Origin of the sequence: Aerococcus sp. HMSC23C02, from assembly GCF_001806805.1 — a bacterium.
Taxonomy (GTDB): Bacteria; Bacillota; Bacilli; order Lactobacillales; family Aerococcaceae; genus Aerococcus; species Aerococcus sanguinicola.
The window spans coordinates 433,233-488,779 of sequence record NZ_KV786043.1 but is presented as its reverse complement, the minus strand read 5'-3'; the positions used below and the strand labels follow the sequence as shown (position 1 = coordinate 488,779).

General features: G+C 38.9%; 65 protein-coding genes, 1 tRNA gene and 1 pseudogene (2 of these 67 cut by a window edge). 46 read left to right on the top strand and 21 right to left on the bottom strand.

Annotation, left to right across the window (positions count from 1 at the left end):
- Positions 1 to 350 carry the 5' portion of an LPXTG cell wall anchor domain-containing protein gene (locus tag HMPREF3090_RS03750; RefSeq protein WP_070485953.1) on the bottom strand. It extends 1,861 nt beyond the left edge of the window, so 350 of the gene's 2,211 nt are visible here — the first part of the coding sequence; its start codon is at positions 348 to 350; the stop codon falls past the left edge of the window.
- Positions 351 to 882: 532 nt separating this feature from the next.
- On the opposite strand from HMPREF3090_RS03750, the gene HMPREF3090_RS03745 reads away from it, so the two are divergent.
- The gene (locus HMPREF3090_RS03745; RefSeq protein ID WP_070485951.1) at positions 883 to 2,274 is read left to right on the top strand and encodes a YfcC family protein; all 1,392 of its coding nucleotides are present in this window, start codon (positions 883 to 885) and stop codon (positions 2,272 to 2,274) included.
- Between the two features lie 144 nt (positions 2,275 to 2,418).
- On the opposite strand, the gene HMPREF3090_RS03740 is transcribed toward HMPREF3090_RS03745, so the two are convergent.
- Positions 2,419 to 2,492 (bottom strand) — tRNA-Arg (locus HMPREF3090_RS03740).
- A 324-nt stretch (positions 2,493 to 2,816) separates the two neighbouring features.
- Between HMPREF3090_RS03740 and arcA the strand changes: the two genes are divergently transcribed.
- The 8 genes and pseudogenes from arcA (at position 2,817) to HMPREF3090_RS03700 (ending at position 13,419) form a co-directional block, all read left to right on the top strand.
- Entirely contained in the window at positions 2,817 to 4,037 is a 1,221-nt protein-coding gene (arcA, locus tag HMPREF3090_RS03735) for an arginine deiminase (protein ID WP_070485949.1), read from the top strand.
- A 241-nt stretch (positions 4,038 to 4,278) separates the two neighbouring features.
- Positions 4,279 to 5,283 (top strand): ornithine carbamoyltransferase, encoded by a 1,005-nt coding sequence (argF, locus tag HMPREF3090_RS03730; RefSeq protein WP_067971501.1) that lies wholly within the window; start codon positions 4,279 to 4,281, stop codon positions 5,281 to 5,283.
- A gap of 106 nt (positions 5,284 to 5,389) precedes the next feature.
- Positions 5,390 to 6,901, top strand: a complete 1,512-nt coding sequence (locus tag HMPREF3090_RS03725) for a YfcC family protein (protein ID WP_067971495.1) — start codon at positions 5,390 to 5,392, stop codon at positions 6,899 to 6,901.
- Between the two features lie 21 nt (positions 6,902 to 6,922).
- Positions 6,923 to 8,254 (top strand): M20 family metallopeptidase, encoded by a 1,332-nt coding sequence (locus HMPREF3090_RS03720; RefSeq protein ID WP_067971491.1) that lies wholly within the window; start codon positions 6,923 to 6,925, stop codon positions 8,252 to 8,254.
- 18 nt (positions 8,255 to 8,272) lie between these two features.
- Positions 8,273 to 9,211 carry a carbamate kinase gene (arcC, locus tag HMPREF3090_RS03715; RefSeq protein ID WP_067971487.1) on the top strand — a complete coding sequence of 313 codons (939 nt, stop codon included), beginning with the start codon at positions 8,273 to 8,275 and terminating at the stop codon, positions 9,209 to 9,211.
- A 312-nt stretch (positions 9,212 to 9,523) separates the two neighbouring features.
- Positions 9,524 to 11,218, top strand: coding sequence for an arginine--tRNA ligase (gene argS, locus HMPREF3090_RS03710; protein WP_067971484.1), 1,695 nt, complete (start codon positions 9,524 to 9,526; stop codon positions 11,216 to 11,218).
- 234 nt (positions 11,219 to 11,452) lie between these two features.
- On the top strand, positions 11,453 to 12,151 hold the full coding sequence (locus tag HMPREF3090_RS03705) for a Crp/Fnr family transcriptional regulator (RefSeq protein ID WP_230081923.1): 699 nt from the start codon (positions 11,453 to 11,455) through the stop codon (positions 12,149 to 12,151).
- A 298-nt stretch (positions 12,152 to 12,449) separates the two neighbouring features.
- Positions 12,450 to 13,419 (top strand): annotated as a pseudogene (locus HMPREF3090_RS03700) (IS30 family transposase).
- A 227-nt stretch (positions 13,420 to 13,646) separates the two neighbouring features.
- Here the strand turns inward: HMPREF3090_RS03700 and HMPREF3090_RS03695 are convergent.
- The 3 genes from HMPREF3090_RS03695 to HMPREF3090_RS03685 form a co-directional block, all read right to left on the bottom strand.
- Positions 13,647 to 18,650 carry an endo-alpha-N-acetylgalactosaminidase family protein gene (locus tag HMPREF3090_RS03695; protein ID WP_070485946.1) on the bottom strand — a complete coding sequence of 1,668 codons (5,004 nt, stop codon included), beginning with the start codon at positions 18,648 to 18,650 and terminating at the stop codon, positions 13,647 to 13,649.
- A 438-nt stretch (positions 18,651 to 19,088) separates the two neighbouring features.
- Entirely contained in the window at positions 19,089 to 20,198 is a 1,110-nt protein-coding gene (locus HMPREF3090_RS03690) for a hypothetical protein (RefSeq protein WP_067971477.1), read from the bottom strand.
- A complete protein-coding gene (locus HMPREF3090_RS03685; RefSeq protein ID WP_067971475.1) occupies positions 20,185 to 20,721 on the bottom strand; it encodes a sigma-70 family RNA polymerase sigma factor in 537 nt (178 codons plus the stop codon). Before HMPREF3090_RS03685 ends, HMPREF3090_RS03690 begins: the two co-directional genes overlap by 14 nt.
- Positions 20,722 to 21,465: 744 nt before the next feature.
- Between HMPREF3090_RS03685 and HMPREF3090_RS03680 the strand changes: the two genes are divergently transcribed.
- From HMPREF3090_RS03680 to HMPREF3090_RS03670, 3 genes are all read left to right on the top strand, one after another.
- Positions 21,466 to 22,065 (top strand): GNAT family N-acetyltransferase, encoded by a 600-nt coding sequence (locus HMPREF3090_RS03680; protein WP_067971472.1) that lies wholly within the window; start codon positions 21,466 to 21,468, stop codon positions 22,063 to 22,065.
- An 83-nt stretch (positions 22,066 to 22,148) separates the two neighbouring features.
- The gene (locus HMPREF3090_RS03675; RefSeq protein WP_168140251.1) at positions 22,149 to 22,397 is read left to right on the top strand and encodes a hypothetical protein; all 249 of its coding nucleotides are present in this window, start codon (positions 22,149 to 22,151) and stop codon (positions 22,395 to 22,397) included.
- Positions 22,391 to 22,762, top strand: coding sequence for a type II toxin-antitoxin system PemK/MazF family toxin (locus HMPREF3090_RS03670; RefSeq protein ID WP_067971468.1), 372 nt, complete (start codon positions 22,391 to 22,393; stop codon positions 22,760 to 22,762). The genes HMPREF3090_RS03675 and HMPREF3090_RS03670 overlap by 7 nt, the downstream gene beginning before the upstream one ends.
- 224 nt (positions 22,763 to 22,986) lie before the next feature.
- On the opposite strand, the gene HMPREF3090_RS09945 is transcribed toward HMPREF3090_RS03670, so the two are convergent.
- Together HMPREF3090_RS09945 and HMPREF3090_RS03660 are read right to left on the bottom strand one after the other, a co-directional pair.
- Complete coding sequence (locus HMPREF3090_RS09945; RefSeq protein WP_230081924.1) at positions 22,987 to 23,196, bottom strand: hypothetical protein; 210 nt, start codon at positions 23,194 to 23,196, stop codon at positions 22,987 to 22,989.
- Positions 23,197 to 23,557: 361 nt separating this feature from the next.
- Entirely contained in the window at positions 23,558 to 24,532 is a 975-nt protein-coding gene (locus HMPREF3090_RS03660; protein ID WP_067971465.1) for an NAD(P)-dependent alcohol dehydrogenase, read from the bottom strand.
- 133 nt (positions 24,533 to 24,665) lie between these two features.
- Here HMPREF3090_RS03660 and HMPREF3090_RS03655 point away from each other — a divergent pair, with 133 nt between their 5' ends.
- Together HMPREF3090_RS03655 and HMPREF3090_RS03650 are read left to right on the top strand one after the other, a co-directional pair.
- Positions 24,666 to 25,202, top strand: coding sequence for a TetR/AcrR family transcriptional regulator (locus HMPREF3090_RS03655; RefSeq protein ID WP_067971462.1), 537 nt, complete (start codon positions 24,666 to 24,668; stop codon positions 25,200 to 25,202).
- Between the two features lie 153 nt (positions 25,203 to 25,355).
- The gene (locus HMPREF3090_RS03650) at positions 25,356 to 26,951 is read left to right on the top strand and encodes an IS1634 family transposase (RefSeq protein WP_067971459.1); all 1,596 of its coding nucleotides are present in this window, start codon (positions 25,356 to 25,358) and stop codon (positions 26,949 to 26,951) included.
- A 168-nt stretch (positions 26,952 to 27,119) separates the two neighbouring features.
- Here the strand turns inward: HMPREF3090_RS03650 and HMPREF3090_RS03645 are convergent, their stop codons facing one another.
- The gene (locus tag HMPREF3090_RS03645) at positions 27,120 to 28,214 is read right to left on the bottom strand and encodes a glycerol dehydrogenase (RefSeq protein ID WP_067971457.1); all 1,095 of its coding nucleotides are present in this window, start codon (positions 28,212 to 28,214) and stop codon (positions 27,120 to 27,122) included.
- 337 nt (positions 28,215 to 28,551) lie between these two features.
- Here HMPREF3090_RS03645 and HMPREF3090_RS03640 point away from each other — a divergent pair, with 337 nt between their 5' ends.
- The 4 genes from HMPREF3090_RS03640 (at position 28,552) to HMPREF3090_RS03625 (ending at position 31,706) form a co-directional block, all read left to right on the top strand.
- Complete coding sequence (locus HMPREF3090_RS03640; protein ID WP_210382184.1) at positions 28,552 to 29,130, top strand: anthranilate synthase component II; 579 nt, start codon at positions 28,552 to 28,554, stop codon at positions 29,128 to 29,130.
- 3 nt (positions 29,131 to 29,133) lie between these two features.
- Positions 29,134 to 30,510 (top strand): aminodeoxychorismate synthase component I, encoded by a 1,377-nt coding sequence (gene pabB / locus HMPREF3090_RS03635; protein WP_067971454.1) that lies wholly within the window; start codon positions 29,134 to 29,136, stop codon positions 30,508 to 30,510.
- Positions 30,507 to 31,265, top strand: coding sequence for an aminotransferase class IV (locus HMPREF3090_RS03630; RefSeq protein ID WP_067971449.1), 759 nt, complete (start codon positions 30,507 to 30,509; stop codon positions 31,263 to 31,265). Before pabB ends, HMPREF3090_RS03630 begins: the two co-directional genes overlap by 4 nt.
- Positions 31,266 to 31,460: 195 nt before the next feature.
- On the top strand, positions 31,461 to 31,706 hold the full coding sequence (locus HMPREF3090_RS03625; RefSeq protein ID WP_067971447.1) for a type II toxin-antitoxin system HicB family antitoxin: 246 nt from the start codon (positions 31,461 to 31,463) through the stop codon (positions 31,704 to 31,706).
- Positions 31,707 to 32,023: 317 nt separating this feature from the next.
- Here the strand turns inward: HMPREF3090_RS03625 and HMPREF3090_RS03620 are convergent, their stop codons facing one another.
- On the bottom strand, positions 32,024 to 32,401 hold the full coding sequence (locus tag HMPREF3090_RS03620; RefSeq protein ID WP_067971445.1) for a type II toxin-antitoxin system HicB family antitoxin: 378 nt from the start codon (positions 32,399 to 32,401) through the stop codon (positions 32,024 to 32,026).
- A gap of 344 nt (positions 32,402 to 32,745) precedes the next feature.
- On the opposite strand from HMPREF3090_RS03620, the gene HMPREF3090_RS09830 reads away from it, so the two are divergent.
- Positions 32,746 to 32,886 (top strand): hypothetical protein, encoded by a 141-nt coding sequence (locus HMPREF3090_RS09830; protein ID WP_158444705.1) that lies wholly within the window; start codon positions 32,746 to 32,748, stop codon positions 32,884 to 32,886.
- Positions 32,887 to 33,037: 151 nt separating this feature from the next.
- Here HMPREF3090_RS09830 and HMPREF3090_RS03615 read toward each other — a convergent pair whose 3' ends face one another.
- The 10 genes from HMPREF3090_RS03615 to HMPREF3090_RS03570 all read right to left on the bottom strand — a co-directional run bounded on the left by HMPREF3090_RS03615 (position 33,038) and on the right by HMPREF3090_RS03570 (position 40,450).
- Complete coding sequence (locus HMPREF3090_RS03615) at positions 33,038 to 33,439, bottom strand: type II toxin-antitoxin system HicB family antitoxin (RefSeq protein WP_067971441.1); 402 nt, start codon at positions 33,437 to 33,439, stop codon at positions 33,038 to 33,040.
- Between the two features lie 20 nt (positions 33,440 to 33,459).
- The gene (locus tag HMPREF3090_RS03610) at positions 33,460 to 33,654 is read right to left on the bottom strand and encodes a type II toxin-antitoxin system HicA family toxin (protein ID WP_067971439.1); all 195 of its coding nucleotides are present in this window, start codon (positions 33,652 to 33,654) and stop codon (positions 33,460 to 33,462) included.
- Positions 33,655 to 34,180: 526 nt separating this feature from the next.
- The gene (locus tag HMPREF3090_RS03605; RefSeq protein ID WP_067971434.1) at positions 34,181 to 35,341 is read right to left on the bottom strand and encodes a site-specific integrase; all 1,161 of its coding nucleotides are present in this window, start codon (positions 35,339 to 35,341) and stop codon (positions 34,181 to 34,183) included.
- A gap of 138 nt (positions 35,342 to 35,479) precedes the next feature.
- Positions 35,480 to 36,505, bottom strand: coding sequence for an Abi family protein (locus HMPREF3090_RS03600; RefSeq protein ID WP_067971430.1), 1,026 nt, complete (start codon positions 36,503 to 36,505; stop codon positions 35,480 to 35,482).
- Between the two features lie 111 nt (positions 36,506 to 36,616).
- Entirely contained in the window at positions 36,617 to 37,012 is a 396-nt protein-coding gene (locus HMPREF3090_RS03595; RefSeq protein ID WP_067971426.1) for a hypothetical protein, read from the bottom strand.
- A 155-nt stretch (positions 37,013 to 37,167) separates the two neighbouring features.
- Positions 37,168 to 37,935, bottom strand: a complete 768-nt coding sequence (locus HMPREF3090_RS03590) for a DUF1828 domain-containing protein (protein WP_067971423.1) — start codon at positions 37,933 to 37,935, stop codon at positions 37,168 to 37,170.
- 17 nt (positions 37,936 to 37,952) lie between these two features.
- On the bottom strand, positions 37,953 to 38,423 hold the full coding sequence (locus HMPREF3090_RS03585) for a DUF6978 family protein (RefSeq protein WP_067971416.1): 471 nt from the start codon (positions 38,421 to 38,423) through the stop codon (positions 37,953 to 37,955).
- Positions 38,424 to 38,486: 63 nt separating this feature from the next.
- Entirely contained in the window at positions 38,487 to 39,668 is a 1,182-nt protein-coding gene (locus HMPREF3090_RS03580) for an exonuclease domain-containing protein (protein WP_067971414.1), read from the bottom strand.
- 53 nt (positions 39,669 to 39,721) lie between these two features.
- Positions 39,722 to 40,126, bottom strand: coding sequence for an ImmA/IrrE family metallo-endopeptidase (locus HMPREF3090_RS03575; protein ID WP_067971411.1), 405 nt, complete (start codon positions 40,124 to 40,126; stop codon positions 39,722 to 39,724).
- Positions 40,127 to 40,135: 9 nt separating this feature from the next.
- Complete coding sequence (locus HMPREF3090_RS03570; protein WP_067971409.1) at positions 40,136 to 40,450, bottom strand: helix-turn-helix domain-containing protein; 315 nt, start codon at positions 40,448 to 40,450, stop codon at positions 40,136 to 40,138.
- Positions 40,451 to 40,740: 290 nt separating this feature from the next.
- Between HMPREF3090_RS03570 and HMPREF3090_RS03565 the strand changes: the two genes are divergently transcribed.
- Both HMPREF3090_RS03565 and HMPREF3090_RS03560 read left to right on the top strand, forming a co-directional pair.
- Positions 40,741 to 41,616, top strand: coding sequence for a DUF3102 domain-containing protein (locus tag HMPREF3090_RS03565; RefSeq protein WP_067971404.1), 876 nt, complete (start codon positions 40,741 to 40,743; stop codon positions 41,614 to 41,616).
- Entirely contained in the window at positions 41,609 to 42,151 is a 543-nt protein-coding gene (locus HMPREF3090_RS03560) for an ORF6C domain-containing protein (protein WP_070485944.1), read from the top strand. The genes HMPREF3090_RS03565 and HMPREF3090_RS03560 overlap by 8 nt, the downstream gene beginning before the upstream one ends.
- Positions 42,152 to 42,327: 176 nt before the next feature.
- On the opposite strand, the gene HMPREF3090_RS03555 is transcribed toward HMPREF3090_RS03560, so the two are convergent.
- Entirely contained in the window at positions 42,328 to 42,828 is a 501-nt protein-coding gene (locus HMPREF3090_RS03555) for a hypothetical protein (protein WP_067971398.1), read from the bottom strand.
- A 173-nt stretch (positions 42,829 to 43,001) separates the two neighbouring features.
- Between HMPREF3090_RS03555 and HMPREF3090_RS03550 the strand changes: the two genes are divergently transcribed.
- The 3 genes from HMPREF3090_RS03550 to HMPREF3090_RS03540 all read left to right on the top strand — a co-directional run bounded on the left by HMPREF3090_RS03550 (position 43,002) and on the right by HMPREF3090_RS03540 (position 43,793).
- Positions 43,002 to 43,202: a helix-turn-helix domain-containing protein gene (locus tag HMPREF3090_RS03550; protein WP_070485942.1), complete on the top strand. Its 201-nt coding sequence runs from the start codon at positions 43,002 to 43,004 to the stop codon at positions 43,200 to 43,202.
- 31 nt (positions 43,203 to 43,233) lie between these two features.
- Entirely contained in the window at positions 43,234 to 43,425 is a 192-nt protein-coding gene (locus tag HMPREF3090_RS03545) for a helix-turn-helix domain-containing protein (protein ID WP_067971392.1), read from the top strand.
- A 179-nt stretch (positions 43,426 to 43,604) separates the two neighbouring features.
- Positions 43,605 to 43,793 carry a hypothetical protein gene (locus HMPREF3090_RS03540; protein ID WP_067971389.1) on the top strand — a complete coding sequence of 63 codons (189 nt, stop codon included), beginning with the start codon at positions 43,605 to 43,607 and terminating at the stop codon, positions 43,791 to 43,793.
- Between the two features lie 6 nt (positions 43,794 to 43,799).
- Here HMPREF3090_RS03540 and HMPREF3090_RS03535 read toward each other — a convergent pair whose 3' ends face one another.
- Positions 43,800 to 44,006, bottom strand: a complete 207-nt coding sequence (locus HMPREF3090_RS03535; protein WP_067971387.1) for a hypothetical protein — start codon at positions 44,004 to 44,006, stop codon at positions 43,800 to 43,802.
- Between the two features lie 64 nt (positions 44,007 to 44,070).
- On the opposite strand from HMPREF3090_RS03535, the gene HMPREF3090_RS03530 reads away from it, so the two are divergent.
- From HMPREF3090_RS03530 to HMPREF3090_RS03445, 22 genes are all read left to right on the top strand, one after another.
- Positions 44,071 to 44,298 (top strand): helix-turn-helix domain-containing protein, encoded by a 228-nt coding sequence (locus HMPREF3090_RS03530; RefSeq protein WP_168140250.1) that lies wholly within the window; start codon positions 44,071 to 44,073, stop codon positions 44,296 to 44,298.
- 56 nt (positions 44,299 to 44,354) lie between these two features.
- Positions 44,355 to 44,528, top strand: coding sequence for a hypothetical protein (locus tag HMPREF3090_RS09825; RefSeq protein ID WP_158444703.1), 174 nt, complete (start codon positions 44,355 to 44,357; stop codon positions 44,526 to 44,528).
- A gap of 78 nt (positions 44,529 to 44,606) precedes the next feature.
- On the top strand, positions 44,607 to 44,777 hold the full coding sequence (locus HMPREF3090_RS09820; RefSeq protein WP_158444701.1) for a hypothetical protein: 171 nt from the start codon (positions 44,607 to 44,609) through the stop codon (positions 44,775 to 44,777).
- A gap of 269 nt (positions 44,778 to 45,046) precedes the next feature.
- Complete coding sequence (locus HMPREF3090_RS03520; protein WP_070485940.1) at positions 45,047 to 45,850, top strand: phage replisome organizer N-terminal domain-containing protein; 804 nt, start codon at positions 45,047 to 45,049, stop codon at positions 45,848 to 45,850.
- Positions 45,831 to 46,649 carry an ATP-binding protein gene (locus tag HMPREF3090_RS03515; RefSeq protein ID WP_067971370.1) on the top strand — a complete coding sequence of 273 codons (819 nt, stop codon included), beginning with the start codon at positions 45,831 to 45,833 and terminating at the stop codon, positions 46,647 to 46,649. Before HMPREF3090_RS03520 ends, HMPREF3090_RS03515 begins: the two co-directional genes overlap by 20 nt.
- Positions 46,650 to 46,659: 10 nt before the next feature.
- Positions 46,660 to 46,899 carry a hypothetical protein gene (locus HMPREF3090_RS03510; protein WP_067971368.1) on the top strand — a complete coding sequence of 80 codons (240 nt, stop codon included), beginning with the start codon at positions 46,660 to 46,662 and terminating at the stop codon, positions 46,897 to 46,899.
- Entirely contained in the window at positions 46,892 to 47,170 is a 279-nt protein-coding gene (locus HMPREF3090_RS10060; RefSeq protein WP_067971362.1) for a RusA family crossover junction endodeoxyribonuclease, read from the top strand. The genes HMPREF3090_RS03510 and HMPREF3090_RS10060 overlap by 8 nt, the downstream gene beginning before the upstream one ends.
- Positions 47,121 to 47,345: a RusA family crossover junction endodeoxyribonuclease gene (locus HMPREF3090_RS10055; RefSeq protein WP_083272376.1), complete on the top strand. Its 225-nt coding sequence runs from the start codon at positions 47,121 to 47,123 to the stop codon at positions 47,343 to 47,345. Before HMPREF3090_RS10060 ends, HMPREF3090_RS10055 begins: the two co-directional genes overlap by 50 nt.
- Positions 47,342 to 47,593: a hypothetical protein gene (locus HMPREF3090_RS03500; RefSeq protein WP_067971359.1), complete on the top strand. Its 252-nt coding sequence runs from the start codon at positions 47,342 to 47,344 to the stop codon at positions 47,591 to 47,593. Before HMPREF3090_RS10055 ends, HMPREF3090_RS03500 begins: the two co-directional genes overlap by 4 nt.
- A 125-nt stretch (positions 47,594 to 47,718) precedes the next feature.
- The gene (gene ssb / locus HMPREF3090_RS03495; protein WP_067971357.1) at positions 47,719 to 48,144 is read left to right on the top strand and encodes a single-stranded DNA-binding protein; all 426 of its coding nucleotides are present in this window, start codon (positions 47,719 to 47,721) and stop codon (positions 48,142 to 48,144) included.
- 278 nt (positions 48,145 to 48,422) lie between these two features.
- Positions 48,423 to 48,953 (top strand): hypothetical protein, encoded by a 531-nt coding sequence (locus HMPREF3090_RS03490; protein WP_067971348.1) that lies wholly within the window; start codon positions 48,423 to 48,425, stop codon positions 48,951 to 48,953.
- Entirely contained in the window at positions 48,950 to 49,285 is a 336-nt protein-coding gene (locus tag HMPREF3090_RS03485) for a hypothetical protein (protein WP_067971346.1), read from the top strand. The genes HMPREF3090_RS03490 and HMPREF3090_RS03485 overlap by 4 nt, the downstream gene beginning before the upstream one ends.
- On the top strand, positions 49,282 to 49,422 hold the full coding sequence (locus HMPREF3090_RS09815; RefSeq protein ID WP_158444698.1) for a hypothetical protein: 141 nt from the start codon (positions 49,282 to 49,284) through the stop codon (positions 49,420 to 49,422). Before HMPREF3090_RS03485 ends, HMPREF3090_RS09815 begins: the two co-directional genes overlap by 4 nt.
- A complete protein-coding gene (dut, locus tag HMPREF3090_RS03480) occupies positions 49,423 to 49,866 on the top strand; it encodes a dUTP diphosphatase (protein ID WP_067971341.1) in 444 nt (147 codons plus the stop codon).
- A gap of 2 nt (positions 49,867 to 49,868) precedes the next feature.
- Positions 49,869 to 50,270, top strand: coding sequence for a hypothetical protein (locus HMPREF3090_RS03475; protein ID WP_067971340.1), 402 nt, complete (start codon positions 49,869 to 49,871; stop codon positions 50,268 to 50,270).
- Complete coding sequence (locus HMPREF3090_RS09810; RefSeq protein ID WP_158444696.1) at positions 50,255 to 50,407, top strand: hypothetical protein; 153 nt, start codon at positions 50,255 to 50,257, stop codon at positions 50,405 to 50,407. The genes HMPREF3090_RS03475 and HMPREF3090_RS09810 overlap by 16 nt, the downstream gene beginning before the upstream one ends.
- 78 nt (positions 50,408 to 50,485) lie before the next feature.
- A complete protein-coding gene (locus tag HMPREF3090_RS03470; protein ID WP_067976457.1) occupies positions 50,486 to 50,902 on the top strand; it encodes a DUF1492 domain-containing protein in 417 nt (138 codons plus the stop codon).
- Positions 50,903 to 51,059: 157 nt separating this feature from the next.
- On the top strand, positions 51,060 to 51,674 hold the full coding sequence (locus tag HMPREF3090_RS03465) for a hypothetical protein (protein ID WP_067976454.1): 615 nt from the start codon (positions 51,060 to 51,062) through the stop codon (positions 51,672 to 51,674).
- Between the two features lie 102 nt (positions 51,675 to 51,776).
- The gene (locus tag HMPREF3090_RS03460; RefSeq protein WP_067976452.1) at positions 51,777 to 52,091 is read left to right on the top strand and encodes an HNH endonuclease; all 315 of its coding nucleotides are present in this window, start codon (positions 51,777 to 51,779) and stop codon (positions 52,089 to 52,091) included.
- 101 nt (positions 52,092 to 52,192) lie between these two features.
- On the top strand, positions 52,193 to 52,759 hold the full coding sequence (locus HMPREF3090_RS09540; protein WP_067976450.1) for a helix-turn-helix domain-containing protein: 567 nt from the start codon (positions 52,193 to 52,195) through the stop codon (positions 52,757 to 52,759).
- A gap of 19 nt (positions 52,760 to 52,778) precedes the next feature.
- Positions 52,779 to 54,479, top strand: a complete 1,701-nt coding sequence (locus tag HMPREF3090_RS03450; RefSeq protein ID WP_067976654.1) for a terminase large subunit — start codon at positions 52,779 to 52,781, stop codon at positions 54,477 to 54,479.
- Positions 54,480 to 54,504: 25 nt separating this feature from the next.
- Positions 54,505 to 55,547, top strand: the 5' portion of a protein-coding gene (locus HMPREF3090_RS03445) for a phage portal protein (protein WP_067976448.1). The gene runs 148 nt beyond the window's last position; 1,043 of the gene's 1,191 nt are visible here — the first part of the coding sequence; the start codon lies at positions 54,505 to 54,507; the stop codon falls past the right edge of the window.

The following is a 55,547-nucleotide window of genomic DNA, read 5'->3' as shown; positions in this document are numbered from 1 at the left end:
ACATCTTCTCGGTAGGCAGCATTTAAGATGTTCTCAAATTCATTATAGGAGGCATTGGCATCGTTAGAGGAAGTTGTGTGCACATGAACTTCGCCACTGGTCCAGCGGCCCTCACTAGGAATCGTAGGATCGTCAATAATCTGACCCCGTGTTTGACTAGAAGACACAGGGGCATTGGTAGATTCGCTATCGGAACTTAACGTACTTGTCGGCTGACTCTCGCTAGGATTCGCGTTAGCTGAAAGCTCGGCAGCTTGCACGTCATTAGCTGCAAGGAAGATGGCACCAGAAGCCATCAAAGACAAGAGAAAGCGACTGGATTTGGTGCAAAAAAGTTTGGGTGTATGCATGGGTTGACCTCCTAATGATAAGTGTTTCTTTTTAAAACAAATATATCAGAGGGATATTGATATTGGGTAAAGTTTGTGTGTGGATTGTGTAAAGAGACAGAATTATTCAATTAATATCAACTTATACGCTTAGTGATTCTCATTAAAAAATTTAAAAAATAAAAGGAGTTAAGTTAATAGCTATAACTATCAAATAGAAAACGATCTAATCACCGAATCACAAAAACATGGTAAGTTCAGCTTCGACATCATTGTTTAAGCAGAATTTGCCATGTTCTTTTATTCAAAATATGTTACTACTATTTTACATTTATCTTAAATTATCATTTTGTTAGCCTTTTCATTTGTTAATTAATGATTAAGGTGATAGAATTTACCTATAATAATTTTATTTTTGCTGTCATATGAACACAGTAAATAGGGAAGGAATGACTTATTAACTAATGATAGCGCATACATAAACAAATATTAGTTTCTATTGAACGGTTTATAAAGGAATGAGAGGAAAATTGTGAGTACTTTGTGGAAAAATATGAGGCAAGTTCGTGTGCCTCACACTTATGTTTTATTATTTAGTTTTATTGTCATAGCAGCTATCATGTCTTGGATAGTACCTGCTGGAGCCTTTGAAAGAACGATGGTTGACGGACGAGAGGTAATCGATCCTACATCCTTTAGTTACGTTGAGAGTAACCCCCAAGGAATATTCGACATATTAAAATCTTTACCTACTGGATTTGAGAGAAGTCAACATATTTCATATTTCTTGTTTGTTGTAGGAGGTGCTTTTGGCGTTATTAATCAAACGGGAGCAATCGAAGCTGCTTTAAATCGTATCGTTCGCGCATTGAAGGGCAAGGAAGGCTTAGTTATTCCAATTGTTCTTTTAATTATGGGCATTGGGGGCTCTACAATTGGATTGAGTGAGGAAACAATTCTCTTTATTGCTCTTGGTGTTACCCTAGCTCGTGGTATTGGTTACGATGCTCTTGTTGGAGTAGGTATGATTGGATTAGGAGCAGGATTGGGTTTTACAGCAGGCTTTATGAATCCTTTTTCCGTAGGGGTAGCGCAATCAATTGCAGATCTACCATTGTTTTCAGGAATGGGATTACGTTTGCTTCTATTTGCAGTCGTATGGCTTGCAACAACTATTTATTTGAGTCGTTATGCTCGAAAGGTAAAAGCGGATCCTACTCAAAGTATTGTATATAAAGAAGAAAAAGAAGCGAGAACTAAAGAAAATAAGCACGAGAAGAAAGAAGACCCGCCTTTTACTTTACAGCAAAAAATTATTGCAGCTATATTTGCTTTATCTTTTGTGCTCATTGCTATTGGAGTTATTCAATTTGGTTGGTACATACAAGAAATTGGCGCTGTATTTATTGGTATGGGGATTTTGGCAGGTTTTATTGCTAGGATGCGTCCTGGGAAAATTGCAGATGGATTTATTGAAGGGGCCAAGGATATGGTATATGCTGCATTGATTGTAGGATTGGCTCAGAGCTTAATAGTTATTTTAGAAGATGGGATGATAATTGACACTATCATCAATAGCATGTCAAACGCAATTTCATCACTACCAAGTGTACTAAGCGCAGTAGGGATTTATATCGTTCAAATTATCATCAATTTCTTTATTTCATCAGGTAGTGGACAAGCCGCAGTTACCATGCCAATCACTGTACCCTTAGCAGATGCACTTGGAGTTACTCGGCAAACAGCTGTATTGTGTTATCAATTAGGGAACGGTTTCTTAGATTCAATTATGCCAATGTCTGGTATTTTAATGGCACAATTAGCAATAGCTGATATTCCATACTCTAAGTGGGTTAAATTTTCTATGCCATTGATGATTATTTGGCTGGTTATAGGCTTAGTGTTTGTTATAGGTGCTCAAATTATTGGATACGGACCTTTCTAGAAAAAAGCATAATAAAGAAAAGTACTGTTAGAGGTCATTATTTGCTCAATCTATAGGATAAAAATCTTATAGATTGAACAAATGATTCTAACAGTACTTTTTCTATTGAAAAAAGGAGCCTCTAATTAGAGACTCCTTTACTTATACACCCAGCAGGATTCGAACCTGCAACCGCCTGATTCGTAGTCAGGTACTCTATCCAGTTGAGCCATGGGTGCCTTATATAAGTAAACTCATTATACTACATAGATAAATAGAATGCAAGACTTAGTTAGTGTTTTTTATTAAGAATAAATTTTATTGACAGAAGGATATTTTCTTAAAATAAACAAATTTAAAATTAATTAAAATATTAAATATTATAAACAAGACAATGAGGTTTATGGAAGCTTGTTATATCAGGCTTCATCTTCTTTTTGTGATGTAAGCGCAACCATAAATGTGATAGATGTCACATATGGAGTGTGACGAAGATAAAGGAAACGCTTACAATACGTTGCTATACTACAGGTGTAATAAATAAAGAAGGAGAGAAAAGAACAATGACACATCCGATTAATGTATTTTCTGAAATTGGTCGTTTAAAAACAGTACTCGTTCATAGACCAGGTAAAGAATTAGAAAACTTAGTTCCTGACTATCTTGACCGTTTATTGTTTGATGATATTCCATATTTAGAGGAAGCTCAAAAAGAACACGATAATTTCGTAAAAGTGATGGAAGATTTTGGGGTTGAAGTTGTTTACCTTGAACGTTTAGCAGCTGAAGCAATTGATGCAGCAGATGTTAAAGAACAATTTGTTGACGAATGGCTAAGTGAAACCGGCCTTGAAGCTGGTGCTGCTTGGGATGCTATCCGCTCTGATCTTTTATCTTATGACGATACATTTGAAATGGTACTAAAAACCATGGAAGGTTATAAGAAGATTGACGTGGATCTTGGCGAAGCAGTTTCATTAGATGACTTAGTTGATTCTGAATATCCATTCCTAGTAGACCCAATGCCTAACCTTTATTTTACTCGTGACCCATTTGCAACAATGAGCCATGGTGTAACTATTAATCATATGTATTCCGACACCCGTAATCGTGAAACATTATATGGTAAATATATCTTTACTTACCATCCAACTTACGGTGGCGATGCTGTACCACGTTACTATGATCGTGAAGAACGTACCCGCATCGAAGGCGGAGATGAATTAGTTCTCTCTCCAACAACATTAGCAGTTGGTATTTCTCAACGTACAAGCGCAGCCTCTATTGAAAAATTAGCACGTCGTCTATTTAAAGAAACAGACTATAAAGAAGTGCTAGCCTTTTCTATCGCAAATAACCGTAAATTCATGCACTTAGATACTGTATTTACGATGGTTGATTACGATAAATTTACGATTCACCCAGAAATTGAAGGTGATTTAACAGTTTATTCAATCACACCAGATGGCGATGATGTGAAGATCGAAGAACGTGTCGATGAACTTGAAAATATTTTGCAAGATGCTTTAGGAGTTGAAGAAGTAACCTTAATTCGTTGCGGCGGCGACGATATCGTTGCGTCAGCACGTGAACAATGGAATGACGGTTCAAATACTTTAACGCTCGCTCCTGGTGAAGTATTAGTTTATGACCGTAACACTGTTACTAATAAGTTATTACAAGAACATGGTATTAAGTTGCACGAAGTACGCGGTAGTGAATTAGTTCGCGGTCGTGGGGGTCCACGTTGCATGTCTATGCCTCTATATCGTGAAGACATCTAATCTAGCCACTTAAAAACAGTTAACTTATAAACTTTCTCCAATATAATACACTTCCTAAAAATAACCTTGTATCTATATAACAGACTTACAACAATTTATTGATCGTTTTAGCCAATACATATACAAATCATTCCAATTTTACTAATTCTTAAATTCCACATGAAAGTCATAGGTCTCTACTAATTTAAAGAAAAGCAAGCTTATAAAAAAATATCGACTTAACTTTTAAAGGAGGAACAATATGTTTCAAGGACGTAACTTATTAAAAGAAATTGATTTTACACCAGATGAATTGAAATATTTAATTGACTTTTCAATCCATCTTAAGGATTTGAAAAAACGTGGTATTCCACACGAATATATGAAAGGACAAAATATTTGTCTGCTATTCGAAAAAACTTCAACTCGTACTCGTTCAGCATTTACAGTTGCTGCAAATGACCTAGGCGCAGCACCAGAGTTCTTAGGTGCTAATGATATCCAATTAGGTAAGAAAGAATCAGTTGAAGATACCGCTATTGTTTTAGGCAGTATGTTCGACGGTATTGAATTCCGCGGTTTCTCTCAAAAAGTTGTTGAACAACTTGGTGAATTTGCAGGTGTTCCAGTATGGAATGGCTTAACCGATGAATGGCACCCAACTCAAATGATCGCCGACTTTATGACAATGAAAGAAGAATTTGGAGATCTTGAAGGGCGTACATTAGTATATTGCGGCGATGGCCGTAATAATATGGCGAATAGCTTGATTGTTATGGGCGCTTTAATTGGCGTAAACATTACAATTGCGGCACCTAAGGAACTACAAACGAGCGATGAAATTGTGAAGATGGCAGAAGGATACGCAAAAGAATCTGGCGCTACAGTCAAAGTAACAGATGATGTTGTTTCCGCGGTTAAAGATGCAGATGCTATCTATACAGATGTTTGGGTATCAATGGGTGAAGAAGATAAATTTGAAGAACGTGTTAACCTACTAAAACCTTATCAAGTTAATAAAGAATTAACCTCTCATATTGAAAATAAAGATTGGATTTTCTTACACTGCCTACCAGCTTTCCATGATACAGAAACAACTTATGGTAAAGATGTTGAAGAAAAATTCAATGTGAGTGAAATGGAAGTAACTGATGAAGTCTTCCGTGGTGAACATGCACGTCAATTTGAGCAAGCAGAAAATCGTATGCACTCAATTAAAGCGATTATGGCTGCAACAAATGGTAACCTCTTTATTCCAAAAGTGTAGGAAACAGAGGGTTAGTATTTTGACTCAATAATGAACAAAATGAGGGTCAGGATGAGAGGCATCGGCCTTCTTATCCTGACCTTTTATTATAAATTTAGAAAAGGAGATGAGAGACATGGACGAGGCAGGTCAAAAAAAGAAAAAATCTTTTAAGATGCCAACATCTTTTACGATTTTATTCTTAATCACAATAGTTATTGCTATATTTACATGGATTATTCCAGCAGGACAATATGATGTCACTGAAGCAGGTGACTTTATCTCTGGGACTTATCAAACGATTGAAAGTAACCCCCAAGGGATTTGGGATGTCTTAGCTGCTCCATTTGCTGGGTTAACAGGTAATGAGTTAACTGAAGGTGCTATTCAAATTTCCTTATTCATCTTAGTTTTAGGGGGATTCTTACAAGTCGTAACTGTCACGGGAGCAATTGATGCCGGGATTGGCGCAGCAATTCGAGCCAACAAGGATAATATGACTCGTTTAATTTGGATTTTAATGGGTATTTTTGCCTTAGGGGGAAGTACCTATGGAATGTCTGAAGAAACTGTACCATTTTATGCCTTACTAATTCCAATGATGGTGGCAGTTGGTTTTGATGCCATGGTTGGGATTGCAGTAGTACTTGTAGGGTCAGGTGTTGGATGTCTAGCCTCTACAGTGAACCCATTTGCAACTGGTATTGCATCTTCAATGGCTGGTATTGGTTTGGGAGATGGTATTGTTCCTCGGGTCATCATGCTGGTCGTAATGTATATCATTGCTGCAAGTTATGTCACGCGTTATGCAAAGAAGGTTCAAAAAGATCCAAGTAATTCTTTAATAGCTGATCAGTATGAGTCAGATAAAGAAAAATTTAAAATTAAAGATGATATTGATGAAATTACACCAAAACAACGTTCTGTTTTAGGATTATTCCTGTTCACTTTCTTAATCATGGTGATCTCTTTAATTCCTTGGAGCGAATTTGGTATCACCATCTTCCAAGACATTCACAATTGGATCAATAGTATTCCAATCCTTGGATCCTTAGTAGGACAGAGTGTCATCCCATTTGGTGAATGGTATCTAGGAGAGATTACCGTATTGTTCTTCTTAATGGGGATCGTTATTGCTTTTGTATATGGTATGGGCGAAGAAGATTTTGTGAATAATTTCATCGATGGAGCGAAAGACTTATTGAGCGTTGCCTTAATTTGTGCTGTAGCTCGTGGTATTCAAGTCATCATGAATGACGGTCAAATCACTGCTACTGTTCTTCACTGGGGTGAAATGGCTCTATCAAACTTATCTTCAGGATTCTTTATTATTCTCACTTATCTTTTCTATTTACCAATGTCATTCTTAATCCCTTCAACTTCTGGGTTGGCAGCAGCAACCGTTGGGATTATGGCGCCTTTAGGTGACTTTGCAGGTGTTGCTCAAAGTTTAGTAATTACTGCTTATCAATCAGCTGCAGGGATTGTTAACTTAATAACACCAACTTCAGGCGTTGTAATGGCAGCTTTAGCTATTGCAGGGATTGAAATTACGACATGGTGGAAATTTATGTGGAAATTAATCTTAATGCTTGCAGCAGCTTCACTTATTATTTTAGTACTCTTTGCAGTGATCTAAAGATAGAAGGGAAGAGATCGTATGGAATACGAATTAACAGCTAATGTTCAAAAAGAAGCGTTAAGAAGTTTAGATCAGTGGATTAGCATTCCGTCTGTCCTGGATGAAAAAGCTGTACATACACCATTTGGAGATAATATTCAACATGCCTTAGAAGTAGCGATGGAGACTTGTCAATCACTCGGTATGACAACGCATATTGATGAAAAAGGTTACTATGCTTATGCTGAAATAGGTTCTGGAGATGAACTTTTAGCGATACTATGCCATTTAGACGTTGTTCCTACTGGTGATGAAACAGCTTGGCGCTTTCCACCTTTTGAGCTAAATCTTGCTGATGGAAAATTATACGGGAGAGGAAGCCAAGATGATAAGGGACCAAGTATAGCTGCTCTTTACGGACTTAAGTCTCTGTTAGATCACGGTTATCATTTGAATAAACGTGTTAGATTTATCTTCGGGGCAGACGAGGAAACTCTATGGCGCTGTATGGAACGTTATAACGCAAATGAAGAACAAGCAGACTATGGTTTTGCTCCGGACTCTGCTTTTCCACTAACTTTTGCTGAAAAAGGTTTGCTACAGCTTTATCTATATGGCCCTGGTAGTGAAGATTTAACTCTTGATGTGCAGCACGCCTTGAATGTCGTACCTGATCAAGCAAAATATCAAGGTCAGTATTCAGAAACTCTAAAAGAATCACTTGATCAACTGAAATTTGATTATAAAGACGATGGAGATGAAGTGACTGTAATTGGAGAGTCCATTCATGCTAAAGATGCTCCGAAAGGTGTCAATGCGTTAGTTCAATTAGCCCAAGCATTAAATAAAAGCTATCAACATCCAATGCTTGAATTTATCAGTAAATATTTTAGTAAAGCGACAGGTGAAGATCTGTTTGGTCAAATTGAAGATGAGATGAGTGGGGGACTCACTTGCAATTTAGCTCAATTAAAAATTGATGCCAATCAATCAAAATTAGGTATCGATATGCGTATACCTGTTACAGCTAATAAAGAGGAATTAGTAACGAGACTTGAAGAAGTAGCGCAAGAATATAATCTTCGTTATGAGGAATTTGACTACCTTGCATCACTCTATGTTCCAGAAGATAGTGAACTGGTTCAAACTCTCTTAACTGTCTATCGTAATCTAACTGGTGATAACTCAAAACCACTTAGTTCTGGAGGGGCAACTTTTGCCCGTACCATGCCAAACTGTGTGGCTTATGGAGCCTGTCTACCAGATGTGCCGATGACAGAACATCAAATCAATGAAGCGATGCCATTAAAGAATTTTTATGATGCAATGGAAATCTATGCACAAGCAATTCGTGCATTAGCAGTCGACTAAGTCTAGAAAGGAAGAAATATGTCAAGAAAAGTTGTTGTTGCTCTAGGTGGTAATGCTATTTTATCAGATGATCCAAGCGCAGAAGCTCAAAAAAGTGCATTAGAACAAACTGCTAAATACCTAGTTCAACTAATTGCAAATGGTGATGAACTAATAATTACTCATGGGAATGGCCCACAAGTTGGAAATTTACTCTTACAACATATTGAAAGTGATTCTCCTGAAAATCCAGCTTTTCCTTTAGATAGTTTAGTAGCTATGACTGAAGGGAGCATTGGTTATTGGTTACAAAACGCCTTACAAAATGAGCTAGAAAAAAATAATATTGATAAGTCGGTAGCTTCAGTAGTAACTCAAGTGGTTGTTGATAAAGAAGATGACGCATTTAAGGATCCATCTAAGCCAATTGGGCCTTTCTATACTGAAGAAGAGGCAAAAGCTGAAATGGAAAAAACAGATGCCACATTCAAGGAAGATGCTGGCCGTGGATGGCGTAAGGTTGTTGCATCACCTAAACCTGTCCGCATTAATGAAATTGAAAGTATCAAAAGTTTAATTGAAGCAGGACAAGTGGTTGTTGCAGCTGGTGGTGGAGGAATTCCAGTTGTTGAAACAGATAATGGGCTAGATGGGGTCGAAGCAGTAATTGATAAAGACTTTGCTTCCCAACAGTTAGCTCACGAAATTGATGCTGATTTATTTATTGTATTAACTGGTGTAGATTATGTTTACATTAATTATAATAAAGAAAATCAAGAAAAATTAGAAGAAGTAAGAGTCAGTCAATTACAAGATTATATCAAAGAGGATCAATTTGCCCCAGGTTCTATGTTGCCAAAGATTGAAGCTACAATTGCTTTTGTCGATGGTCATGAAAATCGTAAATCGGTGATTACATCTTTAGAAAACTTAGAAGAATTGATTCGGTCTGGCGCAGGCACAACAATTAAAAATTAAAAAAAACTTGTAATATTTTATGAGTTGTGATAGTGTAGTTTATAACTATGATATAGTAAAATTATATCAAGAGAGTAGATAAGTGGATGAAGTACAGCGATTTGGGATGATGAGAGCCAAAATTCTATACTTATTGAAACGCACTTGATTTTTGATAAAGTGAAAGCAATTATAGCTTTATCCGGTTTCAATCCGTTAAAATTGATTAAAGGGATAATTTTATTATCTGAAATAGAGTGGTACCGTGTATATGAAAGACACCTCTAGGATTTCTCCTAGGGGTGTCTTTTTTTAAAATTGGAGGTTATAATTATGGATGAAAAACAGAAAATTGTTGATTTACTCTACCCAATTGTCGGAGAACATTTAAACAAAGATGAAATCATGGGACTAATTGAAGTACCTGCTAACCAAGAATTTGGTGATCTTGCCTTTCCAACTTTTCAATTAGCGAAAACTTATAGACAAGCCCCACAAAAAATTGCAGAGGAAATAACAGAAAAGCTAGGAAATCCAGAAGGTTTTTCAGAAATTACGGCAATTGGACCTTATATTAATTTTAAATCAAACCGTGAGTTCGTTACTAAACATGTAATTTCAAATGTACTCGAACAAGGCAGTGATTACGGCAAAACGGATATTGGGAAGCAAGGTAATATCACTATCGATATGTCATCACCTAACATTGCAAAACCAATGTCAATGGGACATTTACGTTCAACAGTCATTGGTAATGCGCTTTCATTTATTTTAGAAAAGCTAAATTATAATGTTATTCGCATTAATCACTTAGGGGACTGGGGAACTCAATTTGGTAAGCTGATTGTAGCTTATCGTAAATGGGGAGATGAAGAGACAGTTCGCAAAGATCCAGTTAATGAACTTGTTAAACTCTATGTTGAATTTCATGAACGCGCTGAAGAAGATCCAGCGTTAGATGAAGAAGGGCGTGCTGCCTTTAAAGCACTAGAGGATGGTGATGAAGATGTTGTGGCTTTATGGAATTGGTTTAAAGATGAATCAATTAAAGCATTCCAAAAAGTCTATGATCTTTTAAATGTTCATTTTGATTATTATACTGGAGAATCCTTTTATAATGATAAAATGCAGCCCATTATCGATGAATTGGAAGATAAAGGAATCAGCGAAGTTGAACAGGGAGCTGTTATTGTTCGCTTAGATGAGGAAGACTTACCACCAGCACTTATCCAGAAGTCTGATGGAGCAACCCTTTATCTTACTAGAGATTTAGCAACTGCTTATTATCGTAAAGCTACCTTTGACTTTGTTGAGAGTCTCTATATTGTAGGTAATGAACAGACAAATCACTTTAACCAATTAAAAGCTGTTTTAAAACGTTTAGGTAGGGATTGGGCAGATGACATGCACCATATTCCATTCGGATTAATTACCTTAAACGGAAAGAAGTTATCGACTCGTAAAGGTAAAATTGTTTTACTTGAAGATGTTTTAAACGAAGCGACTAAATTAGCGTATGAACAAATCGAAACAAAAAATCCGGATCTTCCTAACAAAGATGAAGTAGCTGCACAAGTTGGTCCTGGGGCTGTTATCTTCCATGATTTAAAGAATGAACGATTACATAACTTTGATTTTAATTTACAAGAAGTTGTTCAATTTGAGGGTGAAACTGGTCCTTATGTCCAATATGCTCACGCACGCATTCAAACCATTCTAGAAAAATATGGGAAAGAAGTAGAAGCTAACGTTAATAATGTTGTTACTGATGATTATAGTTGGCAAATTGTAAAATTACTTGAACAATATCCAAAGGTAGTCATTCGAGCAGCCAAGCAATATGAGCCTTCTGTCGTATCAAAATATTTAATTTCTTTAGCCCAAGCATTCAATAAGTATTACGGAAACACACGTATTTTAGAGGATGATGAGCAATTAGAAGCAAGAATAGCTTTGATTTCTGCAGTAGCTATTGTCTTAAAAGATGGCTTAAGTTTACTCGGTATTGCAGCACCTAATAAAATGTAGAATTCTTTATCCTTTTCTCAGCCTCTCAATTGGACTAGACATGGTCCTGAGAGGCTTTTTGTCTATTATAGATTGTCTTGCTTTTAACGTGAATATTCATTTCTCATGTGATAATATAGACTTATACTATAAAATATTTCAAGTCCTGGTAGTTTACATGTCAGATATGTGAATAAGATTACATAATCACAGAAAAAATAGTTTTACAGAAGACAATGAGGGAGTGGCATAATTGTGAACCGAGATTTTGAATATTATATGGAAAATTTATCTGACGAAGAATTTTTCTCTCGTTTTACAGAGGAAGAAATGATGGAAATTAAAAGCCGTTCTACTATTCATCAATTTGGAAAAGGACAGGTTCTGTTTTTCCAAGAAGATTACAAAAATTATTGTTATTATCTTCTAAAAGGTTTAATTCGTTTGGAGAAAACAGATGAGACAGGTGATTTCCAATACATTGATTATGTCACTGGACATTCATTCTTACCTTATGGTGAGTTTCTTAATCCTGATAATATGAATAATTATACAGGATTTGCTGCCACTGAAATTATATTACTTATGATACCTCGGGATTTATTAGAAAAAATCACAATGGCAAATAACGAACAAATGATTTATATGTATCAGATGATTGCTGAAGTTCTTGTTTTTACTGAGCGGCGTATTCAAATGACCACTATTTCGAGTGCTAAGCAAAGAGTTATTCAAACCTTAGCAATTTGGATGTATGATTTGGGGCATCGCATGGGGGAAAGAATTGTTATTAATTATCCATTGACTATTGGTGAACTAGCAACCGTTTCTGGTACAACGCGTGAAACAGCTGGTCGAGTTGTTAAAGCTTTAACTGAAGAAGGTCTTATCGAATTTACACGTCAAGAAATTATATATTTGGATCTAGATTATTTCAATGAATTGTTGTGGTAGATTATCATTTATAATTATAAAATAAAACAATAGATTTTAATTTAAAAGTGTTGATGAACTCCCAGAGGTTTACCAACACTTTTTATTAAAAAAGATATCACAATCTACTTTTAAAAAGACAAGGACGAAAAATTAAAAGTAGATATGTGATATCCCTATTTATATTATAGGATAGTTCTTAAATAAATGCTAATATTATTAGCCTTGGATAGTAAAATTAAGCTAGAAAAATAAAAAGGGCCACTTGCGTTGTATCCTAAACTTAAACATCCCCATGTTAAGGAAGGAGTTCACACAAATAGCTTACAAATATCTTACCATGAAAGAGTTAATTTGGATAGAAAGTTATTATGAAAGTGGCACTAAAACAATGGATATCGCTAAGAAATTGAATCGTTCAGGTCAGACGATCTACAATGTGATCAATTTTATCAAGGATGGGCATACGATCCAAAATTACTATGACCGATACAAAGCGAATAAGTCTCGCTGTGGTGCTAAAAAGACACGTTTTACTTCTGAACAGATTGAGTATGTCTAAAGCAAAGTTAGTTTGGGATGGTCTCCGGATGTTATTATCGGTCGAAATGAAATTGATTTAGCTTGTACCGCACGCACATTGTATCGCCATTTTCAAACAGAAGATTACTTCGATGCTTCAACATTAGCTATGAAGGGCAAGAGACGGCCAAATGGCCATAAAGAAACCCGAGGACGTCAAAACTTTTAGACGAACAATTGAAGATCGTGAAAAAGAGAATCCTCATTATGACGAGGAATTCGGACATTTAGAAGGCGATACTATTGTTGGTAAAGACCATAAAAGTGCTGTTTTAACTTTAGCTGAGCGGATCAGTAAATTGATTATCCCTATCAAAATTTTAAGCCGGAAAGCCTGTGATGTTAGGGTTGCGATGAATGATTGGCTGAAAGCTTTGCCTCGTCATATGTTTAAATCAATCACTTTTGACTGCGGAAAAGAATTTTCAGATTGGAAAGACATTTCAAATATCAATGATATCAACATCTATTTCGCTGATCCTGGCTGTCCTTCACAACGCGGCCTGAATGAGAATTCAAACGGTTTACTCAGAAGGGATGGTCTCACGAAAGGGATAGATTTCACAAATGTGTCACAAGAAGAATTAAGTCAAGTGGCTCATTTTCGAAATACCATTCCAAGAAAATCTCTAGATTATTGCACACCCATTGAAGTCTTTTTAGAGCACTGTGACAAAGAGGGATACTTAGATGATTTTGTGCCTTGAGACAGTCTAACTTTCAACCTTCAGGGTATCAAGGACCGCTTCGCTTTCCTCCTTGACACCCTGAAGGTCGAAAGTTAATGGATTGGCAAGGCCAAAAATCAGTGATTTAGTTTGGGGAAAATTCTAGCTTAAATTGACAATTCAAAAACCCAAAAAAACCAACAGCTTTAGCAGAGAAATCTGTGAAGCTGTTGGGTTATTGTTTTAGCTGTTATTAGCGAATAAAATTAGCGTTTTTTGTTTCTGAAGCTCAACAAGCTACCCACCGCAATTAAACTGAGTCCGAGTCCAGCGAGGCTGGTCGCGCCTGTTTGAGGAAGTTTGGACTGACTAGCGGTAGATGGATTGGCTTTGGCCGGCTCTTTGTCTTTGCCTTGAACATGTTCAAGAGCAGGAAGAGCTTTGTCTTCTTTCCCTTCAACTGGGAACTTAGAAACTTTTTCTAGTTCTTGATTAGAAGCTCTAGTTTCTGAATGAGATGAAGGGGCTTCATCACGATCCTCTCTTGCTTCTTTAGCTGTCTTGCTGTTAATGGTATGGGAGACTTCTTCTGGGTTATTTTCTTTGCTTGGACTTGAGCTATCTTCAGACTCAACTTGGGACTTTGTGTTGCCTAGTTGATCTGAATCAGTATCTTTATTATTGGCGTCTGAAGCTGATGTTTCATCAGAAATTGTAGGCTCTTCTGTTGCTTCTGACTCTTTACCATGATCTGCGTCAGATGGCGTCTCTTCATTTGGGCGGAGGCTTAAGTTTTCTTCAGCTTGGTCTAAGTCTTTGATCAGAGCTTCTGCTTCTTCGATGGATAGCTGGTCAGTATCTGCTTGCTGTAAGGCATGCAGGGCCTCCAAGTAAGCAGCTATGGATTTTTCGCTATATTTGTCTTGCTTGACTGGTTCTAAATGATTCAAGCGATCCTTAATTAGACTCTCTACTTCTTTCTTGATGTCTTCTGCTGTTAACAATTCTTCTACTTTGAGATTATCCAGCATGAAGTCATTGTAAGAAGCAAAGTTCGCAGCGCCACCAGATTTTCCTTTGGTGTCTGAAGCTTTAGCTGTCGAGAAGATACCGATATAGGTTTCTCCGTTATCAGCGCCTGTCACAGTGAAGGTTACCGTTTTAGCCTCGGGCGAATCTTCCCAAGTATTTGGAAGAGGGTGGATGTCTAGCTTATCGGGACCTGTATATTCCCCATTCCCTATCACAAAAGCATAGGTGCCATCCGACCCGGCTTCATATTGGAAGGTCACCTCATATGTTTTACCAGGCTTAAATTTAAGGTTTTGAGGAATAGTTCGATAAACCAGATTGTTAGCGCTCACTAAGCCATTTGTTTTAATCGACCACTTACCATCAATCACATCAGAAATTACCTTACCATTAAAACCGCGTTGTGTATAGGGCGCATTTTTCTCGGATAAATGTGTCCGATTATCTTCTACACCTTCAATTGGACCAATGACAAAGGGATAGATGCCATGCGCGACATTTTCAAAGTCTTGGAAGAAGATACGAGCATCTGTAGAATCATGGTGGCCGTCGAACATTGCTGAATGGTTTTCAACTACTCGAACATCATCAACATATGTTTTACCATTTCCTGCAGACCGTTTCAGAGTCAACTTAACCGGTTCATTGCTTTCTGTAGGGGTAAAGAAGACAAAAGCATCCTGGAAGTAGGAAGAATTATCAACTGTGGCATTTTTTGTCAGGGTGTTGTGGGCGTAGGCCTTAATATAGTTTGGTGCAGGGGATGTTTCAATGACTTGTCGCCATGTCTGATCACCTTGTTGAATAATGATCTCAAGAGCTTCCTCGCTGCGGTTGTCAACTCCGAGGCTCAAGGCATAAGGCGTATTGGCCTCAAGACCGCTTAGTTCGTGACTTAAGCTTAGGTCCTCTTCTTGATTAGAGAAGCTAAGCATGGGGTTATCGCCTTGTGAGCGCTCGATCTTAGCAGCAACTACTTCACCTTTGATGTTCCAATTATCTAAACTTCCGCTATTAAAGCCAGGATCTATGATGGCTTCTCCTTGACCATAAACAACCTGTTTGGGTGCTTGAGCCTCTGTGTAAAGGACATAAGGCGTGCGTCCTTTAAGTTTTAATTGAATTTGGCCTTCTTTAAGCTCAACAAGTTGGGGGTTGGCCAGTCCTAAATCCGTCAACTCGTAAACGTAGACTTGGTCAGCCTTTATAGATTCAGGAAGTGTCCATTTAGTCGCTTGGTCTTGATCGGAATAATAGTATAATTTTTGTGCTTGATCAGGGAGCAGATTTCCATTTTGATCCCATTTCCATGGGATTAAATAAGTACTCCCATCTAAGATCTTCCGACCATTAAGTCTGATGATGCGGCGCTGGTAATCGGGATCGTTCACATCATTAGAAGCGCGTTCAATGCTTAAATGATTATTGGCATCATCTTCTAAATCAATGCGCATTTCTGGCGTCCAGCTGTAAGTTTCTCCATTATCTGACATTTGTACGGGGTCGCCGTTTTCCCAGCGAGTCACTTTGAAGTGTTGGATAAATTTAGTTGGGACATTTGTTTCGAATAGGTTTTGGATGTAACCTTGGTAATCACTGCGGCCTTGCCAACCTTCGAAATCCATCATATCGTAGCCAAAGAGGAGTGGGGCGATGGCAGCACCGCCATAGCTTGGGTAATGACCAACCCAGGCATCTTTTTGGTGGTTGCGAATGAAGCGGGTAATAGCTGAATTAATCCCTTTTAGCGTATAGCCTCCGTAGGTTAAATCAGCGGCCCAATGTTGGAAGGTGGAGTCATATTCGCCAGCATAGCCCCATTCAAAAGCAGCCCGCCAACCTAAGTCGTTAATTTCTTTAGCTAACTGGTGGGTGGCCCAAGCCGCGTTATTGCCGGATTGACCGTTCCCCCAAACATCAACGTAAATAAAATCAAGATTGTCATCGACGATTTCTTTGAGGTCCTTAAAGCGATCATAGCGGCCATTGGCTAAATCATAGTCCGCTTGAATATTAATGCCCTGGTCAAGCCAGTTCCAACCATAAGCATAGGAACCATCTGGATTCTTACGTAAGCGTTCTGGTTCAAAGTATTTTGATTCTGGGTAGGTTTCTGAAGCATTGACGTGGATGCCGATTTTAGCGCCATAGGGTTCTGCCCAACGAAGAAGTTTGTTGAAGTCTTCAATACCTCCCATGCGGTCACCGATATTGGCATAATCCAAGTGGCCCGAATCGTGGCCTTCTGAGCCGTAACCCTTCAGTAAGACAGATTGTCCGAGGCCATCAGTGTGTAAGTAAATTTTCTTAATCCCGTCAAGGGTCATTAAGAAGGGGTTCTGAGCTTGACTCCCAAAATTCATCGCAATTCGGTAAGCAACGAGATCAGGGACATCTTCCCAGCCCTGGGGATTATTCATAACTTCCCGATAAGCAATAGCGGCATCTTGCCAATCAATCACTTCATCATTGTTGCGATCAGTTGATAAAACAATCGTTGATTGAGGGAGTTCCCAAGTTCTTTCATCTAGGACACGGTCATAGTAGGGGACTTGGTAAAAATAGGGAGAGCTTGAGATACCTAAATAATTATCAGATCCATAAGTTTCTTTGCCAACGGTCAGTCGGGTGTAGTCGCTTGAGCCACCCCCATAATTAAACTGGGAATTGCTCCAGACACCCGCTGCTAGCTTAGGATTAGAGACAAAGCCATACATAAAGCCTGTGTCAGGCATATCAACCATTGGATTGGTGATATCTAAATGGACATCGCCAGAATGGTGAGTATTGGTTGACATCATTGCCCCATCGAAGCGGCTACCAACTTCTTTGGAACTGGCAGCAACGAGATGGTTCCCCGGCAATTCAATGGTCATAATGAGCTTAAGGGGATTATCTATCTTTTCTCCTGCTTGAATGTCATAGCGGTTGTTGATATCAACGACATCGAAGTGGACTTTGTTATCATCAACTTTAATTTGATAGGTAATCGCTGCATCAATAAATTTCTCAGGAGATTTGATATCTAAAATATATTGGGCTGTGCTCTCATCAATCTTATGGTAAGTAACTTCTGGAACCACGTCTTGATAGTTAATCCGGATAACATTAGTCGGCTGCACTTGACCATAGAGCTCTCCACCTTGATAGGAGTAGGATTGAATGCGTGGAAAAGCCTGGTCAATTCTGACCGCTAAATCCTCTGATCGAAGGGTATCGTATGTCACTTGACTATCATCAATCGCTTGGCCTGTTTCTAGACTGTCATCTAAGTTAGCCGTAACATTTTCTTGGTTGTCTGTCTTCACATCAATGACAGTTGGACCTTCTGGGGTAGAGCCTAGGTGAAGGTAAGCCTGGGGATGGGCCTGTAGGGAGTCCATGACGGAGCCTGGCAAATTGATAGTATCAAATAAGTTTTCTCCATTATTTGTGGCGTTCAATTGACCATCTGATTTTAGGCTGATGAGCACTTGGTTTTGTTCGCCTTTGATTGGTGCGTCACTTCGGTGGCTGGTCAGCTTATTATCGACTGTTGGCGTCTTATAGGACCAGAACCAGCCATCGGTGTCGTAGCCAAGATACAAGTGATTATTTTCTTGGTCACGGGATAAGAAGAGTCCAAACTTGGAACTATCGGCTTCCGTCCGGTCAATAAAATTGAGGGTATAGTTTGCGGTACCATCTTCATTTACTTCCATTCCATCTTTTTTATAGAGGGAGGATGACTCTGAGTCAGTTGAATTTGAACTTAGGCGGAGGTACCGTGTATTCTGTTCCTCAATCACTTGCTTTTGCCCATCGCCTGATACGAGCGACCACTCGCTTTCGGCTATCTCTTCAGGACTTGCTTCATCAGTAGAAGCATATGTCGTGACTTGGCGATTAGAAGAGCTGGGGCTACTTTCCTCGTTAGCAGCACTCGCTTGTTCTGAGTTCGATTGACTTTTTGGACCAGCATCCACTTCCTCCATCGATTGGCGTGCAGGAGCCTGATCATTGCTTACATCCAGATCATGACTAGGCTCTCCATCAGTCGAAAGTTCCTGCGATTGGCTGCTCTCTAGCTCAGTTTCTACTGTTGAGTTTTCAGCAGCATGGACTGTCTGAAAGCTTGTTGCTATCATGAGCCCTACTGTACATGAAACCAAGCCATAGCAAGTCTTGCGTAAGGCATAATGCGGTTGTTGCTTACGGGTTTGTTTTTCTCGTTCTTTCACATTTCGTGATGAAAACATAGTAAATATCCTCCCTTAAATAACAAACGTTAAATGATATGATAGTTCCAATCTAATACATGAAAACGCTTAAGTCAACAAATAAACAATAATAATGTTCTAATGTGTTTGAATAAAGTTGTAATATATCATATAAACGAACAAATAAACATTAATTGGAGGTGATAGGAGTCATAAAATTATTTCCCCAGATATATCAGCCAATGATTTTGAAAAATTATCAAAAAAAGCCAACCGACATCCCTTTACCTCAATAAGTGTAGAGGGGAGGATCTCGGTTGGCTGTTTGTATGAGGGGTTACTATATAGCGACACTCTGAGCTTCTGATAAAAGGCTATGAGGCTTGCATGGATTTAATGTATCTGCTTCATTTTTTGCGGATGGACATTGAGCTAGACCGGCTAGTATATCGGTCATTTGTTAAGAAGATTTTTGGCCTATTTGTCCTCTTGATTTCCTTCATCGAGTTCAACCGTCACCGGCTCACCCAAAGCGGTCCGCTGGTCGCTTGTTATCCGACCACTTTCCTCAGGGAGGGGGATCTTAAAGAGTTGGACCTGGATTTTGTCTTGCTTAATGAGGTCTTCAAAGGTTACCTGGCTTCTTGAATCGTTTGAGAAGTCAAAGTTGGCTTGGAAGTCGACCAGGCTAGCTGTGGCTGAGGCTTTCATTTCAGAAGCACCTGTCAGGATCAAGCGGCGGCCATCGGGGAGGATGAGGTCGGCTTCGATCATGGCGTTTTCTGCTTCTGATTCAGGGATTTGGGCTTGGATTTGGGTTTTTAGGGGGTGGAGTTTGACAGCTTGGATGTTGACACCGTCTGGATTAGCCGAGGCGTCCTTGTCGGGGTTAATATAGCGGCTGCCCCCGTTCAAGTCTTCGGGGCGTCCGCTGAGGTCAAAGGCGGCGTCGTTCATGGAAATGACTTCCTTGGCATTCTTCATTAACCCGGAGATCTGCAGATAGATCTGGTTATTGGCCTGAAGCTCGAGGGGGTCATCGAAGTTATAGGTCATAGTCGTTTGGTAGATACCGTTATCCAATAAGCGAGCCGAGCCAGCTGCTGAACTGATCCGGGTCGTTTTTCCGTTAACGGCGATAGCCATGCCGACGAAATCATAGAAGTCTTGGGGAGATAAGGATTCCGGCGATTCGACCAGGAAGGAAGCGGTCACGGAATTCTCATCTAGAAGGGCATCTTCCAGCTTGACTTGGTGGTCGCCCATCTGGATGGTCTGTCCGACGGGGAAGGTTTTTTCACCCATATCGCCGGCGCTGGCAGAGAGGGTGAAATGGGTGCTGTCGATGAGCGACTTGACGGAGGCGGAAGCTTGTTGGCCCCAGGGGGTGAGGGTCAGTAAGGCGATGGCAAGTACTAGGCCTAAGATTAGGGGACGTCGATAGGATTTGGTCTTTTCTTGGCCATGAGAAGCCTGGAATTGGGCGTAGAGGCGGTCTTTTTGCTTGGTGGACAAGTGTTCCTCGGGATAGTCCGATAAGTTCATCTTGGTCTGGTTGAGTAGCTGGTAGATCTTAGACTTGGTCATGGTTTCTCTCTCCTTTTAATTTTTCGCGGCCGCGGTGGATGCGCTGGTAGAGGGCGTTGGGGCTCAGCTGGTGGGCCTGGGCCACTTCTTTGACGTCTTGCCCCTCGTAGAAGAGGGCTAGGAAGATGGCTTGGTCCTCTTCAGAAAGGGTCGAAATCAAATGTTCGAGGTCCTCTCTGAGAATCAGCTGGTCGAGGATTTGCCTATCCCCAGATTCATAGTGGTCATCATAGGTCTCCTGCTGGGCAAGGCGCCGGTTATCACGGACTAGGTTCAAGGCCTTGTAGCGGGCGATGGCGCCAATCCAGTTCTTGAAAGACGATTTCTTGGCGTCATAGGCTGCAATATGGTCCCAAATCGCTAAGAGGGTATCGTTAAAACATTCCTCGTGATAGGCCTCATAACCCTGGGCATGGCGCTTGATGATCGCCATCAAAAGCCCGCCGTACTGGTCAATGACAGCGCGAATACCGCTTTCTCTGCGGTGTTTAATCTGCTGGATAGTCCAAAAATCATTTAACATGGCCTGTCCTCCTTTCACTATGAATACACCAGCTAAGGGGCAATTCTTACACAAAATCGGAATTTTTTTGGTTTTTTGTCGAGGAGAGAGCTAGCAGCGATGAACAAGCCTTAGGTCCACTATAACCTGCCCGAGCGCTTTTTGCATGCCTTATTATTGAGCAAATTTGCGTCGAAAGTGAGCATGGGCTAGAGCTAGCAGTTTTGAAAAGTGGTCTCGATGTTGAATTGACAGGCTTTTGGCAAAAAATAGCTTCTGCTTGTTGATTTGATTTTAATTTGAGGAATGATTTTCTCGCGCGCACGCGCGCCTATTATTTTATTTAATTCATTTTGTAAATTCGTTATTTGTAAACTTAGTCTTTAGTTAATTCGTATTTAGTTACTTAGTCCTTTGTAAGGAGGGATTACCATTAATTAGCTTTCCTAGTTGATGGAAAGTTAGCTACAAGCTTTCCATTTTCAATATTTTCTTGCCCAAATCCGACAACGTGGTCGTATTTGTCTGGCTTGGAGTTAGATTTGAATTTTGATTATGATAAATAATGCATTTGGATCACTCTATGAGATAAAGCAGAGGGTTCTATATGCGTATACAGAATCAACAACAGACAACATGCAACTTAAATAATTAGCGCATTATCTTTTATCAACAGCTCGCGAAGTCAAAGGAATTGTTTTTCAGCATGGCCTCTGTTAGACTAGGATTTATCTTTAAGCCATAATAAATAAAGGAGGAAAAGTGATGCCATTAGAAATAAGACCTTACCAGGCAGCGGATTTTGATGCGGTTAAGGCCATGATCCAAGAAACCTGGTATCCTGATGTGACGGCAGAAGACCCTGATTTAGCTGCTCGCTTGGCAGATATCGATGCCAAGATGCGTTTGGAGATGGGGACTTTTGCCTTGGTGGCGGACTATGATGCTGAGACTTTGGGGATTTTTATCGGGGATGTCCAAGGGGCAGACAAGCTCCAAGCCCCGCTCGATTGGGAGGCTTATCTGAAAGAATTGGGCATTCAGGATAAGACCGTTCTCGAGGTGCTTGACCGGGAGCGCGAGGCTAACGCTTGCCTGGACCGCGGTCACCAGGAGGCCTATCAAGGCGTCCTCCAATTGTTTATTCTGAGCGCCCGGTCCCGAGGCAAGGGAATTGGTGGCAAGCTCTGGCGGGCAGGTTTGGAGGCCTTCCGCGACCATGGGGTGGATGACTTTATCCTCCACACGGATAGCGATTGCGATGTTAGTTTCTATGACTACAAGGGTTTAGTGGCTGATGCGCCTTTCAGCTTCGATGACAAGGATGCCTTCCAATACTTCCTCTACCACGGCAAGACTCGTTAAGTGACCCAGGGTGCATATGACACGCAGCCTAGCCTGTGTTATCATAGCATTGCATGAAAGAATGAAGGAGGAGGCTGATCGTGGTGAAGCAATTATCTTCGCAAGTGATTCAGAAGGGGGACCGTCAAGCGATTCCTTTGAGTCAGCGGGCCTTAGACCTGTCAGATTTAGAAGTGGGCGACCGGGTTAATTTAACCATTGAGAAGGAATCGATTTTAGTGACCAAGAAAAAAAGCCCCCTCAAAGAAAAAATTCGCGCCTTTTATCAGGCTGGGGGGACTTATGAGGAAGGCCTGATCGATTACGGGGAAACTGCAGGTGAAGAATGGTAAAACAATTCGATATTGCGGTGATTGACCTCGATCCCGCCAGAGGCCATGAAAAAGGCAAGACGCGGCCGGTTCTAATTGTCAACAATGAAATGATGACGGAGAGTGCCGGCTTTGTCTGGGCCATGCCGATCACCGAGCGGCCCGCCAAGTATCCCATGGACCTGAAGCTAAAAACCGAGAAAAATGCGGTCCAGGGAATCATCGACACGGTCCAAATCCGCTGTCTCGATTATGACAACCGCAATGGACGCGTGGTCGATCATTTGGTTGAGGACTTGCACCAGGATGTCCTGGATACCATTATGGCCCATATTGATCCTGAATTCCCCCAGAAATATACAACAGTTCATCAAATAATGGGATAAAGGTTGATATTATCATCTTTATCCTATTGTTTTCTCTTTTTTTTTGTTGTATAATATACACAACGAGAGGGTATTCATCTATGAAGAAAAATCTGCCATTCCCTTCCAGAAAAACGGGTATCCATCAATCCTCTGTTTCTCGTACAGCTTACAGAAGACCGTGATACATGGTAAAGTTCCGCAATCTCTCTGTCCCGCATATCTTGAAAATAGTACAACAAGATCTAGTTACGTTGCTTTTCAAATAGCTTGCGTAAAGCTGTACCTAGTTTTTCATCAGATACCTTGATTGAGAAATTCCATACTTGAAATACAGAAAATTCAAAGGAATAGCTATCATAATTACTTTGGTTATTCTGCTTTATTTCTGGAATTTCACAAAACAGTGTTTCATGCTCCAAACGCTTTGCACGTTTTTTTGCGATAACGGACAATACCTTTTATCGTTATCATCATATAAGCATTAAACTGTAATCTGATGATTTCCTCAAAAGAAGATAGTTTCATAATCTCACCCCCTTTCCGCAAAGTTGAAATATGAGAGTGTGACAAAAGTCGATCAGGCCTGAACCACTGGAACGAACTATGGGAAATCGTTGGTAAACGATTGGACATAGTTCGTGAAGTGGATGTCATGCCTGACTTTTGGAACACGTTTTTGAAAAATGTTCGCTTTTTAAAAAGAGGCCGGAACTTTTGTCCCAGCCTCACCCTTTGGAAATACGGAAAGAAGAGAAAGAAAAAGCTCGTACAAAACGTTATGTCTGTACGAGCTTATAAAAATGAAATATTCAGTTAAAAGTCCATAGTAACAACAATTTTTCCTTGTGCATGAGAAGTTATAATATATCGGATAGCTTCTTTTGTATCTTTGACAGAATAAACCTTATCTATATAAGGTATCAACTTTCCCGTTTCTGAAAGTTCCTTTGCATAAGGAAGATAATCTTTTTGTGGGTTCATTGGTAGCGCAAAATAAGAAAAATTTTTTGAAACAAACGAATGGAGAAGTGCTTTTGTCGCCTGTTTTAAATCTCCTACACCCACAAAAATACCATTTGGCTTTAAAAGCTGTTTATAAACTTTCATAGGGTTACACCCGTTTATTCCAATAATAGCATCAAATTTTTTGCCTACTTTGGTAAAATCTTCTTTTTTATAGTCTATAACATCATTACAGCCCATTTGTTTTGCGAGTTCCATATTTCTTGTACTGCACACGCCTGTAACGTTTGCTTCCATAGCTTTTGCTAATTGAACAGCATATAGTCCAACGCCACCCGAAGCTCCATAAATCATTACCTGTTTTCCAGCTTCCACCTTTCCTTTTCGTAGTGCACCTAATGCGGTTTCAAAAGATATAGAAATGGCGGACGCTTGCTCAAAAGAAAGGTTCTCGGGCTTTTGAAAAACACGTTCTTTATCCATAAGAGCATACTCGGCAAAACCACCTTTTGGAAATGTTCCCGCTGTTTTTCCGTACACACAATCTCCAACTTTTACATGAGTAATATTTTTACCTGTTTCAACGACAATACCAGAAATTTCAGCACCTATCGGAGAACCTATAAATCCCATAACAAAAGATGTCATTTTGGTAGAAAATGGGACATTCGAGGTTAGTGTTTTAAATCTTTCATAATCAGTTATACTTAACGCAGATGCTTTCACTTCAATCAAAACTTGATTGTCATTTGGGACAGGCTTTGGAATATCTTGTATTTTTAACACATCTAAATCGCCTGTTTTAGTATAAATCATTGCTTTCATATGTTTACTTCTTTCTACGAAGTTGCTGTTTTATTATGCAACATCATGTTGTATAATAATTGTATCTTTTATTATTAGAGCTATCAATAAACAGATTTTGAAAATCTGTTGCATGATACCAGAAAGGGAAAATATGAACAAACAACCAGAAATAACAGATAAAACAAGGCAAAGATTTGTTGATGTATTTTGTGAACTATATGCGAAAATGCCGATTGAAAAAATCTCAATTCAAAAACTCACAAAATTAGCAGGATACAACCGAAGCACTTTTTATCATTACTTTGAAGATATATATGAGTTGCTGGAATATGTAGAAAACGATTTGTTGACCTATGTTAGACAATCCTTAGAAAAGCGAAATATAAATACTCCTCAACACATTTATGAGCTTTTTGAAGCAAAAGAATTAGAAGTAAAAGCATTATTAGGTAAGTATGGAAATATACGGTTTTTGGAGAAGATAAAAGAAGAATTTAACATCAAAGAAGTTTATACTGAAATGATTTCAGACACTTCTATCATGCCATATTTGTTAGAATTTCACATCTCTACATCATTAACGCTCTTTCATTTATGGCTGAACAGAGAAAAAGATTTACCCTCTGAAAAATTGTTTTCATTGATACACGATTTATATTCAAAAGGAGTTAGTGCATACATACAATAACATTTGTTGCCTTATTTCCTCTTTCCCATCCTAAATTCCCCCAGAAATATACAACAGTTCATTAAATAATGGGATAAAGATTGATATTATCATCTTTATCCTATTGTTTTTCTCTCTCGTTGTATAATATAAACAACAAGAAGGTGTTCAACTATGAAGAAAAAATCTGCCATTCCCCTTCCAGAAAAACGGGTATCCATCAAAAAAAGTGGTAATTATCGATATGTGTATTACGTTCAATCCTACTATGTCACCAAAAACGGAACGCGGACCCATAAAGATGTGGCTATTGGTAAACTCAATGAAGAAGACCCAACGACATTCTTCCCTAATCAAAATTATTTTGAATTATTTACTAGTTCTCAACCATCAGAACCAGAAGAAAGCTCCTTCAAACGAGCAGGCTTCACTTGCTTCCTTAGAGAGTTAAGTAAACATTTATCACTGGATAGCATACTCTGTCAAGTTTTTGAAGATGCGGGAGAAGAAATTTTAAGCCTAGCCTACTATATGTTGGCGCAAGGAAACACCATGACGTATCTGGATGACTACTACGAAACCCATTACAACCCTCATCTATGTTCACCATCAGAGAAAAAGCTAGGGAAGCTTTACGCTCTCATTGAGAAAGGTAAACGTTGGAGCTTTTTTGACTTATGGCGTCAAGCTACCGTTCGAGAAGGAGACTATGTGGCCTATGATGTGACCAGTATTTCGACTTATGGTCAGGATATCGAATTAGCAGGAAGAGGATATAATCGAGACCATGAGAATCTTCCGCAGGTGAACGTTGGTGTCTTTTATTCTCAAAGTGCGCAATTACCTATATTTTACGAACTTTATGATGGGAACATTCCTGACAAGACGCACCTTGTCGATATGATTCAGTTAGCCGAAAAATTAGAAGTTAAGCTTGTAACTATCGTGATGGATAAAGGCTTTCTGACTTCAGATAACATTAACTTCATGATGGCTCATGACATTCCCTTTTTAATGGCGTTTCCACAGTCGCAGAAACTATATCGAAGTTGGTTACTAGAATATGGTCAAGAGGTTGAGCAATTCGCTCATTACATGGGGGACCTTCATTGTTTTGGTACTCAAGGCCCTCTTACGATTAATGACTGGGAACTGACAGGAAGTATCTACCTAGATATGGATAAACGAGGGGTAGATATTGTGAGTTTAGATAGTGAACTAAACCAGAGAGAAGAGACGCTTCAAGCGCAAGTTCACAAAAAGATGCGCAAGAAAAAAGACCCTTACTTTGAGGTAAAGGTCAGTGATGAAAAATATATCACCGGTTATGAGCGCAAAGAAGAATCTGTGAATGAAGCCTTTAAACTCTGTGGTCTATTTGGATTACTAACTAATGTGGCTGACTTAGACGCTGAAGAGGCTTTGAAGATGTATCGGCGTCGGGACGTAGTTGAAAGTCACTACGATAGTATGAAGAATCAACTGGAATTCTATCGACTGAAGACCCATCATCAGCAATCGACTGAAGCTAAGTTTTTCATTGGCTTTATTGCCGAAATTATACTCGCGCACATTTATCGTATGTTTCAAACATGCGAACTTCTTCCAGTAAGAACCTTTAAATCTTTAGTGATAGAGCTAGATAAGATTTATCGCATTGAAAGAAGCGATGGTCAAGTGAGAGCTAATTGCTTAAATCGGAAACAAAAAGATATTTTAGAGCTGTTTGACATAGAGGCAGAAGGTTTCATTCGAAGTATCTGTGAGTAATAAGCTGTTGTATAATTTTGGGGGAATTTAGGATTTATCCTGATTGATATTAGAGAAATTGTAGACTGGTCTTTTTGGGACCAGTCTTTTTTGAACGGTAGACTTTCATTCAGACGATGAAAAAGCCCCTTACCGGCAAGTAAGAGGCTGAATGAGCAATCGATTGTTTTATTTTAAACTATTGACATAGGCATCCACGGCAAGGAGGGCATCTGCGATATCTTCTGGACTGAAATCGCCGACCATTTCATGGATGGTTTCGCCGTCTTGGAGGGCGAGTTCACCGACTTTAACCAGGTCTTCATAGGATGTTTGGTCAAGTTTGAGTTCGGCAAGTGTGGTCGGAAGACCGACTGCTTGGTAGAAGTGGATGAAGCGGTCGATGATGGCCTTGTCTGCCTTTTCAAGGAAGAGTTGGGTGAGGGTGCCATAGACGACTTTTTCGCCGTGTTGCATGTGGTGGATATCACCGCTGAGAGCAGTAAAGCCATTATGGATCGCATGGGCAGCTGCTAAACCACAACTCTCAAAGCCTAAGCCACTGAGCAAAGTGTTGGCTTCAATAACGGCTTCCACAGCTGGGGTGACGCGCTGTTCCTTAACGGCAGCTAGGGCAAGTTCACCGTATTCAAAGAGCGTTTCCTGGCATTTTTCGGCGATGGCCTGGCCCGCTAAGCTAGCTTTTCCGCCTGCCATGGTCTTACCTTGGGCTTTAATAACAGATAAACCTTCCACACAGGTCGCCATGGCATCGCCGATTCCGGCCGCAAAGAGGCGAGCAGGAGCTTGGACGACAACGCTGCTATCTACTAAGACGAGGTCAGGGTTCTTATCATAGAAGCGGTAGCCTTCAAAGACCCCCTCATCACTGTAAATAACTGAAAGAGCAGAGGTTGGCGCATCGCTAGAAGCTAGGGTAGGGACGACGATAACAGCAATGTTTGAGTTATCTCCAATCGCCTTGGCTGAATCGATAGTTTTACCCCCTCCGAGGCCAATCACAGCGTCGCAGGCTTTTTCTGTGACGATTTCTGAGACACGGTCAATTTCGTTGACTGAGGCTTCGCCGTTGAAGGCCACATGCTCCACCTCCAAACCTTGGTCATTGAGGAAGTGATGGAATGATTCCCCGACAATTTCCCAAACTGTATCATCGCAGAGTAGGAGAGGACGCTTAGTTAAGGCTTTAATGTAGTCAATTCCTGATTTCAGGGCACCTTTTCCTTGAACGTAACGAGATGGGCTCGCAAATACTCGATTCATATGAAATCCTCCTTGTTATATGTTAATTATTTCACATACTTATTTTAACATTTTTCGTGGAAATGATGAAGGGAAAAGACTAGAAGATTTCATAATGGGACCAATAATAGATAAATCGAAAGGAAATGGTTACCATACGCCTAGCATGCTATAATGATTAAAAATAAAAAGCGATGGGAAAAGGACGCTCAGCTTAATCACAGATAGGATGACTTGTTATCTCTGACCAAAGCTGAGCGTCTTTTTAGGATTTGACCAGGGGATGTTTTCTGATAATTATTTCTTAGTCACAGCCAACCATCGCCAATCAATAGAAATGAGAGACGTCATGTTTTTGATGATTGATAATTACGATTCCTTTGTTTACAACCTAGCCGCCTACTTTAGGGAATTGGGCGCTGACTTGGAAGTCCTATCTGCCGCTGACTTGGAAGAGAGGAGAGTTGCTCTTGATCTAACGGCTTATGAAGGCCTCATCATCTCTCCTGGCCCCAAACGTCCTGAAGATGCGACAGCTTCACTTGACCTCTTCCAGCTAGCCCAGGGCAAACTGCCTATCTTAGGGATTTGTCTCGGTCACCAGGTGATTGCCTATGCTAGCGGGGCCCAGGTGGTTCGCGCGCCTCGTCCCCAACACGGCAAGCTCCATAGCTTAAGGCATGAGGACCGAGGTTTGTTTGAGGGCTTGCCCCAGGCTTTTCAGGTCACCCGCTATCACTCCCTCTGCGTCGATCCATCTTCTTTGCCAGAAGAGCTCAAGGCAGAGGCCTGGACTGAGGACGGTTGTTTGATGGCCCTAGCCAAGCCTGACGCTTGTATCTACGGTGTCCAGTTCCATCCCGAGGCCGTCTTAACCGACTATGGCCATGAGATTCTCGCTCGCTTTATTCAATTAGCCAAAGCTTGGAGGAGTTAAACTATGAAATACAAACATTATCAAGACTCTCCTGACTTGCACCAGATTTTTGCCTACTTAGCCGACCAGGGACCCTGTGCCTTCCTGGATTCTTCAAGCCGAGACCAGGAAGGGATGTATTCAGTCTTAGCCTTGGAGCCTAAACTGGTCTTAAAAGATGTTGCAGGCCAAGTTTACCGGAATGACCAAGCCCTAGCAGGTGACTTTCTTACTGAGTTTCAAGCCTGTTTGGACACCCAGGACAAGCTTACGATTGCTGGTCTGCCCTTAGTCAATCCTGCCCTCGGCTACTTCTCCTATGATTTTGGCTGCTGCTTGCAGGGCCTAGCTAGCCAGCAGGAGAAGGAATTAAGCTATCCTGATGCGGTGTGGACTTTCTATGAGACTTACCTAGTTGAGGACCATAGCAAGGGCCGCTTGACCTTAATCAGCCTGCATGAGGACCAGGAGAGCTTGTCTTTTTTTGCCGACTGGGAGAGGCGTTTTGAAACTATCAGGAAACAGGCCTCCATTCTTCCAGAGGGGGCGGGCATTGACCAGGTCATCGCGGACTGTTCAGCTGAAGACTATATGAAGAATGTTCAAGAAATCATTGACTATATTGAAGCAGGGGATACTTATGTGACTAATCTCAGTCGGCGAATCTGGCTGCTTGCCAAGCAAGATCCCTTAAGGTATTACTTGAGATTACGCCAGCTTAACCCAGCTCCATATGCGGCTTACTTTAACTTTGGCGACTTTCAGCTCCTCTCTTCTTCGCCGGAACTCTTCCTCGAAGTGGCAAATGGACAAATCACCACCCGGCCCATCAAGGGGACCTGTCCGCGGACGGGAGATGACCAGGTCGACCAAGGCTACCGAAAGGCTCTGCAGGAAGCAGACAAGGAGCGGTCCGAACTCTTGATGGTGACCGACTTAGAGCGCAACGACCTCAATCGGATCTGCCAACCAGGAAGCGTTAAGGTCAAGGGGCTCTTTGAAGTTGAAGCCTATGCCACGGTCTACCACCTAGTATCAACAGTCGTCGGCGAACTAGCGGCTGAGACAGACTTAATGCGAATTTTAGAAGCCACTTTCCCTGGTGGTTCGATCACTGGGACACCCAAGCAGCGGACCATGGAGATTATCGATGACTTGGAAGCTTCCGCCCGTGGCATCTACACCGGCTGTCTGGGTTATATTAGCCCAAACCAGGACATGAAGCTCAACATCATCATCCGCAGCCTGGTCCACCAGTCCGGCAGCTATGAAGTGGGGCTCGGTGGCGGCATCACTTGTGAGTCCGACCCCCAAGCCGAGTACGAGGAGACCGTATTGAAAGGGCAAGCCTTGGTCCAAAGCTTCCAAAAACGCTCAGAGGAAAAGGGGGAAGACGAATGATTCACTTAGATAATGGTTTTTATTACGGGATGGGCGTCTTTGAAACGATTGCAGTCGAAGCAGGCTGTCCCCTCTTTTTGGACCGCCACCTGGATCGTTTGAAGGCAGGGGCTGATTTTCTGGGCTTAGAGATCTCGCTATCTATAGACGACATCTTGGATTACCTCAAGACCCATCCTTTAGACCACCAGGCCCTAAAGATTGCGGTCTCCGAAAAAAATACTGTCTACTCCCATCGGCAAAATCCCTATACATCTAGCCAATACCAGGAAGGAGTCTCTTGCCTGTTAAGTGAGGTTCGGCGCAATCCGAGCTCGCCCTTCACCTATCATAAAACCTTCCAATATGGGGACAATATCATCTGCTTAAAAGAAGCCCGAGCTAAAGGCTATCAGGAAGCCCTCTTCTGTAATTCTGATGGCCTGGTCTGTGAAGGGGCTACTTCCAATCTCTTCATTGTGAGAGCAGGTGAGATCTATACCCCCAAGCAGAGTTCGGGCCTACTACCTGGCACCGTCCGCGCCTATTTACTGGACCAGTTTGAAGTCAGAGAAGAAGCAATTCCCTTAAAGACCCTCTACCAAGCCGATGAGGTCTTTCTGACCAACGCCTTGATGGGGATTATGCCTGTTCGACAAGTGGATCAAGTGACTTACCCACTTGGTCCGCATACGCGCAAGCTGATGGGGGCTTACAGGGAAGAAGTTAAGCGACAGATCGAGGCGCACTATCGTCAGAATAATAGAGTTTACTAAGTTTGTGGAAGGGTGAAAAGTTCCGTGAATAGCACAAAGGCCCTAGAGTCCAATGCTCTAGGACCTTTTTATTTTAATTAGGGAGAAAGCTAGAAGGCTCAAAATTCCTGATCCTAAGTCTTTGCTTGGACGATCAAGCTAAGCTAGCTATAATATAGTTAATCCAAAGACTTCGTTCGAAGGGAAGGTTAAGTGATGAAAAAACTGATTTATCCTTGCTTGATTAGGGAAGAAGATAACGTGTACTATGCTGAATTCCCTGATTTTGAATCTTGTTTTACAGATGGCGAAACATTTGATGAAGCAGTGGCTAATGCTAAAGACCTGTTGGAAGGTATCTTGGTTGTTTACGCTAAACAAGGTAAAGATTTCCCGGTAGCTAGTAGAGTGCATGGTAGTGAAGAGGCTAGAATGGTTTTGCTTGAAGGAAACTTGGACTAATTTTTGGAGAGCTGTGGTTAATTAATGGATGCCTATGCAGGATATTCGCGTAATATCTAATAAGGGTGACGCCATTGAAGGTCATGCTGATCATATAACGGGAAGAAAAGATACTGAATCTGAACAATTTGATACGATAACTATGATTCCTAAAAGTGGTCCTTTACGAGGAAGAGGCATCATTAAGTAAATTGGACGGCATAGATTAGAAGTGAACTTCTAATTTAGGGCCAATCAACAGAACTGGATCGTGAGAAAGAAAGGATTGAAGCCTTTGAAGCTCAAAAAAAGCCCAGCAAATAGTGAGCTTTCGTGCGTTAGACACCTAGTTTTTCCTTGAGTGCTTCAGTCAGCGTCTGTGAGAAGTTGATTTGTTCAGCCTTAGCTAGGTCGTTAAGCCATTCTGGAACAGTAACGCTTTTTCTAATTGTTTTAGAGTGGTATTTGCGCCGGAAAGCAGCTAAATCAATTCCAATTAGAGCAGCGTCTTTGTCCGGAAATTGGTCTCTAATCTCTTTTAAAGAGCTTGCTTTAGGATAGTCTGTGTAGTCTTCAAGAGCAGTTCCTAAAACTTCTTCTGCCATCTCATAAGCTTGGCTAATACCCTCACCTTGAGTCATGGCTTCCGGGATATCTGGGAATTTAACAAGTATATATTTTTCATCTTGTTCGAAAGTTGCTGGATAAACTAACATAAGAATTCAATCCTTTCTGTGAAGTTAGCAAAAGCCTTAAACTTGCAGGGTATTTAAGACCTGCTTGCTTTAATATCTCTTTGTAAAACGAATCATCAATAGCTATGCATAGGGATTACAGTTGTTCGATTGCTTGTTCTGTTATACATAAGCTTATGACTTCCACGTTGTCACACCTCTTGAAAACTATTCTTCTTAAGCATTTTTACTAGATTCTTAGGTGTAATCGGCATTTTTAAATTCTATATACATATGCACAATATACATATGAAATAGGTAAAAGTAAAGCTTTTTGAGCTGATTACATTTAGAAATTAAAGATAAACTGAGAAGATGCAGAAAAAATGGGTGAAGAAATTTCAACGTTAGACTTTAGTCGAAAGAATGGTAAAAATTATTATCTATCTGAAGATGCACCTCAAGAGGCAATTGAAGCAGAAAAAGAATGGCGAATAATTTCTAAAAATTTTGAGCCCATCCGCTAACTAGCATCAAGCATCATCAAGTTAGCTGGTCTGCACAGCTTAAAAGTGAACTTCTAGTTAGGGGGTAAAAAAGAGAACTGGACCGTGCGAAAGAAAGGATTATAGCCTTTGAAGCTCAAAAAAAGCCCAGCACATCGTGGGCTTTCGAGCGTTAGATACCTAGTTTTTCCTTGAGTGCTTCAGTTAGTGTTTGTGAGAAGTTGATACCCTGTTTAGTGGCTTCGGCATTCAGCCATGCAGGGATAGTAGTATTCTTCTTAACAGTAGGTGTTGTAATATCTTTAGCTGCTTGGTCTAAGTCAACGCCTACATAGAGTACTTGATCATCAGGAAACTGTTGCTGAATATCTGAAAGAGGTGAGGGTTGGGGCTTTTCAACTTCGTCATAGAGCATGAGGGATAGTGCTTCAGAGGCGTTAAACATGGCTTCTTTAAGGCCGTTTCCGTAAGTCAAAGCACCAGGTACATCAGGAAACTCCACATTTAGAATATTAGGGTTGTCTTCGTCTGGGGTAAAGACGGCAGGATAGATAACATAGTTTGCAAGTGACATTTTTAATCCTCCTTTAGGGGCTATTTTAGGCCCATTTGTTTTAAGATTGACCTATATGTTTTTTTAGGGATAGTATCTTTCTTGGATGTATAAGGAACGGTGACTTTGTGGCCTTTTCCATCTTCGTAGCGGTGGTGGTCTCCTTTGACTCTAACTTCTGTAAAGTCGTGCTTTTTTAGAAGTTTTAGGAGTTCTTTCACATCTCTTTCTGACATAGCTAGCTCCTTTCGATAATAGATTATACGCCTTAATGCGCATTAAGACAAATGTTTTAATTCATCTTAACTTCTGCGCATAGTTTGCGTTTTATTCCGCAAAATTATATACCAGCGTCGATGCTAAGCGCCTAAGATAAGATAATTAGGTAATGTTTTTTTTATCTAAAACGGCTTAGAAGGCAAAATAAAAAGCACCTACTTTACTAGGTGCTAACTTACTAATTTAGCGGTGGGGGTAGATAAAAATATTGCCCCATATTTTGCGTCATAACTAGCAAAATAGGTAGGGGACCTTAATTCAAGGAGCAAATTCAAAAGCGTAACGGATGCTCACTAGCATAATTTATATCGTAAATTTGTTTTAAAATAAAAATCCCAATGCCACAAGCATTGGAAAGTTACTAAATCTTAGCTATCAAAATTTGACTTAAAAATTATACGCCCAGAGGGGTTCACTTTTTTTGAGGCTTTTTATTGTCAAATCAACATTTATCAAGCTTATTTTAGTATAGTTATAGAAAAGTTATAGATTTGATGGTTGGTCCATAAATTCAACAAAAGAGTTCAATGTTTTGTCTCTCTGTTGGTCTGTCACATGGTTATAAATGTCTACAGTAATCTTAATGGATGAATGGCCTAGTCTGTCTCGAACATCCTGTAAGGGTACCCCAGCATCAAAAAGTAAGGTACAATGAGTATGTCGGAAACCGTGAATCTTAATGAAACGTAAGCCGTGACGCTTGCAAAACTTATCATAAAACGTCCATGGTTTCGATAGACTAATTGGCTCATTCTCATCTTGCTTGCTGAAGATAAACCATTGGTCATTAAGCGCTAGTCCATTCTCCAATAATATTTGAGCTTGTTCAGTTCTCCAACGCTTTAGAGCGTGTAAAGTGATATCATCAATCGCTATTTTTCGTTTACCATGTTTGGTTTTCGGGGGAGCTATATAGCGTTTGTTTCCATCTCCAACGGCGATGGATTTATAGATATTGATGGTTCGCTGATTGAAGTTAATGTCTTCCCATTTAAGGGCCATAATTTCGCCTCTTCTCATACCTGTATAGGCAAGGGTACGAAAGAAGGCGTACCACTTCTTGGGAGCATATTTTTCTAAAGTGTTTAGCACTTGTTGCAACTCAGTCTTTGTGTAAAAGACGTAGCTGTCCTCATCATCAAAACTTGCTAATTTAGTGGGGACATCTACCTTTTCTGCTGTATTCTCATGGATAATTCCTTTTTTAAAGGCCCATGTGAAAATACGCTTAGCATATCCAAAAATCTTTTGGTAGCTATCAACTTTTTGTGATAGATTGTTGACTAGTTTTTGCAAGGTAACATGATGGATTTTATTAATCTTCTGTTTGCCTAGGATAGGTAACAAATGATCTCTAAAAATTTGCTTGGTTCGTTTTAAAGTGCTGCTTTGTACAGTCATCTTGTAGTAGTCTAACCACATATGATAGACTTCTTCAAACGTGTAGGAACCTGTTTTTACTTTATACTGGCCATCTTCAAACTGAACATTGGCTCGTTGATAAGCTAATTTCGCTTCTTCTTCACTATCAAATCCCTTCTTAAAGTAGTTAACCTGTTTTCCAGTTAACTCATCAAGCCCTAGGTATTCTTTTATACCATATTTTTCTTGGCCGTTTTTTAGTGTATACTTATAAATGTTCATGATAACCTCCACTTGCCAGCCAGCAAAGTTTGAGGTAATATAAACACATAAGAACCACCTAATGTGTGGGATCTTTATTTCTGGTTAGCCCTGCTCTCCCTCAACTTGCCCAGTGAGGAGAGTGGGGCTTTTTTTACTTTATACGTAGAGAATATTGTATTTTTTTACAATTAGTGATATTAGACGTTCTCTTATATTGTCGGGGATTTTTAATGTGGAGAAAATATTACCTTTATTTGAAATAATATGCTCTTGTGTTTCACCATCTTTGGTCAATGTTTCTAATAAGTTCGTAATATCTTGTAAGAAGTTATTTACAATATATTCATCTTCAATCAAAAAAATAATACATAGCATTACCGCGAAAAGATCTTTCTTTCCCAAATTTTGCAAAAACTCTGTTTCAGATAATGTATCTGAAGGTAAAATTTTTAATATTTCATTTTTTGGCAGCTCGGTCTGAATAGAGGTTTCGAAGGTACGATTGCCATGGGCCATATTATTTCTATATGATTGAATAAGTGATAAAGAATCGCTAAGTAAGGTTAATCTATCATCAATTGTTAGCTCATCAAAGTAATCTAAGAATTCATTAGCAATTTCTATTTTTAAATCTGAATTTAATATTTTGTACCAATTAATAACACTCCCAAAATAGAAGACATTCACAGCGATCCAAGGTGGTATATGATTGTGATTATTTCTATAGTGGTCTACAGAAGCATTTCTATTTCGTCTATTTAATTGTTTTTGAAGATTTCTCATTTCATTCAATCTATCTAAACCATTATGAGAGCTATAGTTACGGTAATTTAAGTAATTATCTTGATGAACGCCATAGTGCTCAGCAACTAGATGAGCAACTTTGGTTTTTAGTGAACGCTCGATTTGTAAAATATATTTGAATAAAATAGTGTTTAAATTTGTATCCAATACATATAAATAATGCAGTTGGTTGAAATCTATTCCATAAGTAAATACTTCCATTCCTTTATTTTGGTCAAAATGCATATCAAACAAATCTTTATAACCATTCAATAGGGTGTAATAGGAATGTGTTCTTAATGACTTTAGCACAAATTCATCATTAGTTATTATCACATTTTTATCTTTAAGTCGCTGCAACTGTTCCTCATAACTCAAAAAGGGCCTATCATAAGACATAAGAAAATCCCTCCTATCGCGTAAGATAAGAGGGAAATTTCCTGGCCGCATCCGCAGCTATTTAAGTTACTCTTATCATACTGTTGATTAAGTTGATTGTCAATAAATTTGTTAGTCATCATAATATATTCGCATATGATCACCAATTTTAATATATTCCGATTCTGGTGAAGGGACTAGAGTATCTGTTTGATCGATTTTAATAGGCTCATACGACGTTGTTACCGTTCCTAGCAGAGGTGTAATAGCATTGAAATTAAAAGGGGAATCGGTGGTTACTTTCTTCTTTCTTGCGACGAAATAATTATCGTATAAGTTAGTAATGACCAATTTTTCTTTAGTAGAGCCATAGCAATCAATGGTTTCATCAGTATCTGGATCTTTAATTTTTATTTGAGGTTCATAGACTTCTACTTTATCTCCAACTTTTAAGTCTGGTATTTTTCTTTTTCCGACATTAGATATAACTTTAGTCTCATCTGGAAACGCAGCAACTTTAATATCCATTATGTTCCCTCCTATAGAACGACTCATCCAATAATTCAAATATTATTGTTCCCTTCAAATTATTTAATTGGGTGCTACCTATTAGTAAAAATTATCGTTTATAACATACCTTTCGCTCGATGCTTCCTAGTGAGGAGAGGGGGCTTTTTTTGTTGCTAAGCACCTAAATTGTTTATTAGAGAATCTTTATTATCAAAATTTAAGATACTTATTTCGTAAGATTCTAGAGCAATTAAATTTTCATCAGTGATATCATGATAGCCTTCGTTACTAAGGATAACGTAAAGTTTTTCATTATTTTTTCTTACAGCTGTGGTATCAAGCCAACTGGTTAGTATACTGTTTACTTGTTGCTTGTCGACTCGAGTATGAACTTTAGCTAATTTATTAATTCCTTTTTGAAGGAATACATAGTTAAAGCGGTGATTTAATTGTGATTTGCCAGTAATGTTAAAATCGGGGAAAACAGCATAAGAATCATTATGCGAGAAGTATGCATCAACATCTTGATAGAACTGTGAAGCGACATTATTTCTACTTAAATAAGTTAAATCATATATGTTTATTAGTAATTGAGTCATATCATGTATTGCTTGTCCAATTTCTTTTTGAGATACTTTTCGATAAATTTCTTTATTATCACTTAAATTGAATCCATGGAAATCAATTGAATTAGTGAATAGTTCTTTCCTTTTACTTTTTTTGTTTAAATTAATTCCGGCAAGATCAAGTTCCCAGGAAGCAAAACCATCATCGGTAATTTTATATAGCTTTCCATCAAATTTAATAGAAAAACTTATACCATCACCAAAGCTATCTATAAAAGGTGTATCAACTGAATAAACTTCATCTTTATGAAGATTAACATTTGTGTTTTCTTTTATATAATTAAGATAATCTTTCTTTATGTCCTCAACATTCATATTTAACACCTCTTTCGTTATATTGATATTATACTTTGTTGGAAGCTTATTTTATCACTATTATTAGTATTAGTATATTTTAATAGCTCTATTAACACTTCATAGAAGTCATTACTTTTAGGAATAGTATCATAAGGAAGAGGATAAGCTTTATAATGAGTATGATTATCTCCTTTATCTTCGAATTCTTTTTCAGAAAAAACATTAATTCGAGGACCAGAAACTCTTGTCCCATCAGCATTTTTATGGAAGTTATCATTCAAATTAATCCTTAATAAGGTATAGTTATATTTTGTTTCTCTGAAATTAAATGAAGTTTTTGAGGCTGCGTACTTATAATCTAAAATAAAGCTAATATCTCCGCTTCCTTCAATTTTAATAACGCCCTCAGGCTGCACACTTAAATCTATATTATGATCATCAAAAATATTTTTTAGCATTTTTATAAGTCTTTGCGCATCTTGATCATTAATTTGTAATTGTTTCAAAACAATATCCCCTTTTTTATTATTTGTTAAGCGTATATCAATTAATCAGAATCTGATGATTCATCAATTGCTTAAACTATCAAGGAATTCTTCTTCGGTTAATTTTTGAGCATCGTGACCCTTTTCAATTAGCTCATTAAATTTTCTTTCTTTGCCACTTAATCCATCTTCTTTGATTCGGTCAGATACTTGTGGCCCAGCAATTAAGAATTTCACTTTTTTAGACATTCCGCTCTTAACAATTCCGTTACGTTCCTCAATTAGCTGTTCTATAACTTTTTTTCCTGAATTCATCTTTCCTGTAATACAGAATCCGGCACCATCAAAATCAATATTTTTGTCATATAATTTTTTATTAGCAGTGAAGTCCTTTTTTCTGAACTTTTCAACGATTAAAGCAGTTGCTCTCGCATCATTTAGAGCATCGTGAGCCTGATTTTCAATACCATAAAAATATTTTACGGTTGTCAATTTATTATCGGATAATTCTAGAGGAGAATTAGTTACAAACTTAAAAACATCGAAGTGATTTCGTTTGCTAAGATCAATACCAGAGGTTCTTCTTAAAAAAGGAATATCAAATGTATTACTGTTATATCCTGCAACAGGTAGATCACCTATAAAGTTCATAAAAAGAGAAGCTGCCATATCGATATCAGGAGCATCTTCTACATCCTGATTGGTAATCCCAGTAAGATTAGTGATTTTATCTGAAATAGGAATAGACGGGTTAACGTATGTTGTAAAACTACTTATTTCTTTCCCGTTAAGAAAGTGAACAGCTCCTATTTGAATAATTTCATCAGTCGTTCGTAGTCCTGTAGTTTCAATATCGAAGCTAATATATTCGTTCGGAATATTTTCAATGGTGTACTGGATGACTGGTTTAGAAGGAGAATTAAATGTTTCGTTTTTTCTGACAGTAGGAAAATTGATTTCGTGATGCTGCTCTTCAGTATGAATCTTATCTTCTGAGTCTATTTGTTTAATAACATCATCTTTTTCGGATTCGGTAGAGATATCTTTGTCTTTTGCAACAATTTCAGTTTTCTTTTGATTAAAAGGATTAAATTTCCACACAAAATAAATGATTGCAATCGTTAAAGATGTAAATATTAAAGAGAAAACAATACCCAAAAAATCTCCAGCGCGCATATAATCAAAGAAAATAGAGGTTCCAATTGCAGTAAAAAATAAGATGACAATAGTTATCAAAGTTTTTATTATTACTAGTATTTCTTTCATGAATGCTCCTATCTATTATCTGATATTTTCTTGATTTAAATAAAATTATTGGCTTATAACATACCTTTTACCCGATAAACTAAAACAGCTTCCTCCACTATATCAGCAGGGACTTCGAACTGCTCAGCTATCTCATAGTTATAAACTTGTTCTTTATCACTTACAAATTCTTCAAGCTCATCACTAGGGATGATTTTATGATACGACCAGATGCGGCCTTTACGTTCTTCCTTCCAGTTATTAAGGTTAGAGTAATCAGTGATATCGTGGTCAATCATTGTTTCATAGTGACCAATTTCTTCAGCAATGGTGGCAATCATTTTTTCTTTCGTTTGGTTGGAATTGATGTAGACTGTATGGTCATGCAGCAAGCCACTCAATTTGTCAGGCATTTGCTTTGTAAACACAAAATCTAATTCACCATCATATTCAGCCATTAATTTTTCCATCTTATCCATATCAAGTACCTACTTACTTTTAAATTTTATATATTCGATAAATTGTTTAACCTCCTCTAATTCATCTTCTGTTAAGTCGTCCTCAATGTGGGCGGCTATTTTTGTATTGTCATTATGATTGACTTTTGGATTGTCTGTTCGACTTAATAAGTAGTCAGTCGATACATTAAAATAATCTGCTACTTTTTCTAAATTCTCAGATGATGGTTTTCTTTTCTTCCATCCATATAAAGAGTTTTTACCTAAATTCAGTTGTTCTTCCAATAGGGTTATTGGTATTCCTTGTTTATTCGCTAATTCTTTTATGCGGTCAAATACCGTCATATCAATCATCCTTGCAGCTCAAGCACATAATCTATAAAAAATAATAGAAAATAGGTTGACATCTACAATAAAAACTAATATAGTATATGCATAAGCTAATTATTTAGCTAAAGCGATTATTAAAATACCTCTATCAAGCATTTAGAAAAGCTGGGGAGCAAACTCTAATTAGTTGATACAGTAGGATTTATAACGCTTGTTTAACTATGCCCTTAGTCTACAATATTTTATAGATTAAGTCAACGTAATTAGCTAATTAATTAGCTTATTTAATAAAAGGAGGTGAATAAATGAATAAACTAACTTTATCGGATGATATTAATCGAATAGAAACAGAAATACAGTTCTATAAAGAGCAGGCAGGTCAATCAATTTGGGAAATCGGGAGACGATTGAATCACGTTAAGGAATATGACCTGGTCCACGGGGAATTTGGGGAATGGCTTAGAAAAATCGGAATCAACCAAAGAATCGCTAATCAATTCATGAAAGTAGCTAATGAAATTCCAAATTCGAGTACGTACTCCAATTTAGGTTCAACGGCCCTCTACTTGATTGCTACGTTACCTGAAGAAGAAAAACAAATTCAATTAGACCTAGCAGAAGAGGGCAACCCCTCGACAGTCAAAGAACTTAGAGAGCTGAAGAAATCACTCAAAGAAAAAGATAATGAAATTGAATCCTTATCTGAAACAATCTATGAGTTGAATGATAGACCACCTACAGTCATTACAAAAACAGTAACTAAGGAAGTCACACCCGATGACTATGATGGATTGAAATCAGATGTTAAGCAATTGTCAGAACGCAATCGACAGTTGGAGCAGCAACTTAAAGAGATGATGGCCAAACGTCAAGAGGTTGACCGAAAGTCTGATGAGTACGACAAACTCAATCAAGCCATTCAAGAAATGCAAGGGCAGATGACAAAAGGCCAAAAACAAATTGCTGCCCAAAAGGAAGTTTATGACCTGGTTAGAAAAGGGAATGAACTAATCGAAGAATTGGCCCCGTTAAGTTATCTCATTGATACCGAGAATGTGTTGGCTAATGACTATGCCCAAAAACCAATCAAAAAGATAATTGATAATTTACGGAAAATTTCTGATCGCTTAGAAGACCATATCACAAACGTCACATTGGAAGGAGAGATTATAGATGGCTAACGAAATAATGGCTATGCAGATTAGGCAGCTAAAAGATACCGCAGAAGCTATGGGGAATTTGTACCAAGAAATGAATAATATGGCTGAAAAGTATGATCGTATTCATTTAGAAACTAGTCAGCAATTAGAAGAGATCAAAGAGCGTCAAAATGACCTGGATAGACACATTACTTTAACAGAGGGAGAGACTTATAAGTTATCGAATGCCGTCAATATAAAAGCGGTCTCTTTGACAGCAGCGTTCTTTAAATATCAAGGGCTGGACGATGAATTATTTAGACAAAAGATGGGGCATACAAGAAGTTACATTTGGATTTTACTTAAGAATTATTTCGGTGTCAGACGGTATCCATTAATTCCACACATTGAATTTGAAAATGCTATGAGGAAAGTGGAGGAAATCACTATCTATAGTTTCCCGAAAGCTTACTATCGTTTAATACCTAATATGTACACGCATCGTGATGGTGCCCCTATTGACCATGTGGAATTTGAAGACAAAATAAAACAGCACAAACTATTTCATTTGGATTAGAGAGGCACTTGAAGCGAACGTGATTATGAGACCTAATTATATATAAAAGCAGCCCTTTATCGATATGACAAAGAACTGCTGGAAGGAATTGAGCAATATGATTTGGAGGTGTGAAATTGAACTTTGCAGAAATATTTTTTGGACAATATACCCTAGATTCTCCATTCGAAAGAATTTTAATCAATCTTATTGTGATTGGTTTCATCACCAATATTGTGCTTTTTATAATCGAATCGTTCTATCTCGGATTTAAAGAGTTTCAGGAAAAACGGAAGCAGCACGGCAAAAAATCCGATGAGAGCTGTGAAAAATGAAAATTGAGATTCTGTTAATACAAATAATGAGAAGAGAATGAAAAAGAGTGTAAATGACATGTAAACCAAAATATTTTGCACTACTGCCAAATTTACTTTTTTGTAAAGTCGGTTTAATTCAATGAAAAAAAGATAAATAACTAAGAATGGGAAAGTTGATACACAAATACAAAATACCAGTGATTTAAATGATGCATCAGAGAAACCTTTTAAAAAAGTTACTAAGCCGATATCAGCATTGGTATTGTAGAGATATTCTCCGTGTTTAATCATTAAGTCAAGGGATACAACGAGTGATAACAAGGCCAGAACGCCAAACACTAATGTACTTGCAATTCTTCTAAATTTTGAAATTTTACTCATGGATTAAGCCCCTTTTTTATAATATATAGGTTTGATTTGTATTAGCAGAAAAAGGCTCGGCATAAGCCGTTTTTTCAAAAAATGTCGCAGTTATTCTATCACGTTAAGCGGTCTTATACAACACAGTGTGGGAACATTAAAAAGTAGCATAGGACGTAAAAGGAGATGGAGACATGAATAAATTCAAAAAAATAGTAAAGCAAAGCGGTAAGAATGCTTATGAGATTTCTAGAGAGACAGGTATCCCTAATCAGAATATTTATTCATATCTAAATGGGACGCGAACGACCCCATCATTGGCTACTGGTTTTAAATTAGCGGATTGTTTAGGGATTGATATTAATGAATTAAGAGATGCATTTACAAGTAAGTAGCAAAAGATTTACTCATGAGGAGGTGAGAGAGATGAGCAAAGAATTAGCTTTAGATGTCCGTGTTGCTTTGTTAAAGGTGGGAAAAACCCAGAAGTGGTTGGCTGACCAATTAGGGATTACATCGCCTTATCTATCGGATATTTTGCGAGGTAAGCGTTCCGGAGCAAAAGCTCAAGAGCATGTCGAAATGATCAAGAAGATTCTCAATATTGGAGGTGATTAAAGTAAATGAGTTACAAATATTTAACTTTGATGGAAATGAAGTACGAACGATTCTGGTTGTGGAGCTGATTCAAGATTACACACCAAACGGACTCAAAAAAAGTGCTTGTTCTTACATAACGAATTGAAGAAGCATGGCTATTTGCCTATTATTGAGCAGCAAGAAAGAAGGCAATTCAAATGAAAATTTCTTTAGCTGATGATTCCATTAGAAGAATGGAAGAAGCAAATAAATTTCCTGATCATCTGAAAGAGTACGTAAAGGAAATTAAGAAAAGTTTAGAGGGACTTAATTATATAGAAAAAAATGCAGTCCTTTATCGAGTTGACAAAGAACTGCTGGAAGAACTGAAAAGGGTGAAGTGGTAAACGTAACTACCAAGAAAGATCAGATGGTATATCTGGATAACGATCATAGATTTCTTTTGTTGCTCCAACAACAAAAACTATATCTTTGGTTAACGTTAAAGGTTCTTTTTCTGAAGATATATCACCGATATGCAAAAGTATCCATCCGTTTTCTAAAAAACTATTAACCATTGATGTGTTTCTAATTGTTTTCACCTGATAAATGTCATTCATATTTTAGCCTCCTTTCTACAAGGAGATTATAGCAAAGAAAGTAGGTGACAAAATGACTCAACTAATGGAAATGCTAAAGAAGATTCATGTGTTACTGGAACAAGCTGTACTTAACCAAAAGTCCTATCTAACTCAAGAAGAGGTAAGAGATTTATTCCATGTGGGAAATAAGACAATTGATGCTTGGATAAAGGATGGTCTGAGGAAAACACAAGTACCTACTGAAAGCAAGAGCAGAATTTATTACAGCAGAAAAGATATCGATATGTATATGAATTCAAAGAAAATATAAATTGCCAGCCAGCAGTGTTTGAAAGCATATCGATAAAGAAATAGGAGAGATGACAAATGAATTGGTTAGACACTTTAGGAATGTTTTTAATTACTGGAATGTTTGCTGGGGCGGTTCTAGCGGTAGTTGGCTTGGGACTCGAGCTGTACAAAGAAACGTATGGAGCACTACCTGGCTGGTTTAAAAGCATTTTTGAGCCACAGGATGGAAATCATTGGAGGGAAAAATGATGAGAAATTTTATTAAGACGATTGTCAGCATCTTTTGGCAAGGTTGGTATTACTTAGACCAGGCAATGGAGGAAGTCGATGGACGAGATTAATTATTACTACAGGCAACTTCAAATATCCTTGGACAAGTGGGTAGATGGCTATCCGGAATACATGGATGAAGTTGAAATGTTATTCAGAGCGCTTAAGTTAAGGCTTGGGATTAGGGATTGCTATAGGAGAATGGAGGCAAGAAAGAATGACAGATAATAAAAAAAGCCGACTAGCGGCAACTAGTCGACAAAACAAAGATACTAAGGAGATTATATCATGAGTATTTATGAATCACAATTGCACGATACCTGGGAGAGATCCACAGAAACTGGAGAGTACGAGCACATTCCCATTTGCTCAGACAGGAAAGGTAAAACGTTTTATATTGAACCTATTGTGAGTAATAAATGTGAATACTGTCGGGGAAGAAAGGGACTGATAGGATTCATTTCCAGCTATGAACTAGTTAATTAGGAGGTGAGCTAATGGCAAAGAAATATTTTTGGCTAAAACTAAAGGATGATTTCTTCGAACAGAAGGAAATCAAAATGTTAAGAAGGGTTGCTGGTGGGGATACCTACACCATTATCTATCTCAAGATGCTGCTACTCAGCTTGTCAAATGAGGGGCGTATCTACTATGACGGTATCGCTGAAAACATGGTGGAAGAAATTGCTCTCTCAATCGATGAGGATTCTGATAATGTTCAAATTACTTTTAATTACTTAATTAGCAAGGGCCTTATCATTTTTGAAGATGAGGATGAGGTAGAGTTAACTAATATTGCCTCTATGATAGGGTCTGAGACCGATTCAGCAAGAAGAATGAGGAAGCTCCGAAAGAAGAAAACGTTACAACGTCACTTTGAAGCGTCACAATGTGACAATCAAGTGACGGGACCGTTACGAGGTGGTGATGGAGAGATAGAGATAGAACTAGAGAAAGATATAGAGAAAGAACTAGAACAAGATACAGAGAAAAACTTGGATGTTGTTGGTCAATCTGCTATTGATTACTATCAAGAAAATTATGGCATGCTCAGCCCAATAATGATTCAAGACATCCAGCATTGGGTAAAAGATACTAGTGATGAGTTGATGCTATATGCATTTGAACAAGCTATAGGGACTAGGAATCCTTTTAAATATGCTATGGGAGTCATGAAGAATTTAGCGAAACAGGGAATCACTACAGTTGAAGATGCTAAAGCTTCATCTGTTGAATACCGTAGAAACGAAGAGAAGAAGCAGAAAGGGGAGCCTGAAATTAATGAAAAGCTTGGCTGGTAGTGCCAGGGATATGCTCATCACCTCAAGTGAGAAGTGTCCCCAGCATGATACCCACTTACAGAAAATAAAATATAGTCCAGAAAGTATTGGCTTTGTTTGCCCAATCTGTCAGCGAGAGGATAAGGATCGCAGAGAGCAGCAACGCCTTAAAGAGGTGTGGGATGACTATCAGCGGTCTAAAACCTCCAGAGTCTTGCATGACAAAAGTATCTTTGATGATGAGACGTTGGAGAGTGCAAGCTTTAAGACTTACCAGACCAAACTTCCTGAGCAGGACAGAAATAAGGCTAAAGCGATTGAAATTGCAAAAAAGTATCTAAATGGCGAAGTTTTCAATACCATCCTAACCGGTAATGCAGGTGCAGGAAAAAGCCACCTAGCTATGAGTATCTTGAAATCTGTCAATGAGTACAGCAGACCCTATAAAAAGTGTCTGTTTGTCTCTTGGGATAAAGTGGTTCGGGAGATCCGGACAGGATACTTCTCAAAAGACAGTAGTGGACTGGATGAAGGGGCTACTATCGATCTTCTGACGGATGTGGACTTGCTGGTGATTGATGACTTGGGTGCAGAGCTAGGAGCGATTGATACCAGTAAAGGAGCCACTGACTATGTAGTCAGACTCTTATACGCCGTGATGAATGGCCGGCAAACTAAATCCACCATTTTCACTACGAATCTGACCAGTGTACAAATTAAAGATAACTACGATTCAAAAACAAGTAGCCGAATCATGAAGCGTTCTGCGGAGAGCTCTATCGTTTTCAAAGAGACCGAAGATCAGCGGCCATATTACTAGGAGGAATACCATGTATAAAATTTTTGATGGAGAAAGCTGGCGGCATCACTTCACCAGCAGAGATGAGGCCTTGCGCTACTGTAAAAAGTTTGGTGGTCTAGCGATTTGCCGGGTGGATGAATTTGGAAAAGGTCTATTAATCAGTGAGCTAGATACTTTTGGCCATAATCTGGGGCCATTGCCCAGTGTAGGGCTTGAATTGATGCCAGCTGTCTGTACCTTCAAGGCTAAAGTGAGTGCCTATGCTTAGAGTGATCATTCCTGGGGAGTGTGTGCCGAAAGGACGCCCACGCTTTACAAGGACAGGGAGGACTTACACGCCTAAGAAGACAAGGGAGTATGAAGAAAAGCTAAAACGGCACTTTAGAGAGCTCAATATTCAGCCTTTTAAAGGGCCACTATCTGTCAATTTGATTATTGGCCGGCCGTTGTTAAAGAGCTTTACAAAGAAAAAGGTGGCTGAGGCTTTGAATTTGGACCTCTGGCCGGTTTCAAGGCCAGACTTGGATAAATTACACTAAAGCAGTCTTAGACGCCGGAAATGGGCTTCTATTCGAAGATGATAGCCAGGTCTGCCAACTGAAAGTTCTAAAGGTCTATTCCCCTGCTCCTGGAATTGTCTTGAGTATTAAAGCTATTGAGCTGTCAGAAGAAGATACCAAGCTTATTGAAGAGCTGAGGAAGGGCATGCCATGAAAGCTGAAAAGTGGAATATCGTAACAAAAGAGTATGAACCCTATGAGCTTCCGGAAGGCCGTTGCAGTGTCTATGAAGATGACATGAATCGCCGGGTGGTTTGTGCCCAGTGCGGTCAACGTATGCTGTATGGGGAGAGTTATTGCTCTAAAGAGATTCATACATCTGTTGGCTTTGGCTACGCTGTCTGTGATCTATGCTATCGACTAGAGTGGCAGCGAATCCAAGTCGATATTGAAAACATGTAACTGATGAACCGGGTGCCTGCTGGAGAGGGGCTAATACCTCAAAAATCTATTCTATATGTGCTCGTTTACTGTCAATGATTAGCCCCTCTCCAGTGGGCATCCGGATAAAGTGAAAGGAACTACAGATGATTAATAACGTTGTTTTAGTTGGGAGACTCACAAAAGAAGTCGATTTACGTTATACACAAAGCGGTATAGCAGCAGCTAATTTCATTCTTGCTTGTAATCGTAATTTTCGTAACGCACAAGGCGAAATTGAAGCGGATTTTATTTCATGTGTGATTTGGCGTAAAGCAGCTGAAAATCTTGCTAAATATGCTCGGAAAGGGTCTCTTATTGGAGTTGAAGGGACGATCCAAACACGTAACTATGAGAACCAGCAGGGCCAACGTGTCTATGTAACAGAAGTGCTAGTGAACCATTTTAGCTTGCTGGAACCCAAGTCAACACCTGGAGAACAACCACAAGGCACTGGCCAGCAACAAGATCCATTCGCTATAGCTGGGGCTTCGAGTAATGTGAATGTTGCTGATGATGATTTGCCATTTTAGAAAGGAAAATCACCCATGGAAACAATTGAAAAGTTTTTGTTTAGGTGCTTGCTAGTACTATGTGCAGTTAATTTATTGTTTGTTGCTTGGAATGTCGGAACAAAGCTATACCAAAATTCACATCCTGGACCTCCGAAAATTTAAAGTACCCCTCGGAAAGTGTCTGTACAGCCTCTAGGTGATGATGCAGACCGGGTAAGGTACTTACAGATCTGGATGGTGGAAATTGATGGAAAACGTGAATATTTTGGTGAAGTGATTGAAGGAGGAGAAAAGTAATGAGTGAGTTAGAAAGTCAATTAAAAGATAAAATATTAGAAATGCAAATGTTAAATGATTCGTACGAATCGCAATTGATAGTTTTAAAAGATAAGATTGAAAATTATGAGTATGAGGCGGAGGAGGTTGACCCATTGGCAATACCTCTGAAATCATGTGAACGTTATTATTATATTGATGGAAATGGCAAGGTAACATGGAGCATTGCAGAGGGGCACGCTTTTGAAGATGAAAGATGGGCACAAGGAAATGTTTTATCTACTGAAGAAGAAGGGAAATTTGAAGCTGAACGCCGCAAAGTCGAAACAGCTTTGAAGCGCTTATCAGAAGCGAGTATGAAAGGATTTGAGTGGGGGAAAAAACATGCTGTCACGATAAAGCCTGGATTGGGTAAAGTTTTAGTGAGCATTAGAGTGTTCAGTGGGCCAACGTTAAACACTATCTATTTTGCATCCATGGAGGAAGCTAATGAAGCAATTGAGAGTGTAGGTGAGGTCAATATTAAGAAGTATATTTTCGGGGGTGAATGAAATTGAAGATTTATATTTATGAAGATGGATTATTTGATTTAGACAAATTTTGTTACGAAGAAGAAGATGACGTGAAATTAATCGGGTTAATAGAAACTTGTGGTTCTATTTATCAAAAAGCCAAAAAGGAAATGGATAGAAGAGAGAAAATAGATAAAGAGATCAGAGAGATGCTTAGTAAGGATATAAATAGATTTATGAATGTTATAGAATCTATTGATTATGAACAATTAAGCTATGAGGAATTGAGCAGTCTTAGAAATTATTTTGATGATGCACTATACCAGTGTGATGAAGAAATAAAACGTGTAAACGAAGAGGTATGGGAATGATGAATCCAAAAATTTTAAAATTAGCAAATCTATTGGTGGATAATCTAGATTTTGATGAGCTTAGCGAAGATGAATTACGTGTCTTACAAGACATTTTAGAAACGGCATTAGGCGATTGTGAAGAAAGGTTGTATTAGATGACAAAGAATAAACCGAAACTATATTTCAAACGAGTAGGTAAGGGAGCAGAGGTGCCGACTAAAGCGCACCCTACAGACGCTGGCTATGACTTGTTTGCATATGACACGTTCGCACTGTCACCTCACATTCAAGAGACGATTGGCACAGGTATCGCCATGGCCATTCCAGAAGGTTATGTGGGCTTGGTATTTGGACGAAGCGGTTTGTCCAGTCGAACAGCTTTGCGAGTTAAGACTGGTGTTATAGATTCACATTACCGGGGTGAAGTGGGCATCATGGCGGAATTAGATCCACAGTTTGCCGACATCTATCGAATTAAGGAGGGAAACAAGATTGCCCAAATGATTGTAGTCCCTATCTTTGACGGCCTTGATGAGCTGGTGGATGAATTGCCCCCTGGAGAACGTGGGGCAGATGGATTTGGAAGTACAGGTGGTTAGACATGGAAATTACAGGATTATGTGCTAGATCAGAGCTTGGAATCATCACCGGGACATTTATAAAAGCTTATGAGAATACGATCCTAGTAGAAACAGGTCGTGGTTATGAGCTTATTATGAAAAGAGATGCAGGGGTGCCGCTGACAACTGAAGGCATGTTCCGGGAGCGGATGAAAGTCATTAATGAAAAGCTGAAAAAGATGCATATTTCAAAGGGTGAAGCTATTAAATTGGCTAAAATACCTAAAAATCTTGGATACAAGCTTTTTAATGACCGAATTCCAAAAGACCCTCTGGTAGCTGAAGAACGAATCAGTAAGCTGGAACGAATGATTAACCGAGTGAGTCGAATGCGAATCACTATTTCCAAAGAAAAGGGACTTAATTTATGGAAAGACAACTAAAAGAAGTCACCAGAGAAGACTACGAAAAGGCGTTACACCTTAAAAGTGAACTTCTGATTTGGGGCCAATCAAGAGCCCTGGACCGTGCAAAAGAAACGATTGAAGCATTTGAAGCTCAAAAAAAGCCCACCAAGTAGTGGGCTTTCGAGCGTTAGACACCTAGTTTTTCCTTGAGTGTTTCGGTCAAAGTATGTGAGAAGTTGAGGTGATTATATTTGGAAATTAAAGATAAATTGAGAAGATGCAGAAAGATTGATGAAGAGATTTCAACCTTAGACCGTAGTCGTAAGACTATCTATGATACCTTGCTAGCAGCAACAGACTATTCATCTGAAAGAGTCCAAGCGAGTCATAGAAATCATGTAGACGAGAAGTACACCAGGTTAGCATCGTTACAGGAAGAGATTGATCAAAAGATAGATGAACTAGTAGATCTAAAGATTGACTTGTTTCAACTAATCAACACCTTAGACGATAGTCGATATCGAAACGTATTGATTGACTATTATCTGAATCGTAAGACTTGGGAGGAAGTTGCTGTGAATAACCACTGGACCTATCGCCATACACTCAGGCTACATGGTCAAGCATTGCAGCAGCTTAGAGCTAAAGAGGTCACTAAATGTCACTAAATGTCATTACATGTCACACTAAAGCCTGGTATTATGATAGCGTGATAGTTAGGCAGAGCGGCCAACTATCAAGATGTATCCTCCTTATTTTATTTTCCACCTCGCCAGGCGGGGTGGATTTTGTTATAGTTATACTAAAAAATAAGGAGATCAGAATATGGAAAAACAGAACTCTAGTAAGTGTAGGGAATATTACAGCTATGCATTAATTTTTTTTGGAGTTTCTTTTTTATTGATAACACTTCTAGTGATTGATGCAACCGCTCCTTTGTGGCAAAGCTTAGTATTCTACGCTGTAGGTGTATATATAGTAATTAGAGGGCTCTACATTTTTGTTAAAAATAACTCAGAATATTTTTCAGTTGCCTGGCCAACGATGTTATTTTTCTTAGTAGCAATGATAGTTGTACAGAATAAAGAGTTAACATTGCTTATAGCTTTGTTAACAGTTTTTCTAAATATAAATACTGTAAAAACATTTTCGGTTAAAGTAAAAGCAACTACAGATGATGGTTTGCTTGAGAAAAATCTAATAAAACTAAAAATAATACTTCTTTCACTCTTGATATCTATACAAATATCAACTTTTGCTTATGAAGAATATGTCTATAAATCTTGTTCTTTAAATAAATTAAGTGAAACATTTTTTAGCTTTATTACTATATTTTTCATTACAGCGATTTTATTCCCTTTGCTTTTTGGCGCGATGGTGTATTCCTTGAATAAAGTTGAGGAAGCATCTTCTATAAATATAGTGAAAAATGACAAATAAATATTGGTACGAATTTCTTATTTGTAATTAGCGTTTCAAATTTATTTTATCTTAAGTCGTCTATTCAGACGGCTTTTTATTTTACTTCGAAAGGAGTTCAATATGAAAAAAGTTAATCCTTTTTACCGAACTGCTAAGTGGCAGAAGAAGCGTGAGCTTACACTAAGGCGCTATAACTATCTGTCAGCAGAAGCAAAGCAGTTTGGCAGGCACGAACCAGCAGAGATGATCCATCATATCTATCCATTAAGCGAGTATCCGGAGCTGGCACTGGTGGATTGGAACTTGCTGCCGTTGACAAACAAGGAACATAATGGATTTCACGATAGGAAAACGGACAAAATTATTGGCAGAGGGCTGTATTGGCAACAAAAAAGGCGAAAAGAGTTCGAAAAATTCTTTGATAGGCCCCCCTAAGTCCGGATTTTTGGGCCGGCCACGGGAGACCGAGGAGTAGGGACTCTTCCCTCTCCGGAGACTCGGCAGTTTATTTAGCGATATTCATAGGAGGTGGTATTTTGATAGGGTTAAAGATTAAAGAATTGAGAAATTACCTTAAAATGACTCAAAAACAGTTTTCTGAACGAATAAATATCAGTCAAAACTACTTATCAGAGATTGAAAATGGTCGTAAAAACCCTAGCACGGCGCTACTTTCTAAAATCGTTGAAGAATTTGACCTAGATGACGATTATTTTTTATCCAAACAGCCACTAAAGCTTAGTACTGATGATACCCAGGTTGAATTGGAACAAGAAATTGATGCGATAAAGCAAAGAGTTGTCAGCGATATGAAATCGTTAGGAGTTTACAAACCCGAATATAACATCTTGATTACTATTTTTGTAAATGTAGTCAGAGAGTATGAGCTGCGGATGACACAATATCAAGAAAGCGGCTATGCTCTTGAAGACTTAGACGGTCGAAAGCTGCCGATTACTAAGCAGCTAGAGACTTTAAGGAAAGATATAATCACGTACTCCGATCGATTATGCCTTAATCCGAAGACATATCAGTCGCTTAATTTACCAAATGAAAAATCTGGGTCTAAGTTAGCAGAGGTGCTAAGCAGCATTGGTGGCTAATCCTAACCAACAAGTTGTGATGGAGTACGCACAATCAATTGTGGATGGTACAAAAATTGCCAGTAAAGAGATTATTCAAGCCTGCCAACGCTATTTAGCTGATTTAAAGAATCCAGAGTATGACTTTAGATGTCGTGATGCTGAGTTTGTGATTCAAATTATTGAGACCACACTTGTGCATGACCAAGGTGAAAGACTAGATGGAACCCCACTTAGAGGAGAGCCATTCATCTTAGAGCCTTGGCAAAAATTCATTGTGTATAATCTCTTGGGCTTTTGGCATGCAGGCACGGAGAAAAGGCGTTTTAAAGAAGCCTTTGTGTTTTTACCTCGAAAGAATGGGAAGACAAGATTTATTGCTGCCCTATCTTGGGGCTTAGCCTTGCTTGAGCGTAATTCAGGATCGACAGTTTATATTGTAGGTGCTGCACTCAGACAGTCTATGCAATCCTTTAATTATTTGAAATACAACTTAACTGAAATGGGAGAAATTTCGAATTTTAGGGTGCTGGATAATAATATGGAGCACTCGATTAGTGGCACTCTTGGAAAAGGGTCTATTTATATTCAAGCTTTGGCTGCTAACCCTGATACCCAAGACTCCTTGAACTGTAATGTGGGTATTGCAGATGAGCTCCATGCTTATAAAACACCTAAGCAGTACAATATCATTAAGGAAGCAATGAAGGCTTATACGAATAAATTAATGATTGGAATTACGACTGCTGGGGATAATATGAACTCTTTTTGTTACAACCGGTTAAAGTACTGCCAGAAGGTATTGGATCACACCATTACCGATGAGCAGTATTTTATTTTTATCGCAAAAGCAGATGAAACGAAGGAAGGAACGGTGGATTATACCAATCCTATTCAACATGAAAAAGCTAACCCTAACTATGGCGTGACGATTCGCCCAGAAGATATTCTAAGTGATGCTGAGCAGGCCCAAAATGACCCTCAACAAAGAAAAGATTTTCTTACCAAGTCTTTGAATATTTATACTTCAGCGATGCGAGCTTATTTTAATATCGATGAATTTAGGTCGAGTGATCTGTCCTATGATTGGACATTAGAAGACTTAGCTAAGTTAAATATTACTTGGTATGGAGGGGCTGACCTCTCTAAGATGCACGACTTATCGGCATCTGCTTTGTATGGACGGTATAAAACCGAGGATAAAGAAATTGATATTGTCATTACGCATGCCTTCTTCCCGATTGCTGCAGCCTACCATAAAGCAGAAGAAGATAATATCCCGTTGTTTGGTTGGCAGGATGACGGCGTATTAACCATGAGTAATACCCCGACTGTTCATTACGATGATGTGGTTAAATGGTTTGTTTCCATGAGGCGTAAAGGTTTTAAAATTAAACAAATTGGTTTCGATAAGAAGTTTGGTCGGGAATTCATGATTGGAATGAAAAAGGCCAAGTTCAGAGTGGTAGACCAGCCACAGTATTTTTATCGGAAAAGCGAAGGTTTTAGAAGAATTGAACTAAAAGCTAAAAACAAAGAGCTGTATTATCTCCATAACCCGGCCTTTGAATATTGTGTACAGAATGTACGTGCTATCGAAAAGACGGATGACATGATTCAATATGAAAAAGTAACAAAGACTCAACGAATTGACTTGTTCGATGCAGGGGTCTTTTCTGCTGTCCAAATGTTGGACGATATGCAAACGGGAAATGTGGCCAAGAGGTGGCTAAATAGTTAGGTATCTACTGAAAGGAGGTGAGTGAGTGGGACTATTAGATAGGTGGAGACCTAGAAAGCGTGTAGAAAATAGAAAAGCTGTAGTAGCATTATCCAACGCTGGGTACTTCGATGACATTGCCGGATACATTAAGTTGCGTGACAATCCTGAGGTGCGAATTGCCATTGATAAAATTGCAGACCTGGTGTCTAGCATGACCATTCATCTAGTTGAGAATACTTCAGAAGGTGACAGGCGTATTCAAAATGAATTATCTAGAAAGATCGATATTAATCCTTGTAAGCATATGACACGCAAGACATGGATTTACCGCATTGTCCAAGACTTGCTGCTTGATGGGGAGGGGAATGCCTTAGTACACATTAGTGTTGATCCTAAGACTTTACTGATTAAGGATTTAACGCCACTAGATATGTCTCAAGTCAGCTTTTATACGAAAGATAATGAGTTGCTAATCCAATATGGAGATAAGCAATTTTATGACGCTAGTCAGTTGATTCATTTTATGATTAATCCAAACCGTTACGATGGATGGACTGGTACAGGATATCGCATTACTTTAAAAAGTCTAGTAAACAACCTGGAGCAGGCAAATAAAACTAAAAACCATTTTATGGTTGGGGAGTATATGCCAAATCTAATCGTAAAGGTTGATGCCTTGAGTGAAGAGTTAGCTTCAGAACAAGGTAGAGAGCAAGTTAAGAAAAAATATTTAAAAAGTTCAAAATCAGGTGAACCATGGGTAATTCCTGCAGAGTTGCTTGATGTAGAAAAGATCACACCGCTGACTCTAAATGATATTGCGATTAACGACTCAGTAGAATTAGATAAAAAGACTGTTGCAGGACTTCTTGGAGTTCCTGCTTTTTTCTTAGGTGTAGGTGAGTTTGATCGTGATGAATACAACAATTTCATTAATACACGGATCATGTCAATTGCACAGATTATCGCTCAGACCTTAACGCGTGATTTATTAGTTTCGCCAAATTGGTACTTTAAGTTAAATCCGAGAAGCTTATACGCTTATGGAATAGACATGTTAGTTGAAGCTGGGGGACAAATGGTCCG

Bases quoted from the DNA above. Each gene is read 5' to 3' on its own strand.
- HMPREF3090_RS03500 (WP_067971359.1), top strand. From the start codon at position 47,342: ATGAAAGCTGAAAAGTGGAATATCGTAACAAAAGAGTATGAACCCTAT.
- HMPREF3090_RS03640 (WP_210382184.1), top strand. From the start codon at position 28,552: ATGATTGATAATTACGATTCCTTTGTTTACAACCTAGCCGCCTACTTT.
- arcA (WP_070485949.1), top strand. From the start codon at position 2,817: ATGACACATCCGATTAATGTATTTTCTGAAATTGGTCGTTTAAAAACA.
- HMPREF3090_RS03490 (WP_067971348.1), top strand. From the start codon at position 48,423: ATGAGTGAGTTAGAAAGTCAATTAAAAGATAAAATATTAGAAATGCAA.
- HMPREF3090_RS09810 (WP_158444696.1), top strand. From the start codon at position 50,255: ATGGAAAGACAACTAAAAGAAGTCACCAGAGAAGACTACGAAAAGGCG.
- HMPREF3090_RS03695 (WP_070485946.1), bottom strand. From the start codon at position 18,650: ATGTTTTCATCACGAAATGTGAAAGAACGAGAAAAACAAACCCGTAAG.
- HMPREF3090_RS03565 (WP_067971404.1), top strand. From the start codon at position 40,741: ATGAATAAACTAACTTTATCGGATGATATTAATCGAATAGAAACAGAA.
- HMPREF3090_RS03610 (WP_067971439.1), bottom strand. From the start codon at position 33,654: ATGTCAGAAAGAGATGTGAAAGAACTCCTAAAACTTCTAAAAAAGCAC.
- HMPREF3090_RS03560 (WP_070485944.1), top strand. From the start codon at position 41,609: ATGGCTAACGAAATAATGGCTATGCAGATTAGGCAGCTAAAAGATACC.
- arcC (WP_067971487.1), top strand. From the start codon at position 8,273: ATGTCAAGAAAAGTTGTTGTTGCTCTAGGTGGTAATGCTATTTTATCA.
- HMPREF3090_RS03575 (WP_067971411.1), bottom strand. From the start codon at position 40,126: ATGGATAAGATGGAAAAATTAATGGCTGAATATGATGGTGAATTAGAT.
- pabB (WP_067971454.1), top strand. From the start codon at position 29,134: ATGAAATACAAACATTATCAAGACTCTCCTGACTTGCACCAGATTTTT.
- HMPREF3090_RS03725 (WP_067971495.1), top strand. From the start codon at position 5,390: ATGAGAGACATGGACGAGGCAGGTCAAAAAAAGAAAAAATCTTTTAAG.
- HMPREF3090_RS03485 (WP_067971346.1), top strand. From the start codon at position 48,950: ATGAAATTGAAGATTTATATTTATGAAGATGGATTATTTGATTTAGAC.
- HMPREF3090_RS03540 (WP_067971389.1), top strand. From the start codon at position 43,605: ATGAAAATTTCTTTAGCTGATGATTCCATTAGAAGAATGGAAGAAGCA.
- HMPREF3090_RS03460 (WP_067976452.1), top strand. From the start codon at position 51,777: ATGAAAAAAGTTAATCCTTTTTACCGAACTGCTAAGTGGCAGAAGAAG.
- HMPREF3090_RS03555 (WP_067971398.1), bottom strand. From the start codon at position 42,828: ATGAGTAAAATTTCAAAATTTAGAAGAATTGCAAGTACATTAGTGTTT.
- HMPREF3090_RS03550 (WP_070485942.1), top strand. From the start codon at position 43,002: ATGAATAAATTCAAAAAAATAGTAAAGCAAAGCGGTAAGAATGCTTAT.
- HMPREF3090_RS03645 (WP_067971457.1), bottom strand. From the start codon at position 28,214: ATGAATCGAGTATTTGCGAGCCCATCTCGTTACGTTCAAGGAAAAGGT.
- HMPREF3090_RS03670 (WP_067971468.1), top strand. From the start codon at position 22,391: ATGGTAAAACAATTCGATATTGCGGTGATTGACCTCGATCCCGCCAGA.
- HMPREF3090_RS03590 (WP_067971423.1), bottom strand. From the start codon at position 37,935: ATGAATGTTGAGGACATAAAGAAAGATTATCTTAATTATATAAAAGAA.
- HMPREF3090_RS03660 (WP_067971465.1), bottom strand. From the start codon at position 24,532: ATGAAAGCAATGATTTATACTAAAACAGGCGATTTAGATGTGTTAAAA.
- HMPREF3090_RS03530 (WP_168140250.1), top strand. From the start codon at position 44,071: ATGGAAATGCTAAAGAAGATTCATGTGTTACTGGAACAAGCTGTACTT.
- HMPREF3090_RS03570 (WP_067971409.1), bottom strand. From the start codon at position 40,450: ATGACGGTATTTGACCGCATAAAAGAATTAGCGAATAAACAAGGAATA.
- HMPREF3090_RS03680 (WP_067971472.1), top strand. From the start codon at position 21,466: ATGCCATTAGAAATAAGACCTTACCAGGCAGCGGATTTTGATGCGGTT.
- HMPREF3090_RS03600 (WP_067971430.1), bottom strand. From the start codon at position 36,505: ATGTCTTATGATAGGCCCTTTTTGAGTTATGAGGAACAGTTGCAGCGA.
- HMPREF3090_RS03515 (WP_067971370.1), top strand. From the start codon at position 45,831: ATGAAAAGCTTGGCTGGTAGTGCCAGGGATATGCTCATCACCTCAAGT.
- HMPREF3090_RS09815 (WP_158444698.1), top strand. From the start codon at position 49,282: ATGATGAATCCAAAAATTTTAAAATTAGCAAATCTATTGGTGGATAAT.
- HMPREF3090_RS03720 (WP_067971491.1), top strand. From the start codon at position 6,923: ATGGAATACGAATTAACAGCTAATGTTCAAAAAGAAGCGTTAAGAAGT.
- argF (WP_067971501.1), top strand. From the start codon at position 4,279: ATGTTTCAAGGACGTAACTTATTAAAAGAAATTGATTTTACACCAGAT.
- HMPREF3090_RS09830 (WP_158444705.1), top strand. From the start codon at position 32,746: ATGGGTGAAGAAATTTCAACGTTAGACTTTAGTCGAAAGAATGGTAAA.
- HMPREF3090_RS03520 (WP_070485940.1), top strand. From the start codon at position 45,047: ATGGCAAAGAAATATTTTTGGCTAAAACTAAAGGATGATTTCTTCGAA.
- HMPREF3090_RS03685 (WP_067971475.1), bottom strand. From the start codon at position 20,721: ATGTTAAATGATTTTTGGACTATCCAGCAGATTAAACACCGCAGAGAA.
- HMPREF3090_RS03605 (WP_067971434.1), bottom strand. From the start codon at position 35,341: ATGAACATTTATAAGTATACACTAAAAAACGGCCAAGAAAAATATGGT.
- HMPREF3090_RS03535 (WP_067971387.1), bottom strand. From the start codon at position 44,006: ATGAATGACATTTATCAGGTGAAAACAATTAGAAACACATCAATGGTT.
- HMPREF3090_RS03465 (WP_067976454.1), top strand. From the start codon at position 51,060: ATGGAAAAACAGAACTCTAGTAAGTGTAGGGAATATTACAGCTATGCA.
- HMPREF3090_RS03510 (WP_067971368.1), top strand. From the start codon at position 46,660: ATGTATAAAATTTTTGATGGAGAAAGCTGGCGGCATCACTTCACCAGC.
- HMPREF3090_RS03630 (WP_067971449.1), top strand. From the start codon at position 30,507: ATGATTCACTTAGATAATGGTTTTTATTACGGGATGGGCGTCTTTGAA.
- HMPREF3090_RS10060 (WP_067971362.1), top strand. From the start codon at position 46,892: ATGCTTAGAGTGATCATTCCTGGGGAGTGTGTGCCGAAAGGACGCCCA.
- dut (WP_067971341.1), top strand. From the start codon at position 49,423: ATGACAAAGAATAAACCGAAACTATATTTCAAACGAGTAGGTAAGGGA.
- HMPREF3090_RS03595 (WP_067971426.1), bottom strand. From the start codon at position 37,012: ATGGATATTAAAGTTGCTGCGTTTCCAGATGAGACTAAAGTTATATCT.
- ssb (WP_067971357.1), top strand. From the start codon at position 47,719: ATGATTAATAACGTTGTTTTAGTTGGGAGACTCACAAAAGAAGTCGAT.
- HMPREF3090_RS09820 (WP_158444701.1), top strand. From the start codon at position 44,607: ATGGACGAGATTAATTATTACTACAGGCAACTTCAAATATCCTTGGAC.
- HMPREF3090_RS03655 (WP_067971462.1), top strand. From the start codon at position 24,666: ATGAACAAACAACCAGAAATAACAGATAAAACAAGGCAAAGATTTGTT.
- argS (WP_067971484.1), top strand. From the start codon at position 9,524: ATGGATGAAAAACAGAAAATTGTTGATTTACTCTACCCAATTGTCGGA.
- HMPREF3090_RS03475 (WP_067971340.1), top strand. From the start codon at position 49,869: ATGGAAATTACAGGATTATGTGCTAGATCAGAGCTTGGAATCATCACC.
- HMPREF3090_RS03650 (WP_067971459.1), top strand. From the start codon at position 25,356: ATGAAGAAAAAATCTGCCATTCCCCTTCCAGAAAAACGGGTATCCATC.
- HMPREF3090_RS03615 (WP_067971441.1), bottom strand. From the start codon at position 33,439: ATGTCACTTGCAAACTATGTTATCTATCCTGCCGTCTTTACCCCAGAC.
- HMPREF3090_RS03620 (WP_067971445.1), bottom strand. From the start codon at position 32,401: ATGTTAGTTTATCCAGCAACTTTCGAACAAGATGAAAAATATATACTT.
- HMPREF3090_RS03450 (WP_067976654.1), top strand. From the start codon at position 52,779: ATGGAGTACGCACAATCAATTGTGGATGGTACAAAAATTGCCAGTAAA.
- HMPREF3090_RS03545 (WP_067971392.1), top strand. From the start codon at position 43,234: ATGAGCAAAGAATTAGCTTTAGATGTCCGTGTTGCTTTGTTAAAGGTG.
- HMPREF3090_RS03745 (WP_070485951.1), top strand. From the start codon at position 883: ATGAGGCAAGTTCGTGTGCCTCACACTTATGTTTTATTATTTAGTTTT.
- HMPREF3090_RS03690 (WP_067971477.1), bottom strand. From the start codon at position 20,198: ATGACCAAGTCTAAGATCTACCAGCTACTCAACCAGACCAAGATGAAC.
- HMPREF3090_RS03625 (WP_067971447.1), top strand. From the start codon at position 31,461: ATGAAAAAACTGATTTATCCTTGCTTGATTAGGGAAGAAGATAACGTG.
- HMPREF3090_RS03580 (WP_067971414.1), bottom strand. From the start codon at position 39,668: ATGAAAGAAATACTAGTAATAATAAAAACTTTGATAACTATTGTCATC.
- HMPREF3090_RS09825 (WP_158444703.1), top strand. From the start codon at position 44,355: ATGAATTGGTTAGACACTTTAGGAATGTTTTTAATTACTGGAATGTTT.